Source organism: Stenotrophomonas sp. GW821-FHT02D01 (genome assembly GCF_059421765.1).
The window spans coordinates 1-57671 of record NZ_JBWKVP010000013.1; the positions used below are offsets into that span (position 1 = coordinate 1).

48 protein-coding genes and 1 pseudogene (1 of these 49 running past the window's edge) are annotated in these 57671 nt (G+C 64.9%); 25 read left to right on the forward strand and 24 right to left on the reverse strand.

Translation table 11 applies throughout. The features are described from left to right. Positions 1-327 precede the first annotated feature (327 nt). Positions 328-2439, forward strand: coding sequence for a glycosyl hydrolase family 18 protein (locus AC07UW_RS18485; RefSeq protein WP_495212618.1), 2112 nt, complete (start codon positions 328-330; stop codon positions 2437-2439). Between the two features lie 83 nt (positions 2440-2522). Here the strand turns inward: AC07UW_RS18485 and AC07UW_RS18490 are convergent, their stop codons facing one another. Together AC07UW_RS18490 and xerD are read right to left on the reverse strand one after the other, a co-directional pair. Further along, entirely contained in the window at positions 2523-3332 is an 810-nt protein-coding gene (locus tag AC07UW_RS18490) for a thioredoxin fold domain-containing protein (protein WP_313251767.1), read from the reverse strand. An 88-nt stretch (positions 3333-3420) separates the two neighbouring features. Then, positions 3421-4398: a site-specific tyrosine recombinase XerD gene (gene xerD / locus AC07UW_RS18495; protein ID WP_033830309.1), complete on the reverse strand. Its 978-nt coding sequence runs from the start codon at positions 4396-4398 to the stop codon at positions 3421-3423. Between the two features lie 56 nt (positions 4399-4454). Between xerD and AC07UW_RS18500 the strand changes: the two genes are divergently transcribed. After that, a complete protein-coding gene (locus AC07UW_RS18500) occupies positions 4455-4943 on the forward strand; it encodes an RDD family protein (RefSeq protein ID WP_312787780.1) in 489 nt (162 codons plus the stop codon). Positions 4944-5025: 82 nt separating this feature from the next. On the opposite strand, the gene lptG is transcribed toward AC07UW_RS18500, so the two are convergent. Both lptG and lptF read right to left on the reverse strand, forming a co-directional pair. After that, the gene (gene lptG / locus AC07UW_RS18505) at positions 5026-6132 is read right to left on the reverse strand and encodes an LPS export ABC transporter permease LptG (RefSeq protein ID WP_025879356.1); all 1107 of its coding nucleotides are present in this window, start codon (positions 6130-6132) and stop codon (positions 5026-5028) included. After that, complete coding sequence (gene lptF / locus AC07UW_RS18510) at positions 6129-7211, reverse strand: LPS export ABC transporter permease LptF (RefSeq protein ID WP_223494187.1); 1083 nt, start codon at positions 7209-7211, stop codon at positions 6129-6131. The genes lptG and lptF overlap by 4 nt, the downstream gene beginning before the upstream one ends. Positions 7212-7315: 104 nt before the next feature. Here lptF and AC07UW_RS18515 point away from each other — a divergent pair, with 104 nt between their 5' ends. The 5 genes from AC07UW_RS18515 (at position 7316) to AC07UW_RS18535 (ending at position 13369) form a co-directional block, all read left to right on the forward strand. Next, positions 7316-8794, forward strand: coding sequence for a leucyl aminopeptidase (locus tag AC07UW_RS18515; RefSeq protein ID WP_495212619.1), 1479 nt, complete (start codon positions 7316-7318; stop codon positions 8792-8794). A gap of 97 nt (positions 8795-8891) precedes the next feature. After that, positions 8892-9317, forward strand: coding sequence for a DNA polymerase III subunit chi (locus tag AC07UW_RS18520; RefSeq protein WP_025879359.1), 426 nt, complete (start codon positions 8892-8894; stop codon positions 9315-9317). Positions 9318-9336: 19 nt separating this feature from the next. Next, the gene (locus AC07UW_RS18525) at positions 9337-9528 is read left to right on the forward strand and encodes a YqaE/Pmp3 family membrane protein (protein ID WP_025879360.1); all 192 of its coding nucleotides are present in this window, start codon (positions 9337-9339) and stop codon (positions 9526-9528) included. Positions 9529-9562: 34 nt separating this feature from the next. After that, positions 9563-12391 (forward strand): valine--tRNA ligase, encoded by a 2829-nt coding sequence (locus tag AC07UW_RS18530; RefSeq protein WP_495212620.1) that lies wholly within the window; start codon positions 9563-9565, stop codon positions 12389-12391. A 156-nt stretch (positions 12392-12547) separates the two neighbouring features. Continuing rightward, positions 12548-13369, forward strand: a complete 822-nt coding sequence (locus AC07UW_RS18535; protein ID WP_223494183.1) for an EamA family transporter — start codon at positions 12548-12550, stop codon at positions 13367-13369. A gap of 66 nt (positions 13370-13435) precedes the next feature. Here AC07UW_RS18535 and rimI read toward each other — a convergent pair whose 3' ends face one another. The 3 genes from rimI to pssA are packed head-to-tail and all read right to left on the reverse strand — an operon-like array spanning position 13436 to position 15218. Next, positions 13436-13933, reverse strand: a complete 498-nt coding sequence (gene rimI / locus AC07UW_RS18540) for a ribosomal protein S18-alanine N-acetyltransferase (RefSeq protein WP_223494182.1) — start codon at positions 13931-13933, stop codon at positions 13436-13438. Continuing rightward, positions 13930-14442: a hypothetical protein gene (locus tag AC07UW_RS18545; RefSeq protein ID WP_336024532.1), complete on the reverse strand. Its 513-nt coding sequence runs from the start codon at positions 14440-14442 to the stop codon at positions 13930-13932. The genes rimI and AC07UW_RS18545 overlap by 4 nt, the downstream gene beginning before the upstream one ends. Continuing rightward, on the reverse strand, positions 14439-15218 hold the full coding sequence (gene pssA, locus AC07UW_RS18550) for a CDP-diacylglycerol--serine O-phosphatidyltransferase (RefSeq protein ID WP_100462840.1): 780 nt from the start codon (positions 15216-15218) through the stop codon (positions 14439-14441). Before pssA ends, AC07UW_RS18545 begins: the two co-directional genes overlap by 4 nt. Before the next feature lie 80 nt (positions 15219-15298). On the opposite strand from pssA, the gene AC07UW_RS18555 reads away from it, so the two are divergent. The 3 genes and pseudogenes from AC07UW_RS18555 to AC07UW_RS18565 form a co-directional block, all read left to right on the forward strand. After that, positions 15299-15676, forward strand: coding sequence for a DUF4124 domain-containing protein (locus tag AC07UW_RS18555; RefSeq protein ID WP_313251756.1), 378 nt, complete (start codon positions 15299-15301; stop codon positions 15674-15676). A 585-nt stretch (positions 15677-16261) separates the two neighbouring features. Then, positions 16262-17965: a proline--tRNA ligase gene (locus tag AC07UW_RS18560; protein WP_495212621.1), complete on the forward strand. Its 1704-nt coding sequence runs from the start codon at positions 16262-16264 to the stop codon at positions 17963-17965. A gap of 223 nt (positions 17966-18188) precedes the next feature. Further along, positions 18189-18566, forward strand: a pseudogene (locus AC07UW_RS18565) (H-NS histone family protein); the annotation flags it as partial. An 85-nt stretch (positions 18567-18651) separates the two neighbouring features. Here the strand turns inward: AC07UW_RS18565 and AC07UW_RS18570 are convergent. Next, positions 18652-19911 (reverse strand): threonine/serine exporter family protein, encoded by a 1260-nt coding sequence (locus AC07UW_RS18570; protein ID WP_025878492.1) that lies wholly within the window; start codon positions 19909-19911, stop codon positions 18652-18654. 92 nt (positions 19912-20003) lie between these two features. Between AC07UW_RS18570 and AC07UW_RS18575 the strand changes: the two genes are divergently transcribed. From AC07UW_RS18575 to AC07UW_RS18590, 4 genes are read left to right on the forward strand one after another with little or no spacing between them, the layout of a single operon-like run. Beyond that, on the forward strand, positions 20004-21125 hold the full coding sequence (locus AC07UW_RS18575; protein ID WP_495212622.1) for an MlaE family ABC transporter permease: 1122 nt from the start codon (positions 20004-20006) through the stop codon (positions 21123-21125). 1 nt (position 21126) lies between these two features. Beyond that, positions 21127-21954, forward strand: a complete 828-nt coding sequence (locus AC07UW_RS18580) for an ABC transporter ATP-binding protein (protein ID WP_495212623.1) — start codon at positions 21127-21129, stop codon at positions 21952-21954. A 3-nt stretch (positions 21955-21957) separates the two neighbouring features. Next, the gene (locus AC07UW_RS18585; RefSeq protein ID WP_100551507.1) at positions 21958-22884 is read left to right on the forward strand and encodes an MlaD family protein; all 927 of its coding nucleotides are present in this window, start codon (positions 21958-21960) and stop codon (positions 22882-22884) included. Then, positions 22881-23522: an ABC-type transport auxiliary lipoprotein family protein gene (locus AC07UW_RS18590; protein WP_223494177.1), complete on the forward strand. Its 642-nt coding sequence runs from the start codon at positions 22881-22883 to the stop codon at positions 23520-23522. Before AC07UW_RS18585 ends, AC07UW_RS18590 begins: the two co-directional genes overlap by 4 nt. 85 nt (positions 23523-23607) lie before the next feature. Here the strand turns inward: AC07UW_RS18590 and AC07UW_RS18595 are convergent, their stop codons facing one another. Further along, entirely contained in the window at positions 23608-24195 is a 588-nt protein-coding gene (locus AC07UW_RS18595) for an alpha-ketoglutarate-dependent dioxygenase AlkB family protein (protein ID WP_495212624.1), read from the reverse strand. A gap of 117 nt (positions 24196-24312) precedes the next feature. On the opposite strand from AC07UW_RS18595, the gene AC07UW_RS18600 reads away from it, so the two are divergent. Next, entirely contained in the window at positions 24313-26211 is a 1899-nt protein-coding gene (locus tag AC07UW_RS18600; protein ID WP_495212625.1) for a glycoside hydrolase family 99-like domain-containing protein, read from the forward strand. 33 nt (positions 26212-26244) lie between these two features. On the opposite strand, the gene AC07UW_RS18605 is transcribed toward AC07UW_RS18600, so the two are convergent. Then, positions 26245-26871: a CoA transferase subunit B gene (locus AC07UW_RS18605; protein ID WP_363729709.1), complete on the reverse strand. Its 627-nt coding sequence runs from the start codon at positions 26869-26871 to the stop codon at positions 26245-26247. Between the two features lies 1 nt (position 26872). Continuing rightward, positions 26873-27604: a CoA transferase subunit A gene (locus tag AC07UW_RS18610; RefSeq protein ID WP_495212626.1), complete on the reverse strand. Its 732-nt coding sequence runs from the start codon at positions 27602-27604 to the stop codon at positions 26873-26875. A 173-nt stretch (positions 27605-27777) separates the two neighbouring features. Between AC07UW_RS18610 and AC07UW_RS18615 the strand changes: the two genes are divergently transcribed. The 3 genes from AC07UW_RS18615 (at position 27778) to AC07UW_RS18625 (ending at position 33255) form a co-directional block, all read left to right on the forward strand. Then, on the forward strand, positions 27778-30399 hold the full coding sequence (locus AC07UW_RS18615; protein WP_495212627.1) for a DEAD/DEAH box helicase: 2622 nt from the start codon (positions 27778-27780) through the stop codon (positions 30397-30399). Between the two features lie 92 nt (positions 30400-30491). Continuing rightward, positions 30492-31838, forward strand: a complete 1347-nt coding sequence (locus tag AC07UW_RS18620; protein ID WP_495212628.1) for a phosphohexomutase domain-containing protein — start codon at positions 30492-30494, stop codon at positions 31836-31838. Between the two features lie 13 nt (positions 31839-31851). Next, complete coding sequence (locus AC07UW_RS18625; protein ID WP_363729699.1) at positions 31852-33255, forward strand: mannose-1-phosphate guanylyltransferase/mannose-6-phosphate isomerase; 1404 nt, start codon at positions 31852-31854, stop codon at positions 33253-33255. A gap of 98 nt (positions 33256-33353) precedes the next feature. Here AC07UW_RS18625 and rfbD read toward each other — a convergent pair whose 3' ends face one another. From rfbD to AC07UW_RS18650, 5 genes are read right to left on the reverse strand one after another with little or no spacing between them, the layout of a single operon-like run. Continuing rightward, positions 33354-34247 carry a dTDP-4-dehydrorhamnose reductase gene (gene rfbD, locus AC07UW_RS18630; RefSeq protein ID WP_312106445.1) on the reverse strand — a complete coding sequence of 298 codons (894 nt, stop codon included), beginning with the start codon at positions 34245-34247 and terminating at the stop codon, positions 33354-33356. After that, entirely contained in the window at positions 34244-34801 is a 558-nt protein-coding gene (rfbC, locus tag AC07UW_RS18635; protein ID WP_312106443.1) for a dTDP-4-dehydrorhamnose 3,5-epimerase, read from the reverse strand. The genes rfbD and rfbC overlap by 4 nt, the downstream gene beginning before the upstream one ends. Next, a complete protein-coding gene (rfbA, locus tag AC07UW_RS18640; protein WP_312106441.1) occupies positions 34798-35685 on the reverse strand; it encodes a glucose-1-phosphate thymidylyltransferase RfbA in 888 nt (295 codons plus the stop codon). Before rfbA ends, rfbC begins: the two co-directional genes overlap by 4 nt. 14 nt (positions 35686-35699) lie before the next feature. Then, positions 35700-36755, reverse strand: a complete 1056-nt coding sequence (rfbB, locus tag AC07UW_RS18645) for a dTDP-glucose 4,6-dehydratase (RefSeq protein WP_495212629.1) — start codon at positions 36753-36755, stop codon at positions 35700-35702. Next, complete coding sequence (locus AC07UW_RS18650; RefSeq protein WP_495212630.1) at positions 36755-38104, reverse strand: ArnT family glycosyltransferase; 1350 nt, start codon at positions 38102-38104, stop codon at positions 36755-36757. Before AC07UW_RS18650 ends, rfbB begins: the two co-directional genes overlap by 1 nt. Positions 38105-38285: 181 nt before the next feature. Between AC07UW_RS18650 and AC07UW_RS18655 the strand changes: the two genes are divergently transcribed. The 7 genes from AC07UW_RS18655 to AC07UW_RS18685 all read left to right on the forward strand — a co-directional run bounded on the left by AC07UW_RS18655 (position 38286) and on the right by AC07UW_RS18685 (position 47409). Next, positions 38286-39032, forward strand: coding sequence for an electron transfer flavoprotein subunit beta/FixA family protein (locus AC07UW_RS18655; RefSeq protein WP_223494161.1), 747 nt, complete (start codon positions 38286-38288; stop codon positions 39030-39032). Beyond that, a complete protein-coding gene (locus tag AC07UW_RS18660; protein WP_495212631.1) occupies positions 39032-39970 on the forward strand; it encodes an electron transfer flavoprotein subunit alpha/FixB family protein in 939 nt (312 codons plus the stop codon). Before AC07UW_RS18655 ends, AC07UW_RS18660 begins: the two co-directional genes overlap by 1 nt. 147 nt (positions 39971-40117) lie before the next feature. Then, complete coding sequence (locus AC07UW_RS18665) at positions 40118-42799, forward strand: sulfatase-like hydrolase/transferase (RefSeq protein WP_495212632.1); 2682 nt, start codon at positions 40118-40120, stop codon at positions 42797-42799. 106 nt (positions 42800-42905) lie between these two features. Continuing rightward, positions 42906-44312 carry a UbiA family prenyltransferase gene (locus tag AC07UW_RS18670; RefSeq protein WP_070471756.1) on the forward strand — a complete coding sequence of 469 codons (1407 nt, stop codon included), beginning with the start codon at positions 42906-42908 and terminating at the stop codon, positions 44310-44312. 29 nt (positions 44313-44341) lie between these two features. Further along, complete coding sequence (locus tag AC07UW_RS18675; protein WP_014035892.1) at positions 44342-44719, forward strand: SMR family transporter; 378 nt, start codon at positions 44342-44344, stop codon at positions 44717-44719. A gap of 3 nt (positions 44720-44722) precedes the next feature. After that, positions 44723-45694, forward strand: coding sequence for an NAD-dependent epimerase/dehydratase family protein (locus AC07UW_RS18680; protein WP_495212633.1), 972 nt, complete (start codon positions 44723-44725; stop codon positions 45692-45694). Positions 45695-45702: 8 nt separating this feature from the next. Beyond that, the gene (locus tag AC07UW_RS18685; protein ID WP_495212634.1) at positions 45703-47409 is read left to right on the forward strand and encodes a glycosyltransferase family protein; all 1707 of its coding nucleotides are present in this window, start codon (positions 45703-45705) and stop codon (positions 47407-47409) included. 17 nt (positions 47410-47426) lie between these two features. On the opposite strand, the gene AC07UW_RS18690 is transcribed toward AC07UW_RS18685, so the two are convergent. From AC07UW_RS18690 to AC07UW_RS18725, 8 genes are all read right to left on the reverse strand, one after another. Continuing rightward, positions 47427-48695 carry a glycosyltransferase gene (locus AC07UW_RS18690; protein WP_495212635.1) on the reverse strand — a complete coding sequence of 423 codons (1269 nt, stop codon included), beginning with the start codon at positions 48693-48695 and terminating at the stop codon, positions 47427-47429. Positions 48696-48697: 2 nt separating this feature from the next. Beyond that, the gene (locus AC07UW_RS18695) at positions 48698-52186 is read right to left on the reverse strand and encodes a polysaccharide pyruvyl transferase family protein (protein ID WP_495212636.1); all 3489 of its coding nucleotides are present in this window, start codon (positions 52184-52186) and stop codon (positions 48698-48700) included. Further along, positions 52186-53478 carry an ABC transporter ATP-binding protein gene (locus AC07UW_RS18700; RefSeq protein WP_495212637.1) on the reverse strand — a complete coding sequence of 431 codons (1293 nt, stop codon included), beginning with the start codon at positions 53476-53478 and terminating at the stop codon, positions 52186-52188. Before AC07UW_RS18700 ends, AC07UW_RS18695 begins: the two co-directional genes overlap by 1 nt. Further along, on the reverse strand, positions 53478-54791 hold the full coding sequence (locus tag AC07UW_RS18705) for a glycosyltransferase (RefSeq protein WP_312106408.1): 1314 nt from the start codon (positions 54789-54791) through the stop codon (positions 53478-53480). Before AC07UW_RS18705 ends, AC07UW_RS18700 begins: the two co-directional genes overlap by 1 nt. Then, positions 54709-55314: an acyltransferase gene (locus AC07UW_RS18710; protein WP_495212638.1), complete on the reverse strand. Its 606-nt coding sequence runs from the start codon at positions 55312-55314 to the stop codon at positions 54709-54711. The genes AC07UW_RS18705 and AC07UW_RS18710 overlap by 83 nt, the downstream gene beginning before the upstream one ends. A 15-nt stretch (positions 55315-55329) precedes the next feature. Continuing rightward, positions 55330-56112 (reverse strand): ABC transporter permease, encoded by a 783-nt coding sequence (locus tag AC07UW_RS18715; protein ID WP_312106403.1) that lies wholly within the window; start codon positions 56110-56112, stop codon positions 55330-55332. Between the two features lie 28 nt (positions 56113-56140). Next, positions 56141-57313 carry a cystathionine gamma-synthase gene (locus AC07UW_RS18720; protein WP_495212639.1) on the reverse strand — a complete coding sequence of 391 codons (1173 nt, stop codon included), beginning with the start codon at positions 57311-57313 and terminating at the stop codon, positions 56141-56143. A gap of 123 nt (positions 57314-57436) precedes the next feature. Further along, on the reverse strand, positions 57437-57671 hold the end of the coding sequence (locus AC07UW_RS18725; RefSeq protein WP_495212640.1) for a pyridoxal-phosphate dependent enzyme. It continues 1136 nt past the right edge of the window; 235 of the gene's 1371 nt are visible here — the last part of the coding sequence; the start codon falls outside the window, past its right edge — the gene reads right to left on this strand; it ends in the stop codon at positions 57437-57439.

Consider the following 57671-nt stretch of genomic DNA (forward strand, 5'->3'; position numbering starts at 1 on the left):
CCCCCCCCCCCCCCCCCCCCCCCCCCCCCCCCGCCCCACCCCAGAAATCCGCTGTAAACGACCAACCCCAGCCACGAGGGGGCTCCGCCGATGGCCGCCGACCGCGCGCCAGCGCCGCTCTCCGCCAAATCCCCGAACCATGCACTCGCTCACGGATTGACCACACAATTGATGACAACGTTGTCCCCACCTGGCGCCGGACTCTCTCCCCGGCCCACCAGGTACCTCCGTCCGCCCCCTCCGTCGCCTTCCCGGGCGATGTCCGGACCCTGCGTTACGTGCGGCGCCGTCCTGGCCCGCGCGCCAACCATCGATCGGAGACACACCATGTACGACCCGCTTGTGCAGAGTGCCGATGTACGCAGTGCCCACCCTTCCCTTCATCGCTGTCGCCCGCGCCGTCTGGCCTGGCTGCTGGCCCTGGCCGGGGCGGTTGCCCTGCCCGGCCTGGCCCAGGCCGCCAGCTGTGCCGGCGTGGCCGAATGGGACCAGGCCAAGATTTACCGCAGTGGCGACACCCTGCAGAAGGGAGGGGTCCTCTACCGGGCGAACCAGGACATCTGGAATGCGCCGCCGGACCATCCGGCCGGGGCGCCCTACTACACCAACCTCGGCGCATGCGACGGCGGCGGGACCAACCAGCCGCCCGTGGTCAGCCTGACCTCGCCGGCCAACGGCGCCACCTTCAGCGCCGGCAGCACGGTCAACGTGACCGCCAACGCCAGTGATGCGGACGGCAGCGTCAGCAAGGTCGAGTTCTTCCGCGATGGCAGTTCGCTGGGCGTCGACACCAGCGCGCCGTACAGCGCCAGCTGGGCCAACGCCAGCGCCGGCAGCCACACCCTGCGCGCGGTCGCCACCGACAACAACAACGCCACCGCCAGCACCGCGACCATCACCATCACCGTCAACGCGGCCAGTGGCGATACCACCGCGCCCAGCGTGCCCGGTGGCCTGGCCGTGGGTACCCGCACCGCCAGCAGCATCGCCCTGAGCTGGAGCCCGTCCACCGACAACACCGGTGGCAGCGGCGTGGCCGGCTACGACGTGTACCGCAATGGCAGCCTGGTCGGCTCACCGTCCAGCGCCAGCTATGTCGATGGTGGCCTGACTGCATCGACCAGCTACAGCTACCGCGTGCGCGCCCGTGACAACGCCGGCAATGCGTCGGCACAGGGCACGGCAGTGACCGCCAGCACCCTGGCCGGCGACGGTGGCACCACCGGCAAGCGGGTCATTGGTTACTTCACCCAGTGGGGCATCTATGGCCGCAACTACCGGGTCAAGAACATCGACAGCAGCGGTTCGGCCGCGCGCCTGACCCACATCAACTACGCCTTCGGCAACGTGCGCAACAACCGCTGCGAAGTAGGCATCACCCAGGCGTCGGACCCGAACAGCGGAGCCGGTGGCGATGCCTTCGCCGACTACACCAAGGCCTTCGGTGCCGGCGAAAGCGTGAGCGGCAGCGCCGATACCTGGGACCAGCCGCTGCGCGGCAACTGGAACCAGCTCAAGCAGCTCAAGGCCAAGTACCCGGGCATGAAGGTGCTGATCTCGCTGGGTGGCTGGACCTGGTCGCGCGGCTTCTCCAGCGCGGCGCAACCGGCCAACCGCCAGGCCTTCGTCGCCTCGTGCATCGACGCCTACATCAAGGGCAACCTGCCGGTGACCGACGGTGCCGGTGGCCCCGGTGCGGCGCTGGGGGTGTTCGATGGCATCGACATCGACTGGGAGTACCCGGTGGCCTGCGGTATCGCCTGCGGCACGCCCGAGGACAACGCCAACTTCACCGCGCTGATGGCCGAATTCCGCCGCCAGCTCGATGCGGTGCGCCCGGGCCTGCTGCTGACGGTGGCGGTGGGCGCGGGCATCGACAAGATCCGCGTCACCGATCCGGCTGCGTACCACCCGTACCTGGACTACATCAACGTGATGACCTACGACTTCCACGGCGCGTGGGATGCGAAGACCAATCACCAGTCGGCGCTGTTCGATTCGCCGAATGATCCGTCCACCGGCGACCAGAAGCTGTACAACAGCAACGACGCCATCGAGGCCTTCATCAGCCGTGGTGTTCCCGCCGCCAAGCTCAACCTGGGCATCGGCTACTACGGGCGCGGCTGGACCGGGGTGACCAACGCCAACAACGGCCTTTACCAGAGCGCCACCGGTGCGGCACCGGGTACCTACGAGGCCGGCATTGAAGACTGGAAGGTGCTGAAGAACCTGGCGTGGCCGAGCTACACCGACAACACCGCCGGTGCGACCTGGATCTACAACGGCAGCACGTTGTGGAGCTTCGATACACCGGCCAACATCACCCGCAAGATGGGCTACGTGAAGACCCAGGGACTGGGCGGTGCGTTCGTCTGGGAGTTCAGCGGCGACGATGCGCAGGGCACGCTGACCAAGGCGGTCAGTGATGGGTTGAAGTAAAAAAAGGCCGGGGGCGCACTGCGTCCCCGGCCTCGTTCGCGTTGCTACATCCGCCGGGCCGAGCCCGGCGGAATCGCATCAGATCAGCGGCCGCCGCCAGCCGCGCCGGCAGCCGCGCGCTTCTCCAACGCCGCACGCAGCTGCGCCGGCGGCAGGTAGCCGCCGAGCTGGGTGCCATCGGGCGCGAAGATGGCCGGCGTACCGTTCACGCCCAACTGCTGGCCCAGGGCGTACTGCATCGCCACCGGGTTGGTGCAGTTCTTCGCTGCCACCGTGCCACCACGCTTGGCATTGGTCAGCGCCTGGCGGCGATCGGCCGCGCACCAGACCGAGATCATGTCGGTGTAATCCTTGCTGCCCAGCCCCATGCGCGGGAAAGCCAGGTATTCGACGGTGATGCCGTTGCGGTTGAGCTCGGCGATGTCCTGGTGCAGCTTGCGGCAGTAGCCGCATTCGATGTCGGTGAACACGCTGATGGTGTACTTCGCGTTCGGCGCGGCGAACACGATGCGGTCGCCATGGTTGGCCTTGGCCAGCAGGTCGCGACGATAGCCCAGCAGGCCTTCGCTGTTGGCCGGGCTCTTGGCGCGGGTGTCGTAGGGCTGCGACTGGAACAGGTAGCGGCCGTCGTCGGACACGTACAGCAACTGGCCGGAGACCACCACTTCACGGAAGCCCGGGAAGGGCGCGGCACCGATGTAGTCCACCTGGAAGCCGGGGTTGAGCTCGGTCAGCGCCTTGCGCACGGCCTGCTCGGCCGGAGCATTGGCCGTGGCGGCAGGGCCGGCCTTGGCTGCCGCTGCAGCGGGGGCCTTTGCGGCTGGCGGGGCGGGCTGGGCGCAGGCACTCAGGCTGAGCGCGCCGAACACGGCGGCGATGGCGAATCGGAGCATGGAGCAGTCCGCAGCAGAAAGAAGACCCCGGATTCTGACACAGCCATCCTGAGCGGTCCGCGATGCCGCGCACAGGCCCGGCAGGGGTTCAGCCGCGTGGATGATGGCGGGCGTGCAGTTTCTGCAGGTGTTCGCGTGCGACCAGCGTGTAGATCTGCGTGGTGGACAGCGAGCTGTGGCCCAGCAGCATCTGCAGCGCGCGCAGGTCTGCGCCACGGTTCAGCAGGTGGGTGGCGAAACTGTGCCGCAGGCCATGCGGACTGATCCGCGCCGGGTCGATACCGGCCACCGCCGCATAGCGCTTGACCAGGTGCCAGAACGCCTGGCGGGTCAAGCCATGCAGCGCCGGTTCGATGAACAGCGGCGTCTGCCCGTCGGCCAGCGCCTGCACCTTGCCCTTCCCCACCAGCTGCGGTCGCGACTGCTGCAGGTAGCGTTCCAGCCAGTACTGCGACTCCTCGCCCAGCGGCACCAGGCGTTCCTTGCTGCCCTTGCCGGTCACCCGCAGCACGCCCTGGCGCAGGTTCACCGCGGTGGCGGGCAACAGCACCAGCTCGCTCACCCGCAGCCCGGCGGCATACATCAGCTCCAGCATGGCGCGGTCGCGCAGGCCGAGCGGACTGTCGATATCCGGTGCCGCCAGCAGCGCGTCGATCTGGCTCTCGGCCAGCGCCTTGGGCAGCAGCCGTGGCAGCTTCGGCGGGTCCAGCAGTGCGCTGGGATCTTCGCTGCGTTCGCCACGCCGCACGGCATCGGCAAAGAACGCGCGCAGCGCCGACAGCAGCCGCGCGTTGCTGCGCGGCGACCAGTTGTGGCGGGTGCGCCAGGCCAGGTAATCGAACAGACCGGCGCGTTCAACACCGGCCAGACCACCGTCGCGCCCGTCACACCAGCGCGCCAGGCCTTCAAGGTCGCGGCGATAGCTGTCCAGGGTGGCGCGGGCCAGACCGTGCTCGGCCCAGATCGCATCGAGGAAGCGCTGGATGCGCTGGCTGTCCTCGCCGCGCAGCTCGGGGAGTTGCTGGACCAGCTGACGACGTTCGGCGGGAGTTGAAGTGACGGCCATGCACGCAGGATACGAGGCCAACTGCGGGCACGGCCAGCATTGCGTATGCTCGGCACATGTCGAGCCCCGCCACCGATGCGGCCCACGTCGCCGCTGATACGCCCCGCCCGCGCGCGCTGCTGCTGTGGCGCCTGCTGGCGATGATCTATGACGCGCTGCCGGTGTTGGCCTTGTGGATGCTGGCCGGCACGGCCTTCACCCTGGCCTATACGTTCAGCGGCCATGCGCAGCGCGAGAACATCGCGCCTTTCAGTACCTGGCAATGGCTGCTGTGGGCGGTGTGCTGGGGGTTGACCGGGTGGTATGCCACCGCCAGCTGGCGGCGCGGTGGGCAGACGCTGGGCATGCGCCCGTGGCGCTTGAAGCTGGAATCACGCGATGGCACGCCGTTGCGACGCGGCCAGCTGTGGCTGCGCTTCGCGGTGGCCACGCTGTCGTTGCTGCTGGGCGGATTGGGCTTCTGGTGGGCCTTGGTGGATCGCCAGCGGCTGACCTGGCACGACCGCGCGAGTGCCACGCAGCTGCTGCGGATACCGAAGCGCTGACCTGTCCTGGCAGCGCCGGGCCATGCCCGGCGGACGCGGGAAATCGCACACCTTCGCCGGGCATGGCCCGGCGATATCGGAATCAGCCCGATTTGCGCCGGAACAACAACCCGGACACGGCCAACATCACGATCGGCGGCAGCGCGTAGGCAATGCGGTAGTCGAACTTCAGCGCACCGGCCATGCGGCCGAAGAACAGCTGCAGCAGCCAGAACGCCAGCGCGAACAGGATGCCCAGGAACAGGCGCTTGCCCATGCCACCACTGCGCAGCGAACCGAACGCGAACGGCACCGCCGCCAGGCACAGCGCCAGCACATTCAATGGATAGAACCAGCGGCTCCAGTACACATCCTCGTAGTCGCGTGCGTCCAGCCCGTTGCGCTCGCGGTAGGCGATGCTGGTGCTCAGCTCGGACACGCTGAGGTTGCGCGGCTTGGCGATGCCGGTGGCCAGGGCGCCGGCGTCCAGCTTGGAATTCCACGGCTCACGGGCCGCTTCCTGGCGCGTCGCCGAGCGCTCGCCGAAGGTGTCACGACGCACGCCGGTCAACACCCAGCCATCCTTGTCATGCTCGGCGGTGGCGGCGTGGGTCAACGTACCGATCCGACCCTCTTCGTCGATCTTGTACAGGCGCACGTCACGCAGAATCAGCCGGGTGCCCTTGTCGCCGACCAGCTGTTCTTCGCCACTCTGTGCGTTGAGGAAGGTGTCACCTTCGCGCGCCCACAAGCCGGAGTAACGCGCCACCGCCATGTCGGTGCCCCACTTGGCACTCATCTTCAGCGAATCGGCGCGGTTCTGGCCCCACGGCCCCAGGGTCTCGGCGCTGATCACCATCAGCCCGGTCAGCAGCGACAGGGCGATCGCCACCGACACGCTCAGGCGCTTGCGCGACAGGCCCAGCGCGCGCAGCGCCGTCAGCTCCGAGGTCGCGGCCAGCTGGCCCAGGCCCATCAGCGCGCCGATCACCGCCGCGGTCGGGAACATCGTGTAGGCCCGGCGCGGCACGGTGTACAGCACCCAGGCGGCAGCATGGCCCAACGAATAGCCGTTCTTGCCGATGTCCTTGAACTCACCGGAGAAGGCCATCAGCACGTCCAGGCCCACCAGCACCGCCCAGGTCAGCAGCACGGTACCCAGCACTGCCCGGCCCAGGTACAGATCGAAACGCATCGGTCGCAGCATCATGCGCGGGCTCCCTTCGGGCGGGCCATGCGGCCGTCACGCGCGTACATCCAGATCGCCAGTGCCAGCAACGGCAGGGTCAGCCACCACAGGCCAAGCGCCGGCGGAATCTGGCCATTGGCGATCCAGCCACTGCCGATGAACATCAGGTTGGTACCGACCATGTAGGCCATCAGGGCCAGCATCATCCGCCCATAGCGCTGCTGGCGCGGCGAACTGCGTCCCAGCGGCACGGTCAGCAGGGCAAAGGCCAGTGCGATCAGCGGCGGCGCCAGGCGACGGTGCAGCTGTGCCTGGGCCTCGGGGCGCTTGTCACCGAACAGCGCGGTGGTCGGCATCAGTTCGGGGTCATCACTCTTGCGTGCTTCACTGCCGTCGGGCAGCGCCACGTCGTTGCGGGCGAAGGTCGCCAGACGGTAATCCAGTGCACCGGCCACCGGCCCTTCCAGCTGGTGGCCATCATCCAGTTCGAGGAAACGCTGGCGGGCGCCTTCGAAGTACATGCGGCCACCGGCGGCGGACACCACTTCGAGGCGATCCTCCTTCTGCCGCTGCAGGAACACCCGGCCCAGCTGGCTGCCATCGGGCGAGATCGAGGCGACATAGACCACGCCGCCATTGGGCAGCGGGGTGAACCGGCCCGGCTCCAGGCCGGCCATCAGCACGCTGCGGTTGGCGTCCTGGACCATCTGTTCGGCGGTGCGCCCGGCCCAGGGGCCGAGCCACAGCGAGCAGGCGCCGACCACCGCGATCACCGGCAGCACCAGCATCAACAAGGGCTTGAGCAGGCGCCGGGGGCCGACACCGATGGCGGTGATGACCGCCATTTCCGAGTCGCGGTAGAGGCGGGCGATGGCCAGCAGCAGGCCCAGCATCAGTGCCAGCGGCAGGATCAGCGGCATGTAGACGATGAACTGCAGGCCCAGCTGCGAGAAAAGCAGCTTGGCCGGCAGCCGCCCGTCGGCGATGTTGCCGAGGATGTCCACCAGCACGCCGCCCACGCTGACCACCAGCAGGACGATCAGGGTAGCCAGGAAACTCTGGACGAAATCGCCCAATAGATAGCGGTCGAGCTTCAACATGGGGCGGTGGTTTAAACTCTCAGGTTCGTTCGCGGTGCCGCCCAGTCTAGCGTCTGGGCGTAAACGGTCCGCGATTGTACGGACTTGCCAATGGAATCTGCTCAATGGCTCTCGAATTCACCCTGAACCACCTCGCTGCGGCTTCGGCCGCCGTTGACTGCATCGTCGTCGGCGCCTATGCCGACCATACCCTGACTGCGTCCGCGCAGGCACTGGATGCTGCAAGCGGTGGCCGCCTGGCCGCCCTGGCCCAGCGCGGCGACCTGTCCGGCAAGACCGGCGCCACCGCCCTGCTGCACGACCTGCCGGGCGTGACCGCCCCGCGCGTGCTGGTGGTCGGCCTCGGCGATGCCGCCCGATTCGGCGTGCCGCAGTACCTGAAGGCGGTCGGCGATGCCGTGCGCGCGCTGAAGGCCGGCGCTGCCCGCAGCGCACTGTTCACCCTGTCCGAAGTGGCAGTGAAGGACCGCGACGCGGCCTGGGCGATCCGCCAGGCGGTGATCGCCGCCGACCACGCGGCCTACCGCTACACCGCCACCCTGGGCAAGAAGAAGGCCGACGATGCCGGCCTGGCCCAGCTGGCCATCGCCGGTGATGACGCGCAGGCCCTGGCCCAGGGCCAGGCCATCGCCGCCGGTGTCGAGTTCGCCCGCGAGCTGGGCAACCTGCCGCCGAACTACTGCACCCCGGCCTATCTGGCTGAAGTGGGCGTGAAATTTGCCGGCGAGCATGACGGTGCCGAAGCCGAGATCCTCGACGAGACCCAGATGGAAGCGCTGGGCATGGGCTCGCTGCTGGCCGTGGCCCGTGGCTCGGCCAACCGCCCGCGCCTGGTCGTGCTGAAGTGGAGCAATGGCGGCGACGCCAAGCCCTACGTGCTGGTCGGCAAGGGCATCACCTTCGATACCGGTGGCGTCAACCTGAAGACCCAGGGCGGCATCGAAGAGATGAAGTACGACATGTGCGGTGGCGCCAACGTCATCGGCACCTTCGTCGCCGCGGTCAAGGCCAAGCTGCCGTTGAATCTTGTGGTGGTGGTGCCGGCGGTGGAAAACGCCATCGACGGCAATGCCTACCGTCCGTCCGACGTCATCACCTCGATGTCGGGCAAGACCATCGAAGTGGGCAACACCGACGCCGAAGGCCGCCTGATCCTGTGCGACGCACTGACCTACGCGCAGCGCTTCGAGCCGCAGGCGCTGGTCGATGTGGCCACCCTGACCGGTGCCTGCATGGTCGCCCTCGGCCACCAGACCGCAGGCCTGATGAGCAAGCACGACGACCTGGCCACCGAACTGCTGGCTGCTGGCGAGCAGGTCTTCGACCGCGCCTGGCGCCTGCCGCTGTGGGACGAGTACCAGCCGATGCTGGATTCCAGCTTCGCCGACGTCTACAACATCGGCGGCCGCTGGGCCGGTGCCATCACCGCCGGCTGCTTCCTGTCGCGCTTCGCCGAAGGCCAGCGCTGGGCCCATCTGGACATCGCCGGCGTGGCCAGCGATGAAGGCAAGCGTGGCATGGCCACCGGCCGTCCGGTCGGCCTGCTGAGCCAGTGGTTGCTGGACCAGGCCGCCCGCGCCTGACGCTGTCCCTGACCCTGGCCGGCAACCGCCGGCCGGGGCCTCGCCGGTCCAGCCGCCACCCGGCATGGATCGGCACCTGCCTCACCTGGATGCCGCCATGCCCCGCGCCGACTTCTACCTGATCGCCAAGCCCCGTTTCCTGACCGAGCCGTTGCGCCTGGTCTGCGAGCTGGCGCGCAAGGCCAACGACGCCGGGTTGTTCACCCTGGTCCTCGCCCGCGACCAGGCCCAGGCCGAAGAACTTGACGAACTTCTCTGGTCGTTCGACGACGATGCCTACATTCCGCACCAGATCGTGGGTGAGGACGTGGACGAGGAAGAAGCCCTGGTGCTGATCGCCCCGCCCGGCGGCGAGGCCCCCGTGCGGCCGCTGGTGATCAACCTGCGCGACGAACCCTGGCTGGGCCAGTGCGAGCGCGTGCTGGAAGTGGTCCCGGCCGATCCGGAAGCGCGCGAACCGCTGCGCGAGCGCTGGCGCCAGTACAAGACCGCCGGTTACGACCTGAACAAGCACGACATGTAAGCCCTGCGAGGACCCCTTGATGCGCCTGCTGATCGCCCTGATTCTTCCCTGGCTGTCCTTTTTCACCATCGGCCGGCCGTTTGCCGGCATCGTCTGCCTGATCCTGCAGATCACCCTGATCGGCTGGCTGCCCGCCGCCATCTGGGCTGCCTATTCGGTCAGCCAGTACCACACCGACCAGAAGATCCGGCGCACCCTCGGGTCGCGCTGATCTCCCTTCCCGCCTTGATGACTGGTTCCCCCGCATGACCCAACTCGCCTCCAGCTACGACCCGAAGTCCTTCGAGACCGACCTCTACGAGGCCTGGGAGAAGGCCGGCCATTTCAAGCCGTCCGGCAAGGGCGAGCCGTACACCATCCTGCTGCCGCCGCCGAACGTGACCGGCACCCTGCACATGGGCCATGCCTTCCAGCAGACCCTGATGGATGCGCTGGTGCGCTACCACCGCATGCGCGGCTACGACACGCTGTGGCAGGTCGGTACCGACCACGCCGGCATCGCCACCGAGATGGTGGTCAGCCGCAACCTGGCGCTGGAAGGCAACGGCGAGACCCGCGATTCGCTGGGCCGCGAGGGCTTCATCGGCAAGGTCTGGGAGTGGAAGCAGCAGTCCGGTGACATCATCGAGCGGCAGATGCGCCGCCTGGGCACGTCGGCCGACTGGTCGCGCAGCACCTTCACCATGGACCCGCAGCCGTCCGAAGCGGTGACCGAAGCCTTCGTGCGCTGGCACGAGCAGGGCCTGATCTACCGTGGCCAGCGCCTGGTCAACTGGGATCCGGTGCTGAAGACCGCGATCTCGGACCTGGAAGTGGAGAGCGCCGAGGAAGACGGTTTCCTGTGGTCGATCGCCTACCAGCTGGATGAAGGCCTGAGCTACGAGCACATCGAGCGCGATGCCGACGGCGTCGAGACCCTGCGCGAAACCCGCGATTACCTGGTGGTCGCCACCACCCGCCCGGAAACCCTGCTGGGCGACACCGCAGTGATGGTGCATCCGGAAGACGAGCGTTACCTGCACCTGATCGGCAAGAGCGTGGTGCTGCCGCTGACCGGCCGCCGCGTGCCGGTGATCGCAGATGACTACGTGGACCGTGCGTTCGGTACCGGCGTGGTCAAGGTCACCCCGGCGCATGACTTCAACGACTACCAGGTGGGCGTGCGCCACAGCCTGCCGATGATCAACCTGTTCACGCCGGTGGCCGCGATCAACGACAACGCGCCGGAGCGTTTCCAGGGGCTGGACCGTTACGACGCGCGCAAGGCCGTGCTGGCTGAACTGGAAGACCTGGGCATCCTGGTCGAGACCAAGGCGCACAAGCTGCAGGTGCCGCGCGGCGACCGTACCGGCCAGGTGATCGAGCCGTACCTGACCGACCAGTGGTTCGTGAAGATGGACGAACTGGCCAAGCGTGGCCTGGAGCTGGTCGAGAACGGCAGCATCTCCTTCGTGCCGCCGAACTGGATCAACACCTACCGCCACTGGATGACCAACATCCAGGATTGGTGCATCAGCCGCCAGCTGTGGTGGGGCCACCGCATTCCCGCATGGTTCGATGCCGCCACCGGCAGCTGCTACGTCGGCCGCAGCGAAGACGAGGTGCGGGCGAAAAACAATCTCGGCAGCGACGTCGTGCTGAGCCAGGAAAGCGACGTGCTGGAGACCTGGTTCTCCTCGCAGCTGTGGCCGTTCTCCACACTGGGCTGGCCGAACGAGCAGGCGATGGCCGAGCGCGGTTTCGACCGCTACCTGCCGTCGTCGGTGCTGATCACCGGCTTCGACATCATCTTCTTCTGGGTGGCGCGCATGATCATGGCCACCGACAACCTGACCGGGAAGATCCCGTTCAAGGACGTCTACTTCACTGGCCTGATCCGCGATGGCCAGGGCCAGAAGATGTCCAAGAGCAAGGGCAACGTGCTCGACCCGCTGGACATCATCGACGGCATCACCATCGATGACCTGGTGGCCAAGCGCACCGGCGGGCTGATGCAGCCGCGCATGGTGGAGAAGATCGAGAAGGCCACGCGCAAGGAATTCCCGGACGGCATCGCCGCCCATGGTGCCGATGCGCTGCGTTTCACCATCGCCGCGCTGGCCACCCATGGCCGCGACATCAAGTTCGACATGAACCGCGCCGAGGGTTACAAGAATTTCTGCAACAAGCTGTGGAACGCCAGCCGCTTTACGCTGATGAACACCGAAGGTGCGGCGTTCACCGGCGTGCCGACGCCGCGTACCGATGCCGAGCGCTGGATCCTCTCGCGCCTGGCCGCTACCACCGCCGAAGCGCAGGGTCATTTCGCCGCCTATCGCTTCGACCTGTTGGCGCAGTGCCTGTACGAATTCGCCTGGAACGAGTTCTGCGATTGGTTCCTGGAGCTGAGCAAGCCGGCGTTGAACGGTGCCGATGCCGCCGACGCCGAGAGCACCCGCCACACCCTGCTACACGTGCTGGAAGCGCTGCTGCGCCTGCTGCACCCGCTGACCCCGTTCATCACCGAACAGCTGTGGCAGCAGCTGGCACCGCGCCTGGGCCTGGCCGAAACCACGCTGTCGCTGCGTCCGTACCCGACCGCCGCCGAGTTCGAGGGCGATTTCACCCAGGCCGAGGCCGACGTGGAATGGTTGAAGGCGGTGATCAGTGCGGTGCGCCGCGTGCGCAGCGAACTGAACGTTGCCCCGTCCAAGCTGGTGCCGCTGCGCCTGCTGGCCGGCCAGGAACAGGACCGCGTGCGCATCGAGCGCTTCAGTGCCTCGCTGTCGTTCCTGCTGAAGCTGGACAGCATCCAGTGGCTGGCCGACGCACAGAGTGCGCCGCCGGCAGCCGCCGCGATCGTCGGTGAACTGAAGCTGCTGGTACCGCTGGAAGGCCTGGTTGATCTCGATGCCGAGCGCGCGCGCCTGGACAAGGAGATCAAGCGCGTGGAATGCGAACAGGAGAAGAGCGAGACCAAGCTGGCCAAGTTCTCCGACAAGGTGCCACCGGCGGTGATCGAGCAGGAACGCGTGCGCCTGGTCGACTGGAACAACCAGCTGGCCGGCCTGCGCGAACAGCGCGCGAAGCTGTAACGCCGCCCTGGTAGGTGCGGACCGTGGTCCGCACCGCTGTGATGTGCCAACCAAGGTTGGCACCTACCAAAGCGCCAATCCTGGTTGGCACATTCTCGAGGTCGACGCCGGGCAATGCCCGGCGTTTCCTTTTGCCACGCGTGGCATCATCGCCTGATGCCGCTTTCCATCTTCCTGCTGGTCCTCGCCGCCGCCGCACTGCACGCCAGCTGGAACGCGATCGTCAAGCGCGGGCCGGACAAGTTCCTCGGCACGGTGCTCGTCACCGGCAGCGCTGCGCTGTTGTCTGCGCTCGTCTTGCCGTGGCTACCCTTCCCCGCCGCGGAAAGCTGGCCGTGGCTGGGCGCTTCGGTGCTGCTGCAGGTGACGTATTACGCGTTGGTCGCACGCTGCTACCAACAGGTCGACATGAGCCTGGCGTATCCGATGATGCGCGGCTGCGCGCCCATCCTCGTTGCGCTGGCCGGCGCCGTTCTCGGCGAACGCCTGCCCCCGTCGGCCTGGCTCGGTGTCCTCCTGGTGAGCGGCGGCATCCTGTGCATGGCCCGCGGTGCACGTGGCGGCCAGCTGCGCCTGCCGTTGCTGACGGCGGCAATGATCGCCACCTACACCCTGGTCGATGCGCAGGGCGCGCGACTGTCCGGCAATGCGCTGAGCTACACGTTGTGGCTGTTCCTGCTGTCGGGCATTCCGTTGCCGTTGTGGGCGCTGCATCGGCAGCGCGGTGCGCTGCTGGCGTATGCGCGCCGGCACTGGCCGCTGGGCGTGGCCGGCGGCATCGGTACCACCGCCTCGTATGCGATGGCGCTGTGGGCGATGACCCAGGTGCCGGTGGCAATGGTATCGGCGCTCCGCGAATCGTCGATCCTGTTCGCGCTGCTGATCTCGGTGTTCCTGCTGCGCGAGCGGGTGCCACGTGCGCGCTGGGTGGCGGCAGCATTGATCGTGGCTGGCGTGCTGGCGCTGCGGTTGGCGTGAGAACGGCGTACCAACCGAGGCGGAGATTCATCGGCAGTGCCGGTCGCTGGCCGGCAACCGTCTCCATTACAGCGGCGGCATTGTCTCCAGCTCGCCGTCCACCAGCTCGATCGCCATCACCAGCGCATCTTCGCGCCCCTGCGCAGCAGGGTAGTAGCGAGGGCGCCGGCCGATCTCGTTGAAGCCTTCGCTGTGATACAGCGCCAGGGCCGGGGTGTTGGATGGACGCACTTCCAGGAACACCCGCTGCGCGCCTCGATCACCGGCCAGGCGGACCAGTGCACGCAGCAGCTGGCGGCCCAGCCCACGCGATTGCACCAGCGGATCGATGCAGATGTTCAGCACATGGGCTTCATCGGCAGCGAGGCTGAGCACGCCATAGCCGATCAACAGGCCATCGCGCTCCATGGCCAGGCCGGGGTAACCGGCGCGCAGGCAATCCAGGAAAATGCCGCGGGTCCAGGGATAGGGGTAGCCACGCACTTCGATGGCCATCACCCCGTTGAGGTCGCTCTCGCGCAGCGCACGCATCGCCACCGGCCCGGGCTGGCTGACCGCACTCATGCGGTTCCGCCCTTGCGCAGCGCGCGCAGCTGCGGCCACAACGCGCGCTTGGCAGCAGGGTCGCGACGCAGCTGTTCCAGCGGCCAGCTTTCCATCAGCGTCTGTGTGGCCGGATCGTTCGGATTGCAGCCGGAGGCACGCAACAGCGCGATCTGCAGGCGGTCAGGCAAGCGCACCAGCGGTTGGCGCGCGTTGCCGGTGGGTAGCGGACGGGCCGCAGCCGGTATGGTGTCCGGCGCCGCCACCGGCACGGCAGTGCGTGGTGGCGCGCGCTCGGGCCGAGGTTCCGGCGCCGCGTCGCGCTGGCTGGGCGCGTGCTGGATCGAAGGTGGAGCCGTGCGCGTCAGCTCAACCGGCACGGGTGCCGATGCTGCGGCTTCAGCCACGCTCAGCTGCAATGCCGCGTCCATTTCAGCGGCCAACTGGCCGTCGTGATAGACGGTGTAGCCCATGGCCTGCAGCCAGGCCTGCTGGGCCGGGGACCACAATAGGGGCAGGTCCTGGCTCACGCCGCCTCGGGCTTCTTGCGCAGGCGCTGCACGCCCCACATCACCGGGCCAGACAGGGCGTACAGGATGCCAACGACCAACAACACGCGGGGCAGATCGATCACCGCGATGGCGATGGCGATCGGCACCAGTGCCAGCACCAGGAACGGGACACGATCCGAACGTGCGCCTTCCTTGGCCGCACCGCCCTTGAAGCTCCAGAAGCGGATGCGGCTGACCATCAACAGTGCGGCGACCAGGGTCACCGCCAGCGCCACGAAGCGCAGCTCGTTGCCATTCCAGCCCAATGTGCCATCGGCGAAGGCCCAGACGAAGGACATCATCAGGCCGGCAGCAGCCGGGCTGGCCAGGCCGACGAACCAGCGTTTGTCGACCACGGCTACCTGGGTATTGAAGCGCGCCAGGCGCAGCGCCGCGCAAGCGGCGTACAGGAATGCCACCGCCCAGCCCAGGCGACCGACCAGCTCACCGTCGTATTTCAGTTCCGACAGGGACCAGTGATACATCACCAGGGCCGGCGCCATGCCGAAGCTGACCAGATCGGCCAGCGAGTCGTACTGCACGCCGAACTCGCTGCTGGTACCGGTCAGGCGCGCGACACGGCCATCGAGGCCGTCCATCACCGCCGCCACGAACACGGCGATGCTGGCATTGACGAAATCCCCGTTGGCCGCGGCGATGATGGCGTAGAAGCCAGAGAACAACCCAGCCGTGGTGAACAGGTTGGGCAGCAGGTAAATCGTGCGCGAGCGCGGCGGCGGTGTGATCGGGTCCATGGAATCCAGTTTAATCGACTTGCCAGCGGTCGGCGCCAATGCTGCAATCGGCGTTCTACGCCCATTCTGCGGAGTTTGCCATGCGTGCCCTGTCCTGCCTGGGATGCCTGCTGCTGTTGGCCAGTACCACTGCGCTGGCCGGCCCTGTCTACAAGTGGAAGGACGCCAAGGGCGTGACCCAGTATTCGGAAACGCCGCCGACCGGGGCCAAATACGAGACCCGTGCCCAGGCCAGGACGCCGGTGGCGGAAGAAGCGGCGGCGACCAGCGCCGCTCCGGTGCCCAAGGAGTGCAGCACCGCCCGCGCCAACGTGGCGCTGCTGGATGGCGGCGGCCAGGTGATGCACGACACCGACGGCGATGGCAAGGCCGATACCGCGCTTACCCCGGAACAGCGCAGCGCGCAGAAGGGCCTGGCCGAGGCAGCGATCAAGGCGTACTGCCCCCCGGCGGGTTAAGGGGGTAGCGGCCGGGCGGCGCCCGGCACCCGCCGAATCAACGTCAACGTCAAAAGCGGGCATTCCGTGGGATGACGGGGCGGTGTCGGATTGCGGGGACGCCGTAAACCCATCCGTGGGGGCTTGGCAGCCGCATCCATGCGGCTGACACCCCGCAATCCGACACCGCCCCGTCTTCGACAGTTTCCCGGTGGCCAGTAGATCCACGCCATGCGTGGATGTTCTACGTTCAATTGTCGAAATATTCGATTTCGACGGAGATTCATCCACGCATGGCGTGGATCTACGTGTCGACCAAGGTCGACACCCACCACCACCAACAGCCGCGGAAATCTGTCGAAGGCGGGGTGGGTCCGGTTGCGGGGGTGTCCGCGGCAAGGATGCCGCGGCCAAGCCCCCAAGGATGGGTTCACGGCGTCCCCCGCAACCGGACCCACCCGCCATCCCACAGCAACCCCGCTGTTGCTGTTGCTGTTGCCGTAGCTCCAGCCGTTGCCTCTGCGGGTGCCGGGCGCAGCCCGGCCGATACCCCTCCCCCGGCCGGGCTGGCAGAATAGGTATCTCTGCCGTTATCCGAAGCCGACGATGCGCCTCTCCCAGTTCCACCTGCACACCACCAAGGAAACCCCCAGCGACGCCGAGCTGACCAGCCACCGGCTGATGCTGCGCGCGGGCATGATCCGCAAGCTCGCGTCCGGCCTGTACACCTGGTCGCCGCTGGGCCTGCGCGTGCTGCGCAAGGTCGAACGCATCGTCCGCGAGGAAATGGACCGCGCCGGTGCCGTGGAATTCCAGATCCCGACCATCCAGCCCAAGGAACTGTGGGAGCAGACCGGCCGCTGGCAGAAATTCGGACCGCAGCTGCTGAAGATCAAGGACCGCAAGGAACAGACCTTCTGCTACAGCCCCACCGCCGAGGAAGCGGCCTGCGATTTCGCGCGCAGCGAACTGTCCAGCTACAAGCAGCTGCCGGTGAACTTCTACCAGATCCAGACCAAGTTCCGCGACGAGATCCGTCCGCGCTTCGGCGTGATGCGTGCGCGCGAGTTCCTGATGAAGGACGCCTATTCGTTCCACCTGCATGACGAAGACCTCGTGCGCGAGTACGAAAACATGAAGGTGGCCTACAGCCGCATCTTCACCCGCCTGGGCCTGGACTTCCGCATGGTGCAGGCCGATTCCGGCGCGATCGGCGGTGACGCCTCGCAGGAATTCCACGTGATCGCCGACTCCGGTGAGGACGCGCTGGTGTTCTCCACCGGTTCGGACTACGCGGCCAACATGGAAGCGGCCATCGCCGCCGATCCGGCCGCGCGTGCTGCGGCCAGCGAAGCGCTGCGCAAGGTCGAGACCCCGACCCAGAAGACCTGCGAAGACGTCGCCGCGCTGCTGGGCATCGATCTGCAGCGTACGGTGAAGTCGGTGGCGCTGATCGCCGGCGAAGGCGAGGCACAGCAGTTCGTGCTGGCGCTGGTGCGTGGCGACCACGAGGTCAACGAAATCAAGCTGGGCAAGGTTGCTGGCCTGGACGAGCAGCGTTTTGCCAGCGAAGCAGAGATCGCCGAATACCTCGGCAGCATGCCGGGCTTCCTTGGTCCGGTCGCCCCGGCCAAGCCGATCCGCGTGGTCGCCGATCGCGAAGTGGCGGCGATGTCCGACTTCGTCGTCGGTGCCAATGAGGCCGGTTTCCACCTGGCCGGCGTCAACTGGGGCCGCGACCTGGCCGAACCGGAAGTGGCCGATATCCGCAACGTGCGCGCCGGTGATCGTGCGCTGGACGGCGGCGAACTGAAAATCGCCCGCGGCATCGAAGTCGGCCACGTGTTCCAGCTGGGCCGCACCTATGCGAAGGCGCTCGATGCCACCGTGCTGGACGAGAATGGCAAGGCCGCGGTAATGACGATGGGCTGCTACGGCATCGGTATTTCGCGTGTGGTCGCCGCAGCCATCGAGCAGAACCACGATGACGCCGGCATCATCTGGCCCGACGCGATGGCGCCGTGGCAGGTGGTGGTCTGCGTGATCAATCCGAAGGGCGACGCAGGCGTGGCCGATGCAGCTGCAGCTCTGCTGCAGGAGCTGCGCGATGCCGGCCTGGATGCCGCACTGGACGACCGCGGCCTGCGCCCGGGCGCGATGTTCGCCGACATGGAACTGATCGGCATCCCGCACCGCGTGGTGGTCAGCGAGCGCGGCCTGGCCGCAGGCACCTTCGAGTACCGCTCGCGTCGGGTGGCCGAAGCGGAGAGCCTGGACAAGGCCACCCTGCTGCAGCGCCTGCAGGGCTGATCGGAAAAAGACCGGGGTATACCCCGGTCTTTTTTTTTGCGGCTGGCCGCCCCGGGAAAACCGCAACGGACATAATCCGGTCAAAATGGTCGCAACCGGGCCAGCCAGCCGACAGACGGTGACCGCAACTGTTTGTGCTGGGATTAATTCCTCATTACTCTGTCCTGCGACGCCACGGACCGGCTCGTCCCTGTCCCTAAATTAGTTTCTGGAGTAATCGTTGATGAGCATCGACCTGACCGGCCTGTCTGCACGTGAGCTGGGCGCATTGATCCGCACAGCCAAGAAGCAGCAGACCATCGTCGCCAAGCGTCGCCCGATCACCAAGGTTCGTGCCCAGCTGAGCAAGCTGGCCAAGACCGAGGGTTACACCATCGAGGAACTGTTCGGTGGTGAACCCGCACCGCGCGCGCGCAAGGTCGCCAAGACCACCAAGGCCCCGTCCAAGGCTGCCGGCCGCAAGCTGGGCAAGGTTGCGCCGAAGTACCGCAACCCGGCCAACCCGAAGGAAACCTGGACCGGTCGTGGCAAGCAGCCGCGCTGGATGGCCGAGCTGACTGCCAAGGGCAGCAAGAAGCCGGAAGATTTCCTGATCAAGAAGGCCTGAGGCCAGCTGCAGCAGGAATGAAAAACGCCGGCGAAAGCCGGCGTTTTTCATTCAAGGCGTGTGGACCAACGGTCCACACCTACAGGGTCTTGCGCGCCGGCATCAGCAGGTTGCCGAACAGCAGGCCGGCGACCAGCGCCATCACCACGTTCAACACGGTCAGGAACACGCTCTGGCCGGCGCCCACGTCCTGTTGCTGGACCAGGGTCAGTACGCCGCGCAGGCTGGTGCTGCCGGGCACCATCATGATGATCCCCGGCAGGCGGATGATCGCACCGGGGCGGCCGACCACGCGCCCGAACAGGTTGCCGCCGGCGGTCAGCAGCATCGCCGACAGGAAGATGCCGGCGGGCGTACCCCAGGCATGACCACCAAATTTGGAGATCGCGTAACCGGCTACCGAGGCGGCGATCACCCACGGATAGTCGCGGCGGTTGGCCTTGAACAACATCGCAAAGGCGAACGCCGCCGTCAGCAGCGAGCCCCACTCCACCCACGGCCCCTGTGGCCGCGAGGCACGGATCATCGGATCCAGCCCCAGCACATCGGCCAGGGTCACCGCGATCATCGCGCCGACACTAAGCTTCATGATCGTAGTCAACGCGCCGGCAAAGCGCGCGGTGCCGGACACCCAGTGCTGGCTGGCCAGTTCATTGACCGCATTGGTCAGTGACATGCCCGGCAGCAGCACCACCAGCGAGGCGATGATCACCGTGTTGAGATTCAGGGCACCCACGAACGTGGCAACCACGGTGGCGACCAGGCCGGCCAGCAGCGCCGCCAGCGCTTCGGCCGCTTCCCGGCTGGCCGGGCGCTTGTCGGTGACCATGCCGAGCAGGCCGATCAACAGGCCGATGACGCCGGCGGTGGCGATGTCCAGCCACGGCAGCTTCCACATGCCCGCCACGCCGGCCGCACCGAGGGTGAAGGACAGGATGGTGCGCAGCTTGCCGCGCCGGCCCGGATCCTTGTCCAGCTGGCGCAGCGCGGTGTGGCCTTGGGCAATGCTCATGCGGCCATTGGCCACTTCTTCGGCGATCCCGTCAGCCACGCTGAGCTTGTGCAGGTCGTTCTCGCCGGGCGCCAAGCGGATCACCCGGGTGATGTCGCTGGAGCCGATGGCCTGCGCCGGATCGCTGAAACTGAGGATGATGCCGGTGGGGTTCGACCACGGTTCACAATCCAGATCGAGCTGTCGGGCCAAGGCAACCACCGCCGCTTCCAGGCGCTGGGCCGTTGTGCCGTAGCTGTGCAGGCGGCCGGCGATCTCGGAAACGAAGGCCACGCGCTGCGCGTAGGTGGCCTGGGGCGTGGGGATCGTGTGAGCGTCTGCGGACATGCGCCGTAGTATTACCTACGTCAGGCTCTGCTGGAGAAATTCATCCTGGTTCGACGCGACGTGCAATTCAGAACGGTTATGCTGCGACCCGAATGGCCCCCATGACCCCGACCCACGCCCCCCAGCTCGAACAGGACGCTCAGGATCCGGGATTGATCCGGCTGTCCGGCCACTGGACCCTGAAGACCGCGCTGGCCGCGGCCGAAGTGCTGCGTGGCGTTCCGGACAAGCTGACCGGCATCGACGCTACCGGCATCGAGCTGCTCGACTCCGCCGGCGTGCTGCAGGTGCTGCGCGTCGCCCATCGCGCTGACCTCAGCGAAGACGCGTTGCAGTTCCGCTCGGACCACCAGGCGCTGGTGTGCACCATTGAAGAAGTAGCCGACGACCGCCCGAAGCCGAAGCGTGACTTCGGCGTACTGGCGGCACTGGAGCGGCTGGGTGTCAGCGTCCATGCCACTGGCCACAACATCAAGGCACTGTGCAGCTTCCTCGGCGAGAACCTGGTCAAGGGTGCGCGCCTGGTCAAGGAACCTCGACGTTTCCGCCTGACCGCGACCGTGCACCAGATGGAACAGGTCGGGTTGGATGCGGTGCCGCTGGTGGCGCTGCTGTCCTATCTGGTCGGCGCGGTGATCGCCTTCCTCGGCTCGACCATCCTGCGCGACTTCGGTGCGGAGATCTATGTGGTTGAGCTGGTGAACATCGCCTTCCTGCGCGAATTCGCCGTGCTGCTGACCGCGATCGTGCTCGCCGGCCGTACCGCCAGTGCCTTCACCGCGCAGATCGGTGCGATGAAGGCACGCGAGGAAATCGATGCGATGCGCACCCTGGGGCTCGACCCCATCGACCTGCTGGTACTGCCGCGCCTGGTCGCGCTGCTGTTGACCCTGCCGCTGCTGACCTTCATCGCGATGGTCGCCGGCCTGGCCGGCGGCATCACCGTCGGCGCGTTCGACCTGGACATCCCGCCGCAGATGTACATCGCGCGCATGCACGAAACGATGGAAGTGCGGCACATGCTGGTGGGCCTGTCCAAGGCGCCGGTGTTCGCGCTGGTGATCGGCCTGATCGGCTGCCTGGAAGGCCTGAAGGTGGAAGGTACCGCGCAGTCGGTCGGCGAACGCACCACCTCCAGCGTGGTGCAGACGATCTCGCTGGTGATCATCATCGATGCCTTCGCGGCGTTGTGGTTCATGCACATGGACTGGTGACATGACTACGCATCTGCCCCCCGAAGACGTGCCCATGCAGGACGACGACGGCCACGACCTGGCCATCCGCGTGCGCGGGCTGGTCAACCGCTTTGGCAGCCAGACCGTGCATGAAGGGCTGGACCTGGACGTGCGCCGTGGCGAGATCCTTGGCGTGGTGGGCGGCTCGGGTACCGGCAAATCAGTGCTGATGCGCTCGATCCTCGGGCTGCGCGTGCCGGATGAAGGGCAGATCGAGGTGCTCGGTCGCGATGCGCGCGCCGACGATCCCGAGAGCCGCCTGCATATCGAGCGCAACACCGGCGTGCTGTTCCAGGACGGCGCCCTGTTCTCGTCGCTGACCGTCGGCGAGAACGTGCAGGTGCCACTGAAGGAACACCACCGCGAACTGCCCGAACGCTGGCATTACGAGCTGGCGCTGCTGAAGGTAAAACTGGCCGGCCTGCCCGCCGATGCCATCAACAAGTTGCCCTCGCAGCTGTCTGGCGGCATGCGCAAGCGCGCCGGCCTGGCACGTGCGCTGGCGCTGGATCCACCGCTGCTGTTCCTGGATGAGCCCACCGCCGGCCTGGACCCGATCGGTGCGGCCGCGTTCGACCGCCTGATCAAGACGCTGCAGGAAGCGCTGGGGCTGACCGTGTTCCTGATCACCCACGACCTGGACACGCTGTATGCGATCTGCGACCGGGTGGCGGTCATCGCCGACCGCAAGGTGGTGGCCAATGCGCCGCTGCCGGAAATCGAGAGACTGGATCATCCGTGGATCCAGGAATACTTCCACGGACCCCGCGCGCGCGCTGCGCGTGGCGAACAGATCGAGAGTGCCTGAGCCATGGAAACAAAAGCCAACTACGTGCTGATCGGCGCGTTCACCCTGATCACCGGCCTGGCCCTGCTGGCCTTCGGCCTGTGGGCCGCCAAGTACTCCTCCGACCGCACCTGGCAGGAATACCGGGTGGTGTTCCGCGAAGCGGTGACCGGCCTGTCGGTCGGCAGCCCGGTGCAGTACAACGGCATCGCGGTGGGCTCGATCACCGAACTGAACCTGGTACCGGATGACCCGCGCCAGGTGGTCGCGCGCATCCGCCTGAACTCGACCACGCCGGTCAAGACCGATACCCGCGCCAAGCTGGCAATCACCAGCCTGACCGGTCCGTCGATCATCCAGCTCAGCGGCGGCACGCCACAGTCGCCGGCGTTGACCACGGTCAACAAGGATCCGGCACCGATCATCCCGACCACGCCGTCGGCGCTGCAGAACATCACCGACGTGGCCAACCGCATCGTCGAGCGCATGGACCAGATCCTCAGCGACCGCAACGTCGCCTCGATCAACGCCACCCTGGCCAACCTGGAAACGATCAGTGGCGGCCTGGCCGACCGCGACCAGGGCACGCAGTCGCTGCTGCTCAGCGCGCGCGATGCCGCGCGCAGCCTGGACACCACCCTGAAGACCACCAACGGCACCATCGAGCGCCTGGACAAGAACCTGGTGCAGCAGCTGCCGGGCATCATCGACAAGCTCGACGCCACCCTGGCCAAGCTTGATTCGGCCGCCGGCAATGCCGATTCGATCCTTGGCGAGAACCGCGCCGCCATCAACAGCTTCGCCAATGACGGCCTGGGCCAGCTCGGCCCGACCCTGGGTGAACTGCGTGGCCTGATCCGCGACCTGCGCCGGGTCAGCGACCGCCTCGAGAACAACCCCGCGCGCTACCTGCTCGGCCGCGACGCCCCGAAGGAGTTCGAACCCAAATGAGCCCGACCACCCTTCCGCGCCTGCTGCTGGCAGCGTCGCTGGCCACCCTGCTGGGTGGCTGCTCGATCCTCGGCAGCGGCGACAAGAACCCCGTCACCCTGTATTCGCCGGCCGTGCAGGTCAAGGTCGACCCCAGCTGGCCGCAGGCCGACTGGCAGCTGGTGCTGGCCAAGCCCAGCGCCGCGCGCATGGTCGACAGCCCGCGCATCAACGTACGGCCGACGCCGTCGGAGCTGGAGATCTACAAGGGCGCCAGCTGGGCGCAGCCGGCCACCGACATGATCGAGGACACCCTGCTGCGCGGCTTCGAGGATTCCGGCCGCATCCACGGCGTGGCCCGCGTCGCCGCCGGCATCCGCGCCGACTACAAGCTGTCCACCGACGTCCGTCGCTTCGAATCGGACTACCAGGGCCAGCCCACGCCGACGGTCGTCATCGAGATCAACGCCAAGCTGATCGACGTGACCAGCCAGCGGGTGGTCGCCGACCGTACCTTCCGCCAGCTGCAGCCGGTGGGCAGCACCGACGTGTCGGCCGTAGCCGCCGCCTTCGAGCGTGGCCTGCAGCAGGTGGCCCAGGACGTAGTGGGCTGGACGCTGACCAGCGGGCAGAATGACAAGCAGGCGCTGAAGCGCTGAGGTTGCCCGTTTTGCACGCCGGGCATGGCCCGGCGCTACCGCCACCTGTTCCTGGTAGCGCCGGGCCATGCCCGGCGAACCCCGGTCAACGCGGATGGATCCAGCGGAATGTCAGGTTGATGCGTTCGCCCTGCACCCGCGCCATCTTCGGCAGCGCATGCTGGTAGTGGCGCTGGGTGGCGCCGCCCATCAGCAGCAGGTCGCCATGACCGAGCAGGAATTCCGCCTTGCGCGTGGTGTCATCGCGGCGGCGCAGCAGGAACCGCCGCGCTGCGCCGAGGCTCAACGAAGCGATCAGCGGCGCCGGCCCCAGCTCGGGCTCGTCATCGCTGTGCCAGCCCATGTAGTCGGTGCCGCCGCGATAGCGGTTGAGCAGTACGCTGTTGAACTCGCCCGTGCCCTGTTCCTGCAGGCGCATGCGCAGTTCCTGCAGCAACGGTGACCACGGATGCGGGATGAACTCGGCGCCTGAATAGCGGTAACGCGCCTGCGGATCACCGATCCAGCAGCTCAAGCGAGGCGAATCCACCCAATTGCCGAACATGCGGATGCGGTGGATTTCCCACGGGATTTCGGCTTGCAGCGCCTGCTGCAGGGCATCAGCCTGCCCATCAGGCAACCAGCCTGGCAAATGGCGGACATCAGCGTCGGAAATGTCGGTCGGGAACAGCATCGACCAACGCTAGCACGGCATGTTTGCCGCCGTGGCCGCCAACCCCGAAAATGGGGGCATGACCGATGCTCTCAATGTGATGCCGAGTTTCCGTTCCCCCTTACCGGAACGCGTCCGATGACCAACACCCGCTTGCGTCAGGTGCTGTTCCCGCTGCTGCGTGCAGCTTTCCGGGCGCTGCCGCTGTCGGAGGGGCAGCGCGACCGTCTGCGCACGCGCTGGCTGGCCCGTCATGGCGACTGGGTGCCGCCGCCGCCGAAAGGACAGCAGGACGCCAGCGGACCGCGCCCCAGTGCCCAATTGCGGTGGCGCGCCGACGAGCCAGCGATCGGCCACGTCCCCTGGCGCGAAGGCATCCTGCCCTCGCCACTGCCCGCTACCCTGGTGGCGTTCTACCTGCCGCAGTTCCACACGTTCCCGGAGAACGATGCCTGGTGGGGCAAGGGCTTTACAGAATGGCGCAATGTCACCCGTGCCCTGCCGCAGTTCGAAGGCCACGTGCAGCCACGCCTGCCTGCCGACCTCGGCTTCTACGACCTGCGCAATCCGCAAGTGATGCGTGACCAGGCGCGTTTGGCTGCGGAGTATGGCATCGGCGCGTTCTGCTTCTACTACTACTGGTTCAGCGGCCGCACGCTGATGGAAGACCCGCTGCGCCAGTGGCTGGACGACGACAGCATCGACCTGCCGTTCTGCCTGTGCTGGGCCAACGAGAACTGGGCGCGGCGCTGGGACGGGCGCGACGATGACATCCTGATCGGCCAGCAGCACAGCGCCGAAGACGATCTGGCCTTCATCGCCCACATCGCGCCCTATCTGCGCGACCGGCGCGCGTTGAAGGTCGATGGCCTGCCGATGCTGCTGGTCTACCGTCCCCATCTGCTGCCCGATGCACGTGCCACCGCCGACCGTTGGCGCCGCTGGTGTCGCGACAATGGCGTGGGCGAGATCCATCTGGCCTACGTTCAAGGCTTTGAACGGCCTGACCCACGTGACATCGGATTCGACGCAGCAGTCGAGTTCCCTCCGAACATGAGCAACCCTTCCTCGCTGTCGGCGCGGCAGTGGCTGCTCAATCCCGATTTCAATGGTGATGTCCGCGACTGGCGTGAACTCGCTGCCGAGATCAGTACGCGCCCGTTGCCGGACTATCCGTTGTATCCCGGCGTGAACCCTGGCTGGGACAACGAAGCGCGTCGCTCCGGCCGCGGACGGGTGTACCTGCATGCCTCGCCGCGCGGCTACCGCGACTGGCTGCGCACCACAGTGCATCAGCGACTGTCGGCAGTACCGGCAGAGCAACGCCTGGTCTTCATCAACGCCTGGAACGAATGGGCCGAAGGGGCAGTGCTCGAGCCAGACGCGCGGCTGGGGCATGCATGGCTGCAGGCGACGCGCGAGGCCTTGTCCCCGGCCCCACCGCCAGGTCAGGCGCGTGCCTGCTTGATGGTCCTGCTTGACGATCCCGATGCGATCGCCGCGGTGCTCACTGCTGCGGGCGACCTCGGGGTGCAGTATCGCTTGTTCGTGCCTGCCGCCCTGCGCCCGCGGAACGCACCCGCCGAGGTCATCGGCCATGCCGGCAATGCGCTGACCAGCCTGCTTCAACTACTGCAGGAGCATTCCTCGGAGGGCGCTCTGCTGGCATGCTGGCTGGACATGCGCGGGAACACCGTCCCGCAGCACATACCGACAGCGGGCGCGATAAAAAAGGTGCTTGAGGAATTCACGCAACGGCCGTCGCTGGGGATGATGCCAATAGCCGCGCCGGAACGCACCGATGTCTGCAGCAGCCATCTTCGCTGGGCGACCCGCCTGGGACTGGCTCAGCGCCCGATGCCACGAATCGTCCGCGCTGCCTGGCTGCGAACAGAAGCCCTCAGACCTCTGTTGGATGCGCATCTCCATCCCAGCGAACTCAACGCAATGGATGCGTCCGGAGCGCTTGCCCAGCTGCTGCCGGACATCGTGATCAACGCAGGCTACGTTATCGCGGCAGCGCAGGACCAGCACTGATGCTGGCCCTGCGGGGCACGGGACCGATGCCCGTCAGCGGAACGCGACGCCGGTCTTTTCCTTCAACTCATCCTCGCCCACACCCGCGGCGGTCTCCACCAGCACCAGACCGTCATCGGTCACATCGAACACCGCCAGGTCGGTGATGATGCGGTCGACCACGCCCACACCGGTCAGCGGCAGCGTGCATTCGGCCAGGATCTTGTGCTCGCCGTTCTTGGCGGTGTGCTCCATCAGCACCACCACGCGCTGCACGCCGGCCACCAGGTCCATCGCACCGCCCATGCCCTTGACCATCTTGCCGGGCACCATCCAGTTGGCCAGGTCGCCCTTGTCCGTCACCTGCATCGCACCGAGGATGGCCAGGTTGACGTGGCCACCGCGGATCATCGCAAAGCTGTCATGGCTGCCGAAGTAGCTGGCGCCCGCACGTGCGGTGACGGTCTGCTTGCCGGCATTGATCAGGTCGGCGTCCACCTCGGCCTCGGTGGGGAACGGACCGATGCCCAACAGGCCGTTTTCCGACTGCAGCCACACGTCCACGCCTTCGGGAATGTGGTTGGCCACCAGCGTCGGCAGGCCGATGCCCAGGTTCACGTAGGCGCCATCGGTCAGTTCACGCGCAGCGCGCGCCGCCATCTCATCGCGGGTCCATGCCATGTCAGTTGCCCTCCGCACAGATGGTGCGCTGTTCGATACGTTTTTCAGGGGTGGGGTTGTGCACGATGCGGTGCACGTAGATGCCCGGCAGGTGCACCTGGTCCGGATCGATGCTGCCGACCGGCACCACCTCCTCCACTTCCACGATGCAGACCTTGCCGGCCATCGCACAGGCCGGGTTGAAGTTGCGCGCGGTCTTGCGGAACACCAGGTTGCCGGCCTCGTCGGCCTTCCAGGCCTTGACCAGGGCAACGTCGGCGCGCAGCGCGGTTTCCATCACGTAGTGCTTGCCATCGAACTCACGGGTTTCCTTGCCCTCGGCGACCACGGTGCCGTAGCCGGTGGCGGTGAAGAACGCCGGGATACCCGCCCCGCCGGCACGCAGGCGCTCGGCCAGGGTGCCCTGCGGATTGAATTCCAGCTCCAGCTCGCCGGCCAGGAACTGCCGTTCGAATTCCTTGTTCTCGCCCACGTATGACGAAATCATCTTGCTGATCTGCCGGGTTTCCAGCAGCTGGCCCAGGCCGAAGCCATCGACGCCGGCGTTGTTGGAGATCACGGTCAGGCCCTTGGCGCCACTGTCGCGCAACGCGGCGATCAGTGCCTCGGGAATGCCGCACAGGCCGAAGCCCCCCACGGCCAGGGTCTGGCCATCGGCGACCACACCCTGCAGGGCCTGCGCCGCAGAGGCGAAACGCTTGCTGCGCGTGCCGCTGGAAGTTGATTGCTGCATCTATACTGCCCTACCCGGTGAGAATGCCGCCATTCTAGCGGCACACTCGAAGCCGGCTGGGATGCGCCGCAGCATGAACCGGCATGCCGGGCTGCCAATCCGTAGAATGTTCGCTTTCCCGCTTGCGGTGCCCTTGGCAACGCGTGCTGTAGATGGAGAGGACAGGACGACGCATGGCCGAAGTATTCACCGGAGGGGAACTGTCCCGCTGGCTGGATGCCGGGACGCTGGAAAAGGGCAACCACCACGTGTCGGCAGTGCGCGAGCTGGGCTACCGGTCACCGCTGCTGACCGCCCAGGTCGAGGGCTGGCAGGTAGCGATCGACTTGGATGCCAGCGCCCGCACCCCGCACAGCCCCCTGCAGAGTCGCTGCACCTGTCCGGCTGGCACGCACTGCGAGCATGTCGCCGCCGTGTTGCTGGCCGCACTGCGGAACTCACTGGAGGGTGAACCGGGTTCGCTGCGTGCGGCCGCCGATCCGATACTGCCTACCCTGCAGATCCAGGCGATGACGCCGATCCTGCATCTGCACAGCATGGAATACCGACCTGCCTGGCTCACCGATCGTGACCCCTCGCAATGGCTCGACGTCGCCACCGTCGCGTTCGAGTACGACGAGCACGTGCGTTTTCTCGACGACCCCTCGCTGTTCGTGCACGACGCCGAGGGCCAGCTCTACCTGCTGCCGCGTGACCTGGCCGGGGAGGCACGGCGCGAGGCTGAACTGCACAGCGTCCACCTGCACCGCGAGCGGCAACCGCGCATCGTGCTGGACGGCGGCGGCCCGTTGTTCGAGCTGCGCAGTTTCGACTGGACCCGCTTCCTGCTGGAGGACGTGCTGCGGCTGGAAGCACTGGGCTGGAAGATCGAAACTGACGATGCCTTCCGCCATCGCATCACCCGGGTGGAGGAGATCGACCTGGATGTCCGGTCTGTGCCCACCGACAGCAACGAGCTCGACCTGGCCCTGACCATCGACGTCGATGGCCGCAGCATTGCGCTGGTTCCGCTGCTGCAGGGTGTGCTGCAGTCCGATCCGCGCTGGCTGCGCGGCCAGCTGGACGCGATTGGCGATGACGAGAACGTATTGCTGACGACGGCAGACAATGAACGTCTTGCCCTGCGGGCAGCCCGGCTGAAGCCGGTGATCGCGCTGCTTGCGGATCTGTTCGGCGACCGCGGGCAACCGCTGCGCCTGCAGGCGCATGATCGCGGACGCCTGCAGGCACTGCAGGAAGCTGCGCAGTTGCGGCTGCACAGCAGCAACGATACCCGTGCACGCGTGCAGCGCCTGCTGGACGCACCGGCGATGACCGCTGTCCCAGCGCCCCAGGGTTTGCGCGCGACGCTGCGCAGCTACCAGCTTGAAGGCCTGTCCTGGCTGCAGTACCTGCGCCAGCAGGGCCTGGGCGGCGTGCTGGCCGATGACATGGGCCTGGGCAAGACACTGCAGACCCTGGCCCATCTGCTGCTTGAAAAGCAGAGTGGCCGCCTGGACAAACCGGCGCTGGTGGTCGTGCCAACCTCATTGCTGCACAACTGGCAGAGCGAAGCGGCGCGCTTCACCCCGGATCTGCGTGTACTGACCCTGCACGGCCCCGCACGTGACACGCATTTCGACGCCATTGCCGCCCATGACCTGATACTGACTACCTATCCCCTGCTGTGGCGCGACGAACCGGCGCTGCAGGCGCATTCCTACCATCTGCTGATCCTGGATGAGGCACAGCAGGTGAAGAATCCCAGGTCGCGCGCGGCGGCCACGCTGCGCACGCTGCAGGCGCGTCATCGCCTGTGCCTGACCGGCACCCCGCTGGAGAACCATCTGGGCGAGCTGTGGACGCAGTTCGACTTCCTGCTGCCCGGCCTGCTCGGCAGCGAAAAACAGTTCAACCAGCACTGGCGCCATCCCATCGAACGCGGCAGCGACCAGCGGCGTGCTCAGCTGCTGGCCCAGCGGCTGCGACCTTTCATCCTGCGCCGGCGCAAGGACCAGGTCGCTTCCGAGCTTCCACCAAAGACGGTCATCACCCGCACGGTGGCGATGGAAGGCGCCCAGCGCGATCTCTACGAAACCGTGCGTGCGGCAATGGAAAAGCAGGTCCGCGATGCGATCAACGGCAGCGGACTGGCGCGCAATCACATCGTGGTACTGGACGCGTTGCTGAAGTTGCGCCAGGTCTGCTGCGATCCGCGTCTGCTGCCAGGCGAGACACCCGCTCGCGCTGCCGGTTCGGCCAAGCTGGACCTGCTGCGCGAGATGCTGCCGTCCATGGTCGAAGAAGGAAGGCGCATCCTGCTGTTCTCGCAGTTCACCGGCATGCTGGCCCTGATTGCTCAGGCATTGGATGCATTGGGCCTGGCCTACGTGACCCTGACCGGCGACACCCAGAACCGGGTCACGCCGGTGCAGCGCTTCATGCAGGGCGAGGTTCCGGTGTTCCTGATCAGCCTGAAGGCCGGTGGCGTAGGCCTGAACCTGACCGCCGCCGACACCGTCATCCACTTCGATCCCTGGTGGAACCCGGCCGCCGAGAACCAGGCCACCGACCGTGCCCATCGCATCGGCCAGGACCAGCCGGTGTTTGTCTACAAGCTGATCACCGCCGGCAGCGTCGAGGAACGGATCGCCGAGCTGCAGCAGCGCAAGGCCGACTTGGCCGACGCGATCCTGGAGGGCGGTGGTGGCACAGGCCCACGTTTCGACGCAGCCGATCTGGAGGCGTTGCTGTCTCCGCTGCCCGGCGCGCCAGGTAAACGCACCGCTGGCAGGCGCAGGGCCAGCCGGACCTGACACCGGCGGTCAGCCGCCGTTGGGCCTGTGGAAACGATTCCCACACGGCGCTGGGATTACACTAGCCAGCTGATCTGACAAAGGATTCCACCATGCCCCTGCCCGCCTTCAAGGCCTATGACATCCGCGGCCGCGTGCCGGAAGAACTGAACGAAGACCTTGCCCGCCGTATCGGTGTGGCCCTGGCTGATCAGTTGTCGCCAGGCCCGGTGGTGCTGGGGCACGACGTGCGCCTGACCAGCGCAGCGCTGCAGGATGCGTTGGCGGCAGGTCTGCGCGGTACCGGCCGCGAAGTAATCGACATCGGCCTGTGTGGCACCGAAGAGGTCTACTTCCAGACCGACCATCTGCGTGCGGCCGGTGGGGTCATGGTGACCGCCAGCCACAACCCGATGGACTACAACGGCATGAAGCTGGTCAAGGAGAATGCCCGGCCGATCAGCTCCGATACCGGCCTGTTCGCGATCTCCGATGCGGTGGCTGCCGATACCGCGCCGGCCAGGCCTGCCAGCGCCGGGCAGATCGCCCAGCACGACAAGAGCGCTTATGTCGACCACCTGCTGTCCTATGTCAACGCCGGCAAGCTCAAGCCGCTGAAGCTGGTGGTCAACGCCGGCAACGGCGGCGCCGGCGCCATCGTCGACCTGCTGGCACCGCACCTGCCGTTCGAGTTCATCCGCATCTGCCACGAACCCGACGGCAACTTCCCCAACGGTATCCCCAACCCGCTGCTGCCGGAAAACCGTGCCGCCACCGCCGAGGCAGTGCGCCAGCACGGCGCCGATTTCGGCATCGCCTGGGATGGTGACTTCGATCGCTGCTTCTTCTTCGACCACACCGGCCGCTTCATCGAGGGCTATTATCTGGTCGGCCTGCTGGCCAAGGCCGCGCTGGACCGCAACCCGGGCGGCAAGATCGTGCACGACCCGCGCCTGGTCTGGAACACCGTGGAGATGGTCGAGCAGGCCGGTGGCGTGCCGGTGCTGTGCAAGAGCGGCCATGCCTTCATCAAGGAAAAGATGCGCGCCGAGGACGCCGTGTACGGCGGCGAGATGAGCGCCCACCACTACTTCCGCGAGTTCGCCTATGCCGATTCGGGCATGATCCCGTGGCTGCTGATCGCCCAGCTGATCTCTGAAAGCGGCCGCTCGCTGGCCGACTGGGTCGAAGACCGCATGGCCGCCTATCCGTGCAGCGGCGAAATCAACTTCAAGGTCAGCGATGCGAAGGCGTCCGTGGCCCGCGTGATGGAACACTTCGCCGCGCAGTCGCCGGCGCTGGACCATACCGATGGCATCAGTGCCGACTTCGGCGACTGGCGCTTCAACCTGCGCAGTTCCAACACCGAGCCGCTGCTGCGCTTGAACGTTGAATCGCGTGGGGACGCCGCTCTCATGCAGGCGCGTACCGACGAAATTTCCTGCCTGCTGCAGAAATAATCAAAGGAAGATCATGAGTAACATCCAGCCCGTTATCTTGTCCGGCGGTTCCGGCACCCGCCTGTGGCCGCTCTCGCGCGAGGCCTATCCCAAGCAGTTTCTGCCACTGGCTGGTGAGGAAACAATGCTGCAGGCGACCTGGCAGCGCGTGGCGCCCATCGCCGCACGTGGGCCGCTGGTGATCGCCAACGAGGAACATCGCTTCGTTGCCGCCGAACAGCTGCAGCAGGTTGGCGCCGAGCCGGCCGCGATCATCCTTGAGCCGGTCGGCCGCAATACGGCACCGGCAATCGCGGTGGCCGCGCTGGAAGCGACCCGCGATGGCAGCGATGCGTTGCTGCTGGTGCTGCCCTCCGATCACGTAATCTCCGATGAAGCGGCGTTCCGCACGGCAGTACAGGCAGCTGCCGGCGCTGCGGAAGCTGGCAAGCTGGTCACCTTCGGCATCGTGCCGACCGGTCCGGAAACCGGCTATGGCTACATCAAGGCCGCCGATGGCCAGGGTGCGCGCGCGGTCGAACGGTTCGTCGAGAAACCCGATCTGGACACCGCGACCGGTTACGTTGCCAGTGGGCAGTACTACTGGAACAGCGGCATGTTCCTGTTCAAGGCCTCGCGCTACCTTCAGGAGTTGGAACGTCTGCAGCCGGCCATGTTGGCTGCCTGCCGCGCCGCCTGGCAGAGCGCACGCCGGGATGCCGATTTCACCCGGCTGGACAAGGACGCGTTCACCGCAGTGCCCTCCGATTCGATCGATTACGCGGTGATGGAAAAGACTGCCGACGCGGTGGTGGTGCCCCTGGATGCCGGCTGGAACGATGTTGGCTCATGGACCGCACTGCGCGATGTATCGCAGCAGGACGGCGACGGCAATGCCCACCAGGGCGATGTGATCGCCATCGACTGCCGCAATACCTATGCCTATGCACAGCGCCTTGTCGCCCTGGTCGGCCTGGACGACGTGATCGTGGTCGAGACCGATGACGCGGTATTGGTAGGCAAGGGCGACCGCATGCAGGAGGTCAAGACCGTGGTAGCGCAGTTGAAGGCCGGCGGCCGCAGCGAGGCGACCTGGCATCGCAAGGTCTATCGCCCATGGGGCGCCTACGATTCGATCGACAATGGCGAGCGTTTCCAAGTCAAGCGCATCACCGTCAAGCCGGGCGGCACGCTGAGCCTGCAGATGCATCATCACCGTGCCGAGCACTGGATCGTGGTCAGCGGCACTGCTGAAGTCACCCGCGGTGACGAGGTAATCCTGCTGAGCGAAAACCAGAGCACCTACATCCCGCTGGGCGTGACCCATCGTCTGCGCAACCCGGGCAAGCTGCCGCTGGAGCTGATTGAAGTGCAGTCGGGCAGTTACCTCGGCGAGGACGATATCGTTCGATTCGAGGATACCTACGGGCGGAGTTGACCCGACGCCCTGCGGTGGGTGCCGACCGTTGGTTGGGGCCGGCGCCCACCGTTGGTCGGGGTGGGTGCCGACCGTTGGTCGGCACATCGCCTACCGGGTCAGGCAATCTCAGCCATGACCCGCTTCAGGCCGTCCTGCCACGTCGGCACTTCGATGCCGAAATCCTGCTGCAGCTTGCGGTTGTCGAGCACCGACCATGCGGGACGCTTGGCCGGGGTCGGGTATTCGGAACTGGGGATGGCTTCAACCGACGGCACCTTGTCCAGCACGCCCGTCGCCAACGCTTCAGCGAAAATCGCTTCGGCAAAGCCATGCCAGCTGGTCTGCCCCGACGCCGTCAGGTGCCACGTCCCCGACAGCGCGCCCGGATGCTGCAGCGCCTGCACGGTGACATCAGCGATCAATGCCGCCGGCGTCGGCGTGCCGATCTGGTCGGCCACCACACGCAGCTGATCGCGCTCAGCGCCCACCCGCAGCATCGTGCGCAGGAAGTTTGCGCCGTGCGAGGCATACACCCACGCCGTGCGGAAGATCAGATGACGGCCGCCGGCAGCGCGTACAGCGTCCTCGCCATCACGCTTGCTGGTGCCGTACACGCCCAGCGGCGCGGTCGGTTCGTCCTCGCGGTAAGGCGCACTGCCCTGACCATCGAACACGTAGTCGGTGGAGTAATGCACGAACGGCACGCCATGGGCGGCACACCAGCGCGCGACCACGCCCGGCGCCTGTGCGTTGGCAGCAAACGCAGCCTCCGCATCCTGCTCTGCACGATCCACTGCCGTGTAGGCCGCTGCGTTGACCACCACCGATGGCTGCAGGCGATCGAGCAGCGCCGGAAGGCTCTCAGGCTGGCCGAAATCAGCCATCTCGCAGGTGCTGCCATCGGGCAACGTGCCGCTGCGGGTGGTCGCAACCACCGTACCCAACGGGGCCAGTGCGCGCAGCAGTTCCTGGCCGAGCTGGCCGTTGCCGCCGAACAGCAGCACGGTCACGGCACGTAGACCGGCAGGCGGTCCTCGGCGATGTCCTTCAGGAACGGCGCGTTCTCGTCCTTGGCCGACAGCGTCGGTGCGCTGACCGGCCAATCCACGGCGATGCCAGCGTCGTTCCAGCGCACGCCGGCATCGAAGTCCTTCAGATAGACCTCGGTGCAGAGATAGCTGAACACCGCGCGCTCGGACAGCACTGCAAAGCCGTGCGCGAAGCCTTCCGGAATCCAGAACTGCTTCTTGTTCTCCGCACTCAGTACCACCGCTTCCCATTGGCCGAAAGTCGGCGAGCCGCGACGGATGTCGACTGCCACGTCATACACCTCGCCTTCCAGCACGCTGACCAGCTTGCCCTGCGGGCGCGGCCACTGGTAATGCAGGCCCCGCAGCACACCCTTGGCAGAAGTGGAGACGTTACTCTGCACAAAGCGATCGGGCAGACCCTGCGCGGCAAAACGCTCGGCGTTCCAGGTCTCGAAGAAATAGCCTCGGGCATCGCCGAAAACTGCCGGCTCGATCACCCTGCAGCCGGGCAGCCTGGTTTCAATCACTTTCACGGAACAACTCCACGCAATGCGAGCTTGTGCAGGTACTGGCCGTACTCATTCTTGATCAACGGCGCGGCAAGTGCTTCCAACTGCGTGGCGTCGATCCAGCCTTTTCCGAAAGCAATTTCTTCCGGGCAGCAGACCTGCAGGCCCTGCCGGGTCTGAATGGTCTCGATGAAGTTCGACGCTTCCAGCAATGACTGGTGTGTGCCGGTATCGAGCCAAGCGTAACCGCGGCCAAGCGGCTCCAGATGCAGACGACCCTCGCGCAGGTAGCGCTGGTTCAGATCGGTGATTTCCAGTTCGCCGCGTGGCGAAGGCTTCAGATCGGCAGCGTAATCACTGGCATTGCCATCGTAGAAGTACAGCCCGGTCACAGCGTAATTCGAACGCGGGTTTTCCGGTTTCTCGACCAGATTGATGACCCTGCCGCTCTTGTCGAACTCGGCCACACCATAGCGCTTGGGATCATTGACCCAGTAGCCGAACACCGTCGCGCCATCAGTGCGCACATCGGCGCGTCGCAGGGTTTCGCTCAGTCCATGCCCATGGAAAATGTTGTCACCCAGCACCAGGCAGCTCGGCCTGCCCGCCAGATAGTCGCGACCGATCAGATAAGCCTGCGCAAGCCCATCAGGGCTCGGTTGCACGGCGTACTGGATGTCCATGCCCCACTGCGAGCCATCGCCCAGCAACTGCTGGAACAACGCCTGTTCGTGCGGGGTGTTGATGATCAGCACTTCACGGATGCCCGCCAGCATCAGCACACTGAGCGGGTAATAGATCATCGGCTTGTCATACACCGGCAGCAGCTGCTTGCTGACGCCCTTGGTGATCGGATACAGCCGGGTGCCGGAGCCGCCGGCGAGGATGATGCCCTTGCGCTGGGTCATGTCGTCTCCTGGGTTCAGGCCGCGTTGCCGATGCGCTGCAGGCGGTAGCTGCCGTCAAGCACGCCATTCACCCATTCCTGGTTGTCCAGGTACCAGTCGACCGTGAAGCCGACGCCCTGCTCGAAGGTGTACTTCGGCTCCCAGCCCAGCTGGTCCTTCAACTTGCTGGCATCGATCGCGTAGCGGCGGTCATGCCCCGGACGGTCGGCGACGTAGGTGATCTGGCTGCTGCGCGGCTGGCCATCCTCACGCGGGCGGCGGGCATCGAGCAGCGCGCAGATCGCGTGCACCACTTCGATGTTCTCCTTCTCCGAGTTGCCGCCCACGTTGTAGGTCTCGCCCACCTGGCCCTTGGCCAGTACGGTGCGGATCGCCTCGCAGTGGTCGGACACGAACAGCCAGTCGCGCACCTGCTTGCCATCGCCGTACACCGGCAGCGGCTCACCGGCCAGCGCCTTGGCGATCACCAGCGGGATCAACTTCTCGGGGAAGTGGTACGGACCGTAGTTGTTGGAACAGTTGGTGGTCAGCACCGGCAGCCCGTAGGTGTGGTGGAACGCGCGCACCAAGTGATCCGAGGCGGCCTTGGACGCCGAGTACGGCGAATTCGGCGCATACGGCGTGGTTTCGCTGAACTTTCCGGTCTCACCCAGCGTGCCGTACACCTCGTCGGTGGACACGTGCAGGAAGCGGAAGGCCGCGCCCTGCTCGGCAGGCAGCGCCTTCCAATAATCACGCACGGCCTCGAGCAGGCCGAGGGTACCGACGACATTGGTCTGGATGAACGCGCCCGGGCCGTCGATGGAACGGTCCACATGGCTTTCGGCGGCGAAGTTCAAGACCGCCTCGGGTCGGTGTTCCGCCAGCAGGCGGGCCACCAAGGCACGGTCGCCGATGTCACCTTGTACAAACACGTGATCGGAGCGGTGAGCCAAGCTGGATAGCGTGTTCAGGTTGCCGGCGTAGGTCAGCGCATCGAGATTCACGACCTTGATGCCACGCGCCACGGCTTCCAGAACGAAATTTCCGCCAATGAATCCGGCTCCGCCGGTGACAAGCCAAGTGCGCACTACCTGTACTCCTGGTGGGCTGGGGGTTGGGAAACGCCTGCGGTGCTGCGCTCAGGGGAACGCAGGGCACCAAGCATTGGCCCGGGCAAGCGTAGCGTGCCCGCAGCCGCAATGATGAACAGAGCCCCCGGGAGAAGCGGCAGAAGGTAGCGTCCCTGCCCCTCGAACAACAGGATCGAAAGCAGGCCCAGGCCAAGCGTGGCCACCGCCAGCCAGTGAACGGTTTGCCAGTTACGCAGGTGCATGCACATGCGCAACAGCGCAATCGCCGCCCATGCCGCCAGCACAAGATTCAATGTCCCCGTTAACCTGCCCAACCAGACCGGAGCACCGCCCTTTTCCAGGAACGGCCAGTGCATGAGGCTGCCGGCATCGAATGATCCACGCAAGCGCAACAGCGCCAGCTGCAGAAAGCGGCCAGGGTGTTGGGCAATCCAATTGCGGCCGATGCCCGCGCCAATCACGTCGGCCGCAGGCGTCCAGTGGCGCAGCTTCCAGTCCTCGCTATCGCCGGCGAAGAATTCATGGGGAAACCCGGCATCAGCGAACCGAGCCTGGTCGGCAGCCGGCAACGGCACGTCCCTCAACGGCATCCATCCGCCATGCGTATTGGCATCGTTGTTGTTGACCATCAAAACGTACCCGCTGTTCGCGCTGACTGGCACCAACTGGCCGAAAATCAGTGCGTTGCGCAACGTCCATGGGCCAAGCACAAGTAAGAAGCCGAACAGCATCATGCCAATCCGTCGCCAGGTGGAGCTGTGGATGCCATCGCGCAGGAGCATAGCCAGGGCCACCGCTCCCGGCAGGGGCAGCATCTGTGGCCGGTTCAAAGCGGTAAGCGCCAGCACCGCTCCCATCAACAGGAGACGGCCCGGAAAGCGTGCAACCGCCAGTGCCATGCCGAGCACGGCGAGGAACAGTGCTAGCGATTCGGTGCCAAGTACATTGCAGTAGGCCACCAGCGCTGGATGGAATGACAGCGCTGCCAACGAGATGAGCTGCCAGGCCGGACGCAGTTGCAAGCGCGCACCCATCCAGATCCACGATGCCAGTGTACCGGCACACAACAGGAGGTTCAGGAGCTTGCCCGCGCCCACGCTCACCCCTGTCAGCATGAACCAGATCCCAAGTACCCCCGGGTACAACGGTGGCTGGGATACATATGGGACATCTGAAATCCGAAATCCCCCGCCGCTGGCAACGCTGCTGGCAACCTCCAGATATCGGCCGAAATCGGCAACCGGCTGCAACGGGATCCATTGCACGAACAGCACGCGCACGGCCATACCAGCAAGGGCAATCGCCAGCAGCAACCGATATGGAGAGAGCAAGGTGGATGTGGGCATGCGGAGGGACAGTGGAACCGGTCGCTAGAGTAGCTACTCGCGCGACCTGGATACAGGACGGCGTTACACCATACGCATTCGCACGGTCCCCAAAGGCCAGTTAGAATCGGGGTCCCACCCCCGAACCGGTTGCTAGCTCAGGACCGGACGTTCTCCCTGTTACTGAAGGACCCCGTACCAGATGAAAATCCTCGTCGCGTACAAGCGCGTGGTGGACTACAACGTCCGCATTCAGGTCAAGCCGGACGGTTCCGGCGTGGTCACCGACGGCGTCAAGCTGTCCCCCAACCCTTTCGATGAGATCGCCCTGGAAGAGGCCCTGCGCCTGCGTGACAAGGGCATCGCCAGCGAGGTCGTGGTAGCAACCATCGCCCCGGCCGACGCCCAAGCGCACCTGCGCAACGGCCTGGCCATGGGTGCCAATCGCGCCATTCATGTGGTCACCGACCAGGCCATCCAGCCGCTGACCGCTGCCCGTACCCTGCTCAAGCTGGTCGAAAAGGAACAGCCGGATCTGGTGATCCTCGGCAAGCAGGCCATCGACGACGACGCCAACCAAACCGGCCAGATGCTGGCCACGCTCTGGGGCCGTCCGCAGGCGACCTTCGCCAGCAAGCTGGACATTGTTGATGGCAAGGCCACGGTGACCCGTGAAGTCGACGCCGGCCTGGAAACGCTGGAAGTGGACCTGCCGGCCGTGGTCACCACAGACCTGCGCCTGAACGAGCCGCGCTTCATCAAGCTGCCCGACATCATGAAGGCCAAGGCCAAGCCCTTGGAGACCCTGCAGCTGGCTGACCTCGGCGTTGAAGCCGCCGATACCTTCAAGACCACCCAGTACGCCGCGCCGTCCAAGCGCAGCAAGGGTGTGATGGTCAAGGACGCGGCCGAACTGGTTGCCGCACTCAAGCAGAAGGGGTTGCTGTAATGAGCAAGATTCTCGTCATCGCCGAGCACCACGACGGCAAGCTCAACGCCGCTACCGCCAAGACCGTCAGCGCTGCTGCAGCCATTTCCGGCGCCAGCATCGACGTGCTGGTGCTGGCCGCCGACCCGACCGCCGTTGCGGCTGAAGCGGCCAAGATCGCCGGCGTCGCCAAGGTCCTGACCGTGGCCAATGCCGCCAACGCGCAGGCGCTGGCCCAGGTACTGGCCCCGCAGATCGCGCAGCTGGCCAAGGGCTACACCCACGTGTTCGGCCCGTCGACCACCTTCGGCAAGGACCTGATGCCGTGCGTGGCCGCCCTGCTCGGTGTCAACCAGGTTTCGGACCTGATGGCCGTCGAAGGCAGCCACAGCTTCAAGCGCCCGATCTACGCCGGCAATGCGATCATCACCGTCGAAGTGCCAGCCGACCAGATCGTGGTCGCCACCGTACGTGCCGCATCGTGGCCGGAAGCCGCCCAGGGCGGCAGTGCCTCTGTTGAAGCGGCCAGCGTCGACGCTGCCCTCCCCACCCACACCCGCTTCGTCGGCCTTGCCGCCGGCGCCAGCGACCGCCCGGACCTGCAGAGCGCCAAGCGCGTGGTCTCCGGTGGCCGTGGCGTCGGTTCGGAAGAGAACTTCAAGGTCATCTTCCAGCTGGCCGACAAGCTTGGCGCCGCCGTCGGTGCCTCGCGCGCAGCAGTCGATGCCGGCTACGTGCCCAGCGACCTGCAGGTCGGCCAGACCGGCAAGATCATTTCGCCGGAACTGTATGTGGCCGTGGGCATCAGTGGTGCCATCCAGCACCTGACCGGCATCAAGGATGCCGGCACGATCGTGGCGATCAACAAGGATGCGGATTCGCCGATCTTCGAGATTGCCGATATCGGTCTGGTGGGGGATCTATTTGCGATCCTGCCAGAGCTTGAAAAAGCGCTGTAAGTCGAAATCCGCGTAGCAGCTCGCAGGGTGGGCGGACATTGCTCACCCTGCCATTCGTCAAAATGTGTCGGCGTATTGCAACAGGCCTTTTGTGCTGTCTTGATTCTGTAGCATTCCCCCTCCCATCGCTCCAACTGGAGGGAGAGAATGCAGATGGCGATGAAATGCCTGCTTTTTACGGCATGGATCGGAATGCTCGCTTTGCTTGCGCGACATTGCACACATGGACGGCGATGGAAGCTGCTGGTCACTGCGCTCTGCGGAGCGCTGCTGGCGATCTGGCTTTTCATCGATGCACTCAGTGGCAACGGCATCGATTACGCCGTGATCTATCATTTGCGCGCAGGCATGCGCGGCGCAGGAGCCGCTGATTTCAGCTTGCCCATCGTTCTGCTTTCGACAGCACTGATGGCATGCCTGGTCCTCGCTTTCATGCCCCGCCTGCATTCGGCACGAAGGTGGGCCCCCGCCGGTCCTCTGTTCGCGGTCTCTCTACTGGCGACACTGGTTTTCAATCCGATCGTCTACGACGTCGCGACACTGGTGCGCCAGGATCGGCAGGCACGTCTTGCGCCGGCACAAGGGGACCAGTACGTACGTCCCGACGGTCCCCTCGGGAATCACCGCAATGTGGTGATTCTCTACGCCGAAAGCTTCGAGCGCACCTACCTCGATGAGTCGCGATTCCCTGGACTGACGCCAGAGTTGAACAAGCTACGCAGCGAGGCCGTGGATTTCCTGCACGTGGACTCGCGCGAAGGTGGCACGTGGACGATCGCCGGCATGGTCAGTTCTCTGTGCGGCGTCCCCCTTTCCCTCAGCCAGGATGCCAATGGCTATGCAAGCATCGGCCGCTTCCTGCCTGGCGCGTACTGCCTGACCGATCACCTGCGCGAGCGCGGATACGACGTCGAGTTCATCGGAGGCGCCGCTTCTGATTTCGCTGGAAAGGGACAGTTCCTCGCCAGCCACGGCTTCGGCACGGTACGCGATCGCTCCTATTTCAAGAGCCTGAAGCTGGGCGACAACCGCTTCTCGCCATGGGGCGTCCACGATGATGTCCTGTTGGATGCGCTCTGGGACCGCTTCGCTGCGCTCTCGCAGCGGACCACACCTTTCGCGCTCGTCGGCCTGACTCTGGATACACATCATCCAAGCGGACATATCCCCCATGCCTGCCTCGATGTCGCCTATGAAGGACTTGGCCAGCGCAGGCCGATGCTCGACGCAATCCATTGCTCGGACCGACTGGTTGCTGATTTCGTACGCCGCATCCGCACCAGTCCCTACGCTCGCAATACAATCATTGTTGTTGCATCGGACCATCTGGCTCTGCCCAACGACATTGCCGACCTGCTGCGCGATGCTGATCGCAGCAACCTTCTTCTCATGTTCGGCAGCGACCTGCGCGCGAGGCAGGTTGATCGACCAGCAACCACTCTCGATACGGGTGCCTCACTGCTTGATGCCCTGCAAGGGGGAGTGGCGCTCGGATTTGGCCGCTCACAGCTTTCCGTGAAAGGCGCAGGCACTTCATTGAGTGTCCGACCCGGTCGAGAACCAGATGCCAGCGAGGACCACCTACCAGGTTTCATGGCCTATTCCAGCTCGCTATGGGAACTGGGCCGGATCGACGATCATCTGCAGTTGGTGGATGGTGTCATTCAGTTGGGTAAGCAGACCCTGAATCCGCCCTTGGCCATCGCTGCCGATGACCGCGGCCGAATTGCCCAGTTGGGCACGAACGGCATCCGCTCGGGCCACCTTCTGGCCGAAGGTGATTCCCAGCAGGTCCTCTACATTGATCGTTGCTTTGCGTTCGACGAACGACAGCCCGCCGATGAGTGGTGCCTGTGGGGGACTGCTGCCGGAAAGGCTCGCGTGGTGTCACAACAATCGCTCAAGGCAGGCGCGTTGGTGCCGGAACTCCTGCAGGCTGCACGCGAAGCGCCCCCGGCACCTCAGCTGCGCAACGATTTCATCATCCGCAACCACTTCGATGCGAGCAATACGATCGTCGGAGAGGCGATGGATGGAAAGCTGTTCTCGCAGGGCGCCGAAGGGACCTTGGCCTATGGCGCCTACCAGGATCTGTGCGCAGGGAACTATACCCTCAGCCTGCAGGGCGTGGCCCACCCCGCCAACGGTGCCTGGGCGGACATCGTTGCCAGTTACGGGGCACAGACCTACGATCGCCATGCGCTTCTGGACACGGCCGATGGACTTGACGGGACGATGCTGGAAGCCAGGTATGTATTCCCTGATGACCTGCCTCTGGCTGAAGTCCGTGTCGGCGTATCGCCAGACGCTGCGGTGCGACTGGATGGCTATACCTTGTTGCCCGCCTACGAGGCACTGCCTGCAGGATCGTCAGTGGATTTCAGCGCCGATGCCAGCAATCGTTTCATTTCCTGTGGCTGGCACGGTCCATCTCCCCAAGGGCGCAGCGTTCGTGGCGCGGCCGCCTCGCTCCGCCTGCGCCTGCCATCCGAGCCCGCCCGGCTGCAGGCAATCCTTTCACTGTCGGCGCAGTCACCTCGCGAGATCACGGTGCTGGCCAATGACGCCCCGCTCGGCTTGCTTCAGATCGAGGCAGGGACGCGTGAATACCCCATCGACCTGGCAGGCCTGTCCAGCGCCGCTGGCGGACAGCTCACCTTGACGCTGGTGCCTGGACAAACGACCTGCGCTACGGCGGGCTGCGAGCTGATTACCCTGCACCGTCTGCGCTTGGCCGCTGCTGCGACGGCTCAACCGGCCGCTCCAGCCTGTCCTGGGATGCGCTGCCTTCACGCCCCCGGGCCGGTACCTGAATCTGTCGGAATGTAACTCCCCCTCGTATACTCCCCGCACTATTGGATGAGGGGAACTGCGGCACATGTCGCATCACAATGATGTACCGGCCGGATCCGGTGAGTTGACGCCGGGAGCAGCCCTGTGCGTCGATCTGGACGGGACGCTGCTGCGTAGCGACCTGCTGTACGAATCACTGTTGGCCCTGCTGGCGCGCAACCCGCTGTTTGCTTTGCTGGTACCGTTCTGGCTGCTGCGCGGCAAGGCCTATGTGAAGCGCCAGCTCGCTTCCCGGGTGACCTTGCAGGTTGAAACGCTGCCATACGATGAGCGTGTCGTGGCCATGCTGCGCGCGACACCGCAGCGTCCGCGTGTCCTGTGCACCGCCTCGGACCGGCTGCTGGTCCAGCCGATCGCCGATCATCTCGGCGTTTTTGACGAGGTCATCGCCAGCGATGGTGCCCGCAATCTGGCCGGGCACGCCAAGGCTGAAGCCCTCGTCGAGCGCTATGGGGAACGGGGTTTCGACTACCTTGGCAACCACCGCGTTGACCTGCCGGTCTGGAAGCACGCCGCAGGTGCCATCGTCGTCAACGCCTCCGAATCGCTGGCAAACCAGGCCAGCGCGCAAACCCGGTTGATCGATCACCTGCCGGGACAGCCCGGAGGACTCCGCACCTGGATCAAGGCCCTGCGGCTGTACCAGTGGCTGAAGAACCTTCTGGTACTGGTTCCACTGCTTACCGCGCACCGCCTGTTCGAACCAGAAGCCGTGGTAAACGCGGCGCTCGCCTTCCTTGCATTCGGCCTGTGCGCATCCGGCGTTTACCTGCTGAACGACCTGCTGGACCTGGCACCAGACCGGCAGCATCCACGAAAGCGGAAGCGACCATTCGCGGCCGGGACCTTACCCCTGTTTCATGGCCTGGTCGCCACCCCCCTGTTGACACTGGCCGGCTTCGCACTGGCGCTGTGGACAAGTCCTGCGTTTGCGCTGGTCCTGCTGATCTACTTCATCACGACCCTGGCCTATTCGTTCACGCTCAAGCGCATCGTGATGATAGATGTCGTGGTGTTGGCTGCGCTTTACACCGTGCGGATCATCGGCGGCGCTTTTGCAATCGATTCGCCACGGTCATTCTGGCTGCTCGCGTTCTCGATGTTCATTTTCCTCAGTCTTGCCCTTCTCAAGCGCTATACCGAACTAACTGCGGCTGCAACGCAGGGAAAGCAGAAAGCCTCCGGTCGCGGATACTCCGTGGCCGATCTGCCGCTGGTGCAGTCATTCGGAACAGCTGCGGGCTACATCGGCGTTCTGGTCTTCGCCCTCTACATCAACAGCCCTGACAGCCTCAGACTGTACGCCACGCCCCAAGTGCTCTGGCTGCTCTGTCCTGTGCTGCTGTACTGGATCAGCCGTGCCTGGTTTGTCGCCCACCGGGGCGACATGCATGATGATCCCATCGTGTTCGCAGCGCGCGACCGCGTCAGTCAGGGCGTCGGCCTCGCCGGGCTGATCATCGTAATGGCGGCGACACGCCACTGGTAATGCCTCCTCATCATTCCAAAGTTGATCGCATGTATCTCAAATTCATCCCACTCATTCTGTTCTCCGTAGCCCTCAATGCGAGTGCGCAGCTTTTCCTTCGCAAAGGCATGCCGAATGTTTCGCTGGTGACCAACCAGGGCGTGCTTGAGCTCGCACAGGGCGCCATCCGCATTGTCTTCAATCCGTGGGTGTTCAGCGGACTGTCGTGCTATGCGATCAGCATCGTGCTCTGGATGTACGTCCTCTCCAAAGTCCAGGTGAGTTTCGCGTATCCCTTCCTGAGCGTGGGATATGTAATTGTCGTTGGTGCTGCATATCTGTTCTTCCGTGAACCGGTCAGCGTAATGAAGCTGGCTGGAATCGCGCTGATCTGTGCTGGCGTCGTTCTCGTCGCGCGTGGGGGTTGAGCCGTGACCAAGCATATTGTCATTGGTGGCTCGGGCTTCACCGGATCGCATCTCGTCCGGACCCTCCTTGCACAGGGCCAGCAAGTTCAGACCGTTGACCTGCTGCCTCTCCCTGCAGAATTTTCAGGGAGGGTCGTCCATCACCAACTGGATATTCTGGATACTGCGGCGCTGTCGCGCGTGCCATTGGATGAAGGTGATGTCGTCCACCATCTTGCGGCAAGGCAATTCCATAACGCCGTGCCGGCAAAAGAGCAGGACGCCTGGTTCGCCGAGGTCAACGTTACCGGTACAGCCAATGTACTGAAGTGGATGCGCAAACTGCGCCAGCCGCGCTTGATCTATACCAGCACGGACATGGTGTACGGGCTACCGGAATCGCTGCCTGTACCTCCAACGCACCGACGCAACCCGTTGGGTCCGTATGGGCGCAGCAAGGCGGCGTCGGAACAGCTGTGCGAACAAGCACGAACCGAGGGCTACCTGATTACCGTCCTGCGTCCACGCATGATTGTGGGCCCCGGACGCTTTGGCATCCTGATCAAGCTGTTCCGGCTGATGGACCTTGGCCTTCCCGTGCCAACCATCGGCAGTGGCCGGAACCGCTACCAGATGATCGCCGTGGAGGATGTCGTCAGCGCAATTCTTGCTGCGGTCGAGAAGGGATTCCCCGCCGTCGCACTGAGCTTGGGATCGGGCGATGCACCGCCAGTTCGCCAGTTGCTGCGCAATACGATCAAGCGCATCGGCTCGCGCTCGGTTGTAGTGCCAGTACCCGCCAAGCCGTTGAAGATGGCCCTGTCGTTGCTGGAAAAGCTAGGCAAACCATTGCTGCATCGGGAGCAGTATCAGATTGCCGACATCAATTACGTGGTCGACATTGCACCTACCGAGCACCTTCTGGGCTGGCACCCGAGCCGGAACGACGAGGACATGCTTGTCGCAGCCTACGAGCACTACCGCCAGCAACGTTGAGTAGCCTGATGAATGAAATGTTGATGGTCTCCGGGCGCCACCCCGCAGTTGCGCCATTGCAGAGTGCTGCGCCGCGCCGCGTGGCCGCAGCCCTGATCGTGCTGGTACTACTGATGGTGACGGGAAAGGCGCTCAGCACCTACCTGGGGCTGCCATACGCCTGGATCGTGCTGCCCTTCGCTGTCGGAGCCCTGCTCGTGCAGCAGGCCGGCATCCGGAACTGGGCACTGCCTGCGGTGCTTGCTGTGGCCTTGGTGGCACTTGCAGCCTGGACGGGCAATCAATTCCAGGATGCCACCTGGGATGGGAACATGTATCACAAGCCAGCCACTGTGGCATTGCACGAGGGCTGGAACCCTTGGAGCGCACCTGAGTTCATCGATTGGGCGCGGACCCGGGACGAACCGTACTACGCTGGCAGCATCTGGGAAGGCAACGACAACAACAAATGGGTCAGTCACTACCCCAACCTGTCCTGGCTGTTTGGCGCTGCTTTGATGGACACAGGCTTCGGGTGGGAATCGGGCAAGGCCTTGGGCATGGTACTGGCCATCGCGTTGTTCCTGTATGCGATCTCCGTATTGACGCCAGTGCTGGGCCAGCGTCGGCGGGCGGTTGTGGGAGCGATACTGCTGACGATCGCACCTACGCTGATGGCACAGGCGGCGACCAACTACGTGGATGGCGCGACCTATGCCGCAGTTGCTCTATGCGTGCTGGCTTGCTTGGATGAGCAGCGGGGACCCACCGGCAACATCATCGCATGGGGCAGCCTGATCGTTCTGGCTGGACTGAAATTCACCGGAGCTCTTTATGGGGTGCTGTTGGCTCTCCCCTTCCTGTTTCTGCGCAGGCCCAAGTGGAAAGAAATCCTCGGATGGGCAATGCTGGGCGCGTTCGTTCTCTCTCATCCCTACCTGAACCATCTCGTCTCGGGCCTGCCCATCGCCTATCCGGTCACGGGCAACAACAAGGTGATGGAGAATCAGGCCGAGCCCAGCATGCTCGAGGGAAATCGCGCGGTAACGCTGGCGCGCTCGCTGTTCGCCCACACCTCCAACACTTTTACGCACCCGGGCCTGAAGCTGCCGGGTGAGGTTGGCCCTGGCGAGGTCGATGCCGCCGGCATTCCCGACACCCGTTATGCTGGTTTTGGACCACTGTTCTCCTTGGCATTCTGCATCGCCGCACTGGCCATCCTGGTTGCCACGATCAAGCCTCGCGAGCGCACTGATCAACCCACTCGTCTTCTCCTGGCGCTGATCGGATACCTGATGCTGCTGACCTTGGTGCACGCCGCACCTTGGTGGGCTCGTTACGTACCGTTCCTTTACATTGTGGTGGTACTTGCACTGCTTGGCAGTTGGAGGTCGCCATCCTTGCCGGCACGCTGCCTGTCCATTGCCGGGATGCTGGTGTTGGTGGCCAATATCGGGCTTGTCAGCCAAGGCGTGCATCGCTATACGCACCAGGCTGCTGTGGAATCTGCCGCCGACGTGGACGCGGTAGTGAACCAGCACTGGCGCGCTGACAGTACGCTGATTGTTCAGGCGCCTCAGTTCGTTGGTTTTTCAGCGGTCTATCACTTCAGCGAAGTAATGAAGATCGGCCGCGTCCAGTATCAGTATGTGCCCTTGGGTTCGGACAACTGTGGCAGCGATGCCGATCGGGGCTACTGGATTCGCTTGGTGCGGGTCTGCCAGCACACTCCATGAGCCGGATCCAAACCGGCTCACGCATCCAGCATTTGCCGTAGGCGCTCGCGGAACCGCCCGGCGTCGTAACGTTGGCGAAGATAAGCTGCTGCCCCTGACGCTGCCGCCACCCAGGCAGCGTCATCCTCTACCAGTTGTTGGATAGCGGAAACGATCACCTGCGGATCATCGCTGACGGGCAGGAAGGCTTCCAGGCCATCCAGTCCCTGGGCACCAGCGGTCGACATCACGCAGGGAACTCCCTTGCCTATCGCTTCGAGAACTTTGCCCTTGACCCCCCCGCCGAAACGCAGCGGTGCGATCACTACACGGGCGTGGCCATAGCACGCATCCAGGGCTGCATCGTCAACGCGTCCCAGAATGCGGACCTGCGTCGTGGGCGACGGCACGTAAGCCTCCATTCCGGAGCCCACGATGGTCAGCGTGCGTTGTCCCGCGTGCAGCTTCAGCTTGGGCTGCACCTCCCTCAGGAACCAATCCAGGCCATCCACGTTCGGCGCGTGTGCGTAGCTGCCAACAAACAGAAGTCCCTGCCGACCACTGGGCGCCGCAACGCAGACGTCACCATCCAGAGTCCACAGCGGGAACATTTCAGCATTACCGGCCAGTGCGTGCGCACGACGGAATGCATTTACCTCGTCCGCTTCCTCCTGCGAGGGATAAAGCACCACATCAACGTACTGCCACAAGCGTCGCTCGACCCTGCTCATCACCCACCGCTGCCAGAGCAGGCCCCGGCTCGAGATGGCGCCGATGCGCCGCATCGCCTGCAGGCGGCGGAAATGAATGTCATGACCGTAGTAGATGCAGGGGCCAGACAGGCTGCGGCGTATGACCGGCAGATACATGGCGGCGATCAAGGGTCGACTCAATACAGTGCCAGCCAGGTTCCAGGCACGACCGGGACCACGCAACCATTCTTCCAGCGGCCCCGTTTCGCTGCGGCAGGAGGCATGGATACCGGCACGGTGCAGCGTCGCTCTTCCCGCAGCAGATGGCGTGGTCGATGCTGCCCAGAACACAAGCTCGAATCCGGCCTCACCCAGGAGCTTGGCGAACGACAGAATCGCTCGCGAGCCCGCATCACGGTCGATCTCGGGAAAGTCATGGTCCACCAGCAGAACAGCGCGACGCCCGCCCTGTACAGAGGGCGCAGGCTGTTCGGTCGCTGCTTCGGGTGATCGACTGCGATCGAACCAGCGGCTATAGAACTGTGGAACAACCGCCAGCAGTGCTTCCAGCACATGGTGCCTGGCCCTGGAAAGCGGTGCCAACCAGCGACGCATGCTCAATGCCAGGACTTGAGGTCCACGAAGAACTCCGGATACCCCTTCCACTTGTCGCGGAAGTAGGCTGCGTTGCGGTTGAACAGCCGCTTGTAGCGCTCGCTGCCCTCGCTGGCGCCGGTGGTCTGGTGCGGCTGGTGACGGACACCGGCCAGGTCACGGAACGCCACCGAGTAACCAGCCTTCTTCACCTGGAAGCAGATGTCCGTGTCTTCGAAGCACGTAGGGTCGTAGAACACATCGAAGCCTTCCAGACGCTCGAACAGGTCACGGGCGATGAACATGCAACTGGTTCCCAGGAAACCCACGTCATCGCGGTATCCCTTGATGCGGGCCTCGTTGTTCATGCCGCGATTGGGAAGGTAGTCGGAGATGGGCCCACCCAGGTCATCACGCGTGGCGTCGAACCAGCCTGCGTTCCAGCCGATGGTGCCGACACCGGGGTTGGCCGCCAGGATGTTCACGGCTTCACTGAAGCAGGAAGGAGAGGTCAACCACTGGTCGGAGTCGAAGAACGCAATGTAACTGCCGGTGGAATGCTTGACGCCCAGGTTGCGGCCCGAGGAGCACCCATTTTCACTGTTGCGGACAAGCTTCACCTTGGCATGCCCTGCATACAGCGATTCAACCAGTTCGGCGCCACCATCGCTGGACTGGTTATCGACAACCACGATTTCCTGCAGCCATTCCCCGGCATGCTCCAGCAACGTGCTGACGCAGCGTTCAATGATGCGGCGGTTGTTGTGGATCAGCACGACCACGCTTACCGACACCGGATACTCCGGCTGCATCAACTGCTCGACATGGCCCAGCCAGGCGTGACGGGCGATGAATGCGTAGTCTTCCGACGCAGTGGCGCCGGCCAGCTGTGCGGAAAGCTGCGCGGCATCCACCCGATGCAGGTTAGGCGACGGTGCGAATGACGGCAGCGCATCGACAAACACCGGCTTCTCCAGCAGCAGCGCTGCCATCGACAGGTCGGCAAGGCGCGTGCTGTCCCCGGCTCCGCCGACGATGACGACCGCATGCGCGCCGGCGATCAGCGGAGCCATCTGCTGCGGCTGCCACGACCAATCGAGGGCATGTACCTGACGCGTGTCGCGGCCATCCACTTTCATTCCCGTGGCATGGAAGACAAGATCGGGAGATGCCTCCAGCGCGGCATCGAGCCAGGCGTCGCCGTCTCCGCCGAGGACGACGAACAGGACATGTTGTCGCCCGTCCTCATATGCCTGCGGCAGCCCATGACTGCGGTAGGAGTCGAAGATTTCATTGTCTCCGGCCGCGCCCAGGAAACGCGACGGCACGCCATCGACCTTCTGCTCCGGGGTTCCGGTGACAACGCGATCGGTGAGGACGCGTAGTTCCGCGGAGAGAGAATCCGTACCGAGTGCAGCAAGGTCGACGATCACTTCGGCACCGCGTTCACGTGCCGAACGGGCCAGGCCCAGCGCCTGCGGCGATCCATCAGCAAGCAGAACGCGGGTGTCCTCGGCACGCACTTCCTGCAGCCAGGTGTGCGCATCAACAGCAAGACGCGTCGGCAGGCCGCTGCCATCGTCAGGCCAGGCACTTCCATCCACTGCGGTGATGCGCACGAAGAAGCCGGCACGATCGCCCGCCTTCGCGAACTGCATCGCCCGGTTGGGCCAACCGTCGGTGGTCAACGTGCCGGCGATCACCAGCAGGCGCTCGCGGCGAACCGGTCGCACCATCGACGGTGGCGGCTCCGCCATCTGTTGCATGGCAGCGGTCTGAGGGACACCCAACGTCTTCATGCGCCGGGGGATCTGCTGCAGGGCAACCTTCAGACCATGGCGACGCCAAACCGAGGTCAGTTTGAAAGGAGCTGCCAGCACGCGCACCAGGTCGCGTCGAAGCAACTGCAGGAACCTGCGCAGGCGACGCCACAGGTTCAGCGCATCTGCGGTTTCCTGACGGCTGCGCGCCAGCTCGGCCTGCATCTGCTCGATCTGCTGCTGCAGGATCGCGATGTAGACCTCCTTGTCATCAATGTAGGCCTGCTTGCCTGCCAACTGCTGCTGGATCTGCTGCAGTATCTGCGCACTCTCCTCCTTGATCTGCTGCAGTGCCTTCGCACTCTCCTGCAGCTGGCCTTGAGCCGCATCCAAGCGGACCATGTCTTCATTCATCTTCGTTTGCTTCTCGACAAGTTGCTGCGTCAGGTTTGTGTTTTGAGTCGCCTGTTCGGCAAGCTGATGGTCCCGGAACAGAAGCAGTTCGTGTGCGCGTTGGCTCTGCTCCCGGGTCTGTCCAAGCTCGACCAGTGCCTGTTGCAGCCACAATGACAACCAGTCCGTAGAGGTTGCGTCGAAGCGGAGGGGCGCCGGCGGCAAGGACGTACAACTGTCAAGCAGCCGCAGATGCGCGCTGGCCGACGCTTCCAGGCCATCTACCACCTGCGGGTCCGGCCGCCACTCCTCGGCAACCAGCGATTGGATCGCCTGCACGAAGCGCTCCGGGCCATCGTCGGTCGAGAGTCTCAGAATCGCTGGCATTTCGGCCATGGCATGGGCATGCGACAACTTGTCGTCGTACTCAAGGCCCGCAGTAGGCTTGCCCGCCAGCAGGGCCAGGATACTGGCATGCAGGCGCATGGACAGCACCGCGTCAGCGCTGGTGATTGTCTGCCAGGTCGCTTCCGTTGTTGCCGGTGCGATCAGTTCATCATTGCTGCGTCCCGGTAGCTGTTGACGCAGCGATTCGATCAAGGGCAGGTCGGATGTGGCGCCACTGCCTTCGGTATGGGCTTGGAACGCGACCCATTGGATGCGCCATCCTGCAGGAACTGCGGTGCGCAACGCCTCCACCAGGGACGTTTTCCACTGCCCCTTGTCCCATTCACGGACCACCACCGCCAGTACCTTGTTCTGCGGCTGGCCTGCGCCTTGCGCGGCCTGTTGCGCCGGCAATGGGTGATAGCGGCGGAACAACCACCCCGGATCGGCGGCAACGAGGATATCCCGATCCACGCCGATCTGTCGCAGCAGTGCCTTGGACGATTCATCCCGCACGGATACGGCGGCCGCATGCTGGAACAACTCGCGCACCAGGGTGCGTGCGCCCTCTGAACTCAGCGGCCCAACCCCCTGCCCCCATACGATCGTCGGTACTCCCAGTTGCCGCGCGAGCAGCATCGGCCGCGCATAGCCGGAAATGTCATTGGCATAGGGGAGGTACACTGCATCGAGGTTGAAAGGATGATGATCCTGGAAGATGCCTCCCCCGCCCATCACCAGCACGTCGCAATGCATCAGTGCACGGGCGATGTCCCCGACATTGGCAAACTGCACGGCATCCACACCATGCATGCGGCGGGTCAACGAGGGATCGATGCTGGCAACCACCGGCTCGCCGCCCAGCTCGCGGATGCGGCGGACCAGCAGGTCCAGCAACACCTCGTCGCCTACGTTGGGTGCCCCATAGAAACCCACGACCAGGGCCCTGAATACTGGCTTGGAGTGCGTCATCATGCAGTTCTCACAGGAGCGGTGAAACGGGGGGAGGGTGCAAGCCAGCCATGCCCGGAATGGGGCTGAGGCAACACATCCACATGGCCCGCGTAGGGCACGCGTGAATGACGGTGATACTCGCCCGTGTCGAGGTCACCGACACCCAGCGCCAGCACATAGCGGTTGCCGGTGACATTCAACGTCAACTGCCAATCGAAAACATAATCGCCCGGTTCCGTCGGCAGCGGCGAAAGGCTCATGTTCTGGGTGGTGCCAGCCCACAGGGCAATATCATCCACGCTCTTCAACTGAATCCCATAGCAGGGCTGCTCGATACGCCGGCGTACATGGATGGCGACCTTCACCAGTACTTGTTCGCCATGGCTGAACGTCGTCCTCGGCTGCCCCTGCAGGTCAAGAATCTCCACGCCGGTGATTTCGCTTGCCGGCAATGCCGCTGCGTCTGCAGGCAGACCATCGTCCTGCAAGCTGGCAAGGCCCTCGTCTGCATAGATCACGGCTCCGCCCTCCTCGTCCACCAGGTCGTCGGCATACTTTTTGACAACCTCGCGGCACGGTCCATCAAGCACGACCCTACCGCGGCGCAGGTAGATGCCCCGGTCGCAGTATTCCAGCAGGGTATTGGTGGAATGGGTAACCAGGATGATGCTGACACCTTCGGACTGCATCCTGCGAATGCGGGTGAGGCACTTGGTCTGGAAGGCGGTATCGCCCACTGCCAATGCTTCATCCACGACCAGGATATCAGGCGACACGTGGATTGCCACGGCGAACGCGAGCCGTACGAACATGCCCGAGGAGTAGGTTTTGACAGGCTGGTCGATGAACTCACCGATATCGGCGAACTTCTCTATCTCAGGCATGAGGCGGGTCATGTCCGCCGAGCCCAGGCCGATGATGGCGCCTGCCAGGTACACGTTGTCGCGCCCGCTGAATTCCGGGTTGAAACCAGCGCCCAGTTCCAGCAGCGCCGATACCCGTCCATTGACGGCTACGCTGCCGGTATTGGCCTGCAGCGTGCCGACCAGGATCTGCAGCAGAGTTGACTTGCCGCTGCCATTGCGGCCGATGATTCCAACAGTTTCGCCCGGCGCGATGTCGAAGTTGACATCGTCCAACGCATGGAACACGCGTACCGGCTGCGGCTGCATGCCCACCAGGCGCCGGAGCCGGTTTGCTGCCGGCTGCAACAGACGCTGCGCCGGACGATCGAAAATGCGGAAGACCTTGCCGACACCACGCACCGAAACCACCGGCGCAACCGCCAACGGCGTATCTGCTGCCTGCATCACATCACCCCCGCATGCCGATAGGCGGCCCGCTTGGCGTCCAGGCTTGCCTGCTGTGAATACTCGCGCGCCATGAGATCCTGCCCGGCCGCCGACAGAGCTGCCAGTCGCGTTCGATCCTGCGCGCATTCCAGCAATGTACGGGCAAACCCTTCGGCATCATCACGCACCAGGATGTCCACGCCGTCGGTCGCGCCGATGCCCTCGCACCCCTTGCTGGTGCTGAGTACGGGAATGCCTGCAGACATCGCCTCGACGATCTTTACCCGGATTCCGCCACCGGATAGCAGTGGCACCATCAGCAGATGCGCCTTGTCCAGCAGCGATTGCAGGTCGTCGACAAAGCCATGCACGAGAACATTGCGGCCATCATGCAGCGCCTGCAGCGCCACTGGAGGATTGCCGCCGCAGAAGTGCAGAACAATCTTCCGCTCCTGCAACTGGTCTGCCACCAGTGGATGGATCTTCTCGGCAAACCACGTCACCGCCTCCGCATTCGGGTACCAACCAAAGCCTCCCATCCACAATACGTGGAAGGTATCGTCCGGCTTGTCTTCAAAACGCGTGGTACCCAACGGAAAGTGCAACGGCATGAGGTAGCGTGGGACCTTGTCGGTAACCCGCGACATGTCATGGCGAGAGATGAAGGTCATCGCCGAGAACCCGAAGGCATTGTCGATCTCGACAGCCTTGGCGGCTTGCCGGCTTCGGCTGGCAACCCATTCCATGAAACGCAGCTTCCATCCGGTCAGGCCTGCCGGCATCCAGAACGGAAAAATGTCAGCTTCGATGTTGTGGCTCAGCAGGATGCCCGGCACCTGTGGCAGGAACCGGCGGAAGAACGCCAGATGGGTCGAGTTGACCTCGATCGCATCGATGCCCTGCTCGCGGACGATGCGACGTGCAGCCGCAACGGCGCTGCGGCTGTAGTAGCTGGCATCGATGAAAGGCAGACCCTGCAATGCCTGCCGCGCCATCGACAGGGCACGCTGCACCTTGGGCAATTCGAACGGCATCTTCGGACGAGGCTCGAGGTGGACCGAGCGGAACACTTTGTCGTAGAGCGCGCGATGCTGCTCGACCTTGCGCCGGTCCGCCTCGCTGCCCACGTAGCAGAACAGGTGGTAGTCGATCTCTTCAGCGAACGGCAGTACGGCGTTCACCGCATAGATGTCGCCTCCTGTCACCGCTGGCAGCGAAGGCGCCAGCATGAACACGAGGACTTGTTTCTTAACCTGCGGTTTCATCGAAGATGTCCGAATCAAAATACGGTGAGAACCTGGTGAGGTACTGGATATCCCGGTTGCGTTCACCGATTTTGCGGGCGGGTACGCCACCCACGACCTCGTACGGTGCCACGTCACGCGCGACGACCGCGCCAGCGGCGACCACGGCACCTTCGCCGATGGTCACGCCCGGCAACAGTGTGGCGCGAGCACCGATCCAGGCATGGTCCTGGATGGTGACCACACCGCCAATCGCGGGAAAGGTCGGTGCGTTGTGGTCATGGTGCAGGCTGAGGATGCAGGTCTGGAAGGAAACATTGACGTTGTTTCCAATAACCACACCTACCCGGCCATCCAGATACACCTCCCGGTTGATCACGCAGTTGTCACCGATGCTGACGTGCGCGCGCACCGGATAGCCGGTGACGAACCAGCGCATGCTTACATGCGTGTCCTTGCCGATTGCCACCTTGAGCACACGGGTCAAATAGAACCGGCGTACACATTCAATCGGGAAGCTAGCGACGACATTGTTGCCGAGGTAGTACTTCAGGCCCATCAGCACATAGAAGAAACGCTGGCGAAGAAGCCATTGCTTCAGGCGACTCATCGTGCAAGCTCCTTCTCAAAGGACATCGGCGAATCCACACTTGGTGCGACGGAACCAGACCATTCCCAGCAGGCACACCACCGAAGCGGCAGCACACTGGCCCGCCAACTGCCACCAGTCCGGCAGCTGGCCGAACACCGCGACGGCACGCGCCTGCTCGATGATGGTCGTAAGCGGATTGGCGAGGAAAAGCGGACGGATGTACTCGGGAATCTTGGTAACCGGGAAGAACACAGGCGAAATGAACAGCAGAATCTGCGAAAACACACCGACCACCTGGTTGACGTCCCTCAGGTACACGCCGACCGACGCCAGCATCCAGCTGATGCCCAGCGCATACAGCACCAGCGGGACCATCACTACCAGAATCAGCGGGAAGGTGGCGGGAACGCCGTTTCCAACGAACACCAGAGCAAGCGCCAGGACGCTGAGGCTGATGAACCAATGAAACAGCGCCGATGAACAGGAAACGATTGGCAGAATGCCGATCGGGAACACGACTTTCTTGACGTAGTTGACGTTTCCGGTGATCAAACCCGGCGCACGGTTGATGCATTCGGCGATGAATCCGTGGAGGATCAGGCCGACGAACAACAGGATCGCGAAATCCGACTGGCGCTGCGGCTGATCTCCCCAGCGCACTTTCAGGATCACCGAGAAGAACAGCGTGTAGACGCTGAGCATCAACAACGGATTGACGAAAGACCAGAACAGGCCGAGCACCGAGCCCTTGTAGCGGCCGCTGACTTCACGCCGGGTAAGCTGGAAAATGAGCCCAGCCAGGTTCGAGGCACTCATGTGTCAGACACCATGGACAATCCGACGGTCACTGAAGCGCCCTCTCCAGATCCACCTGCAGATCCCCCAGATCCTCAACACCCACGCTCAGCCTGACCAGCGCATCGCTGATCCCCAGCTGCTCGCGCCGCGCCACCGGGATCGAGGCATGTGTCATCACCGCCGGGTGGTTCACCAGACTTTCCACCCCGCCCAGCGACTCGGCCAGGGTGAACAGTTCGGTCTTCTCGCAGAAGCGCTTGGCCGCGTCGAAACCACCCTTCAGCACGATCGAGACGATGCCGCCGTAGCCGGCCATCTGCTTGCCCGCCAATTCATGCTGCGGGTGCGAGGCCAGGCCCGGGTAGATCACCTTCTCCACCGCCGGGTGCTTTTCCAGCCACTGTGCCAGCGCCATCGCGTTGGCGCAGTGCGCCTTCATGCGCAGCGGCAGGGTCTTCAGGCCACGCAGCGCCAGGAAGCTGTCGAACGGGCCCTGCACGCCACCCACCGAGTTCTGCAGGAACGCCATCTGCTCGGCCAGTTCGACGTTGTCACCGACCACGACCATGCCGCCTACCATGTCCGAGTGGCCATTGAGGTACTTGGTGGCCGAGTGCAGCACCAGGTCAGCGCCCAGCTCCAGCGGACGCTGCAGCATCGGCGAGGCGAAGGTGTTGTCGACCACTACGATCAGGCCATGGCGCTTGGCGATTGCGGCGACCGCGGCAATGTCTACGATCTTCAGCATCGGGTTGGTGGGGGTCTCGATCCACACCATTTTCGTCTTCGACGTGATCGACGCTTCGAACGCCGCCAGATCAGTCAGGTCGACAAAGCTGAAATCCAGCCCGGCGGTGCGGCGACGCACACGCTCGAACAGGCGGAAGCTGCCGCCATAGATGTCGTCCATCGCCACCACGTGGCTGCCGGCATCCAGCAGTTCGATCACCGTCGCACTGGCGGCCATGCCCGACGCAAAGGCGAAGCCGCGGGTGCCGCCTTCCAGCGAGGCCACGCAACGCTCGTAGGCGAAGCGGGTCGGGTTGTGGGTACGCGAATACTCGAAGCCCTGGTGCTCGCCCGGGCTGGACTGCGCATAGGTCGAGGTGGCGTAGATCGGCGGCATCACCGCGCCGGTGCTCGGGTCGGGCGACTGGCCGCCATGGATGGCCAGGGTGGCCAGCGCCAGCGCGCGGTCCGGGGAAGAAGCGTTGGACATGTCGTTTCCTGATTGGCGCCGATGACCGGCGCCGTCGAAGGAGCGGGAGTCTATCAGCGCGGCCTTAACGAGCTTTGACGCGGATAAACCGGGATTCAGCAGCGATCTGCGGCGATAAACGCCTTACTGAACGCGCCGACGCAGGTAATTCAGCAGATCGATGCGGGTGATCAGGCCGAGGAAGGTGTCACCATCCATCACGATCGCCACCTGGCCACGGTCGAACACCGGCAGCAGGGCCTCGATCGGCGACTTCACATCCAGCCGGTCCAGCTTGCTGACCATGGCGGTGGCCACCGGGTCGCGGAAGCGTGCTTCGTCGCCGTAGACGTGCAGCAGCACGTCGCTTTCATCGACG

Excerpts from the sequence above, each read along its gene's own strand:
- AC07UW_RS18485 (WP_495212618.1), top strand. The coding sequence starts at position 328 with ATGTACGACCCGCTTGTGCAGAGTGCCGATGTACGCAGTGCCCACCCT.
- AC07UW_RS18490 (WP_313251767.1), bottom strand. The coding sequence starts at position 3,332 with ATGCTCCGATTCGCCATCGCCGCCGTGTTCGGCGCGCTCAGCCTGAGT.
- xerD (WP_033830309.1), bottom strand. The coding sequence starts at position 4,398 with ATGGCCGTCACTTCAACTCCCGCCGAACGTCGTCAGCTGGTCCAGCAA.
- AC07UW_RS18500 (WP_312787780.1), top strand. The coding sequence starts at position 4,455 with ATGTCGAGCCCCGCCACCGATGCGGCCCACGTCGCCGCTGATACGCCC.
- lptG (WP_025879356.1), bottom strand. The coding sequence starts at position 6,132 with ATGATGCTGCGACCGATGCGTTTCGATCTGTACCTGGGCCGGGCAGTG.
- lptF (WP_223494187.1), bottom strand. The coding sequence starts at position 7,211 with ATGTTGAAGCTCGACCGCTATCTATTGGGCGATTTCGTCCAGAGTTTC.
- AC07UW_RS18515 (WP_495212619.1), top strand. The coding sequence starts at position 7,316 with ATGGCTCTCGAATTCACCCTGAACCACCTCGCTGCGGCTTCGGCCGCC.
- AC07UW_RS18520 (WP_025879359.1), top strand. The coding sequence starts at position 8,892 with ATGCCCCGCGCCGACTTCTACCTGATCGCCAAGCCCCGTTTCCTGACC.
- AC07UW_RS18525 (WP_025879360.1), top strand. The coding sequence starts at position 9,337 with ATGCGCCTGCTGATCGCCCTGATTCTTCCCTGGCTGTCCTTTTTCACC.
- AC07UW_RS18530 (WP_495212620.1), top strand. The coding sequence starts at position 9,563 with ATGACCCAACTCGCCTCCAGCTACGACCCGAAGTCCTTCGAGACCGAC.
- AC07UW_RS18535 (WP_223494183.1), top strand. The coding sequence starts at position 12,548 with ATGCCGCTTTCCATCTTCCTGCTGGTCCTCGCCGCCGCCGCACTGCAC.
- rimI (WP_223494182.1), bottom strand. The coding sequence starts at position 13,933 with ATGAGTGCGGTCAGCCAGCCCGGGCCGGTGGCGATGCGTGCGCTGCGC.
- pssA (WP_100462840.1), bottom strand. The coding sequence starts at position 15,218 with ATGGACCCGATCACACCGCCGCCGCGCTCGCGCACGATTTACCTGCTG.
- AC07UW_RS18555 (WP_313251756.1), top strand. The coding sequence starts at position 15,299 with ATGCGTGCCCTGTCCTGCCTGGGATGCCTGCTGCTGTTGGCCAGTACC.
- AC07UW_RS18560 (WP_495212621.1), top strand. The coding sequence starts at position 16,262 with ATGCGCCTCTCCCAGTTCCACCTGCACACCACCAAGGAAACCCCCAGC.
- AC07UW_RS18570 (WP_025878492.1), bottom strand. The coding sequence starts at position 19,911 with ATGTCCGCAGACGCTCACACGATCCCCACGCCCCAGGCCACCTACGCG.
- AC07UW_RS18575 (WP_495212622.1), top strand. The coding sequence starts at position 20,004 with ATGGCCCCCATGACCCCGACCCACGCCCCCCAGCTCGAACAGGACGCT.
- AC07UW_RS18580 (WP_495212623.1), top strand. The coding sequence starts at position 21,127 with ATGACTACGCATCTGCCCCCCGAAGACGTGCCCATGCAGGACGACGAC.
- AC07UW_RS18585 (WP_100551507.1), top strand. The coding sequence starts at position 21,958 with ATGGAAACAAAAGCCAACTACGTGCTGATCGGCGCGTTCACCCTGATC.
- AC07UW_RS18590 (WP_223494177.1), top strand. The coding sequence starts at position 22,881 with ATGAGCCCGACCACCCTTCCGCGCCTGCTGCTGGCAGCGTCGCTGGCC.
- AC07UW_RS18595 (WP_495212624.1), bottom strand. The coding sequence starts at position 24,195 with ATGCTGTTCCCGACCGACATTTCCGACGCTGATGTCCGCCATTTGCCA.
- AC07UW_RS18600 (WP_495212625.1), top strand. The coding sequence starts at position 24,313 with ATGACCAACACCCGCTTGCGTCAGGTGCTGTTCCCGCTGCTGCGTGCA.
- AC07UW_RS18605 (WP_363729709.1), bottom strand. The coding sequence starts at position 26,871 with ATGGCATGGACCCGCGATGAGATGGCGGCGCGCGCTGCGCGTGAACTG.
- AC07UW_RS18610 (WP_495212626.1), bottom strand. The coding sequence starts at position 27,604 with ATGCAGCAATCAACTTCCAGCGGCACGCGCAGCAAGCGTTTCGCCTCT.
- AC07UW_RS18615 (WP_495212627.1), top strand. The coding sequence starts at position 27,778 with ATGGCCGAAGTATTCACCGGAGGGGAACTGTCCCGCTGGCTGGATGCC.
- AC07UW_RS18620 (WP_495212628.1), top strand. The coding sequence starts at position 30,492 with ATGCCCCTGCCCGCCTTCAAGGCCTATGACATCCGCGGCCGCGTGCCG.
- AC07UW_RS18625 (WP_363729699.1), top strand. The coding sequence starts at position 31,852 with ATGAGTAACATCCAGCCCGTTATCTTGTCCGGCGGTTCCGGCACCCGC.
- rfbA (WP_312106441.1), bottom strand. The coding sequence starts at position 35,685 with ATGACCCAGCGCAAGGGCATCATCCTCGCCGGCGGCTCCGGCACCCGG.
- AC07UW_RS18650 (WP_495212630.1), bottom strand. The coding sequence starts at position 38,104 with ATGCCCACATCCACCTTGCTCTCTCCATATCGGTTGCTGCTGGCGATT.
- AC07UW_RS18655 (WP_223494161.1), top strand. The coding sequence starts at position 38,286 with ATGAAAATCCTCGTCGCGTACAAGCGCGTGGTGGACTACAACGTCCGC.
- AC07UW_RS18660 (WP_495212631.1), top strand. The coding sequence starts at position 39,032 with ATGAGCAAGATTCTCGTCATCGCCGAGCACCACGACGGCAAGCTCAAC.
- AC07UW_RS18665 (WP_495212632.1), top strand. The coding sequence starts at position 40,118 with ATGCAGATGGCGATGAAATGCCTGCTTTTTACGGCATGGATCGGAATG.
- AC07UW_RS18675 (WP_014035892.1), top strand. The coding sequence starts at position 44,342 with ATGTATCTCAAATTCATCCCACTCATTCTGTTCTCCGTAGCCCTCAAT.
- AC07UW_RS18685 (WP_495212634.1), top strand. The coding sequence starts at position 45,703 with ATGAATGAAATGTTGATGGTCTCCGGGCGCCACCCCGCAGTTGCGCCA.
- AC07UW_RS18690 (WP_495212635.1), bottom strand. The coding sequence starts at position 48,695 with ATGCGTCGCTGGTTGGCACCGCTTTCCAGGGCCAGGCACCATGTGCTG.
- AC07UW_RS18695 (WP_495212636.1), bottom strand. The coding sequence starts at position 52,186 with ATGACGCACTCCAAGCCAGTATTCAGGGCCCTGGTCGTGGGTTTCTAT.
- AC07UW_RS18700 (WP_495212637.1), bottom strand. The coding sequence starts at position 53,478 with ATGCAGGCAGCAGATACGCCGTTGGCGGTTGCGCCGGTGGTTTCGGTG.
- AC07UW_RS18710 (WP_495212638.1), bottom strand. The coding sequence starts at position 55,314 with ATGAGTCGCCTGAAGCAATGGCTTCTTCGCCAGCGTTTCTTCTATGTG.
- AC07UW_RS18715 (WP_312106403.1), bottom strand. The coding sequence starts at position 56,112 with ATGAGTGCCTCGAACCTGGCTGGGCTCATTTTCCAGCTTACCCGGCGT.
- AC07UW_RS18720 (WP_495212639.1), bottom strand. The coding sequence starts at position 57,313 with ATGTCCAACGCTTCTTCCCCGGACCGCGCGCTGGCGCTGGCCACCCTG.